Origin of the sequence: Dermacoccus sp. PAMC28757 (assembly GCF_014302635.1) — a bacterium.
In the GTDB taxonomy this organism is placed as follows: Bacteria; Actinomycetota; Actinomycetes; order Actinomycetales; family Dermatophilaceae; genus Dermacoccus; species Dermacoccus abyssi.
On record NZ_CP060292.1, the window covers coordinates 2,793,584 to 2,850,606 of the forward strand.

General features: G+C 68.1%; 52 protein-coding genes, 1 tRNA gene and 1 pseudogene (2 of these 54 running past the window's edge). 13 read left to right on the forward strand and 41 right to left on the reverse strand.

Annotated elements, in window-relative coordinates; translation table 11 throughout:
• Positions 1-337 carry the end of a glycogen debranching protein GlgX gene (glgX, locus tag H7F30_RS13240; RefSeq protein WP_187035647.1) on the forward strand. Its footprint begins 1,790 nt before the window's first position, so only the last 337 of its 2,127 coding nucleotides appear in the window; the start codon falls outside the window, past its left edge; its stop codon occupies positions 335-337.
• A 61-nt stretch (positions 338-398) separates the two neighbouring features.
• Here glgX and H7F30_RS13245 read toward each other — a convergent pair whose 3' ends face one another.
• Together H7F30_RS13245 and H7F30_RS13250 are read right to left on the reverse strand one after the other, a co-directional pair.
• Complete coding sequence (locus H7F30_RS13245) at positions 399-875, reverse strand: hypothetical protein (protein WP_370448503.1); 477 nt, start codon at positions 873-875, stop codon at positions 399-401.
• Positions 857-1,222 (reverse strand): hypothetical protein, encoded by a 366-nt coding sequence (locus H7F30_RS13250; protein ID WP_129662772.1) that lies wholly within the window; start codon positions 1,220-1,222, stop codon positions 857-859. The genes H7F30_RS13245 and H7F30_RS13250 overlap by 19 nt, the downstream gene beginning before the upstream one ends.
• A 178-nt stretch (positions 1,223-1,400) precedes the next feature.
• Here H7F30_RS13250 and H7F30_RS13255 point away from each other — a divergent pair, with 178 nt between their 5' ends.
• From H7F30_RS13255 to pgm, 4 genes are all read left to right on the forward strand, one after another.
• A complete protein-coding gene (locus H7F30_RS13255; RefSeq protein ID WP_187038065.1) occupies positions 1,401-3,578 on the forward strand; it encodes an alpha-1,4-glucan--maltose-1-phosphate maltosyltransferase in 2,178 nt (725 codons plus the stop codon).
• Between the two features lie 4 nt (positions 3,579-3,582).
• Positions 3,583-5,373 carry a maltose alpha-D-glucosyltransferase gene (treS, locus tag H7F30_RS13260; RefSeq protein ID WP_187035649.1) on the forward strand — a complete coding sequence of 597 codons (1,791 nt, stop codon included), beginning with the start codon at positions 3,583-3,585 and terminating at the stop codon, positions 5,371-5,373.
• Entirely contained in the window at positions 5,373-9,800 is a 4,428-nt protein-coding gene (gene glgB / locus H7F30_RS13265) for a 1,4-alpha-glucan branching protein GlgB (RefSeq protein WP_187035651.1), read from the forward strand. The genes treS and glgB overlap by 1 nt, the downstream gene beginning before the upstream one ends.
• A 135-nt stretch (positions 9,801-9,935) precedes the next feature.
• Positions 9,936-11,579: a phosphoglucomutase (alpha-D-glucose-1,6-bisphosphate-dependent) gene (gene pgm / locus H7F30_RS13270; RefSeq protein ID WP_187035653.1), complete on the forward strand. Its 1,644-nt coding sequence runs from the start codon at positions 9,936-9,938 to the stop codon at positions 11,577-11,579.
• Positions 11,580-11,748: 169 nt separating this feature from the next.
• Here pgm and H7F30_RS13275 read toward each other — a convergent pair whose 3' ends face one another.
• From H7F30_RS13275 to H7F30_RS13285, 3 genes are all read right to left on the reverse strand, one after another.
• The gene (locus tag H7F30_RS13275; RefSeq protein WP_187035655.1) at positions 11,749-12,789 is read right to left on the reverse strand and encodes a tetratricopeptide repeat protein; all 1,041 of its coding nucleotides are present in this window, start codon (positions 12,787-12,789) and stop codon (positions 11,749-11,751) included.
• 166 nt (positions 12,790-12,955) lie between these two features.
• Positions 12,956-14,722, reverse strand: a complete 1,767-nt coding sequence (locus H7F30_RS13280) for a methylmalonyl-CoA mutase (protein ID WP_187035657.1) — start codon at positions 14,720-14,722, stop codon at positions 12,956-12,958.
• Positions 14,723-14,750: 28 nt separating this feature from the next.
• Positions 14,751-15,275, reverse strand: coding sequence for an N-acetyltransferase (locus tag H7F30_RS13285; protein WP_187035659.1), 525 nt, complete (start codon positions 15,273-15,275; stop codon positions 14,751-14,753).
• Between the two features lie 73 nt (positions 15,276-15,348).
• On the opposite strand from H7F30_RS13285, the gene H7F30_RS13290 reads away from it, so the two are divergent.
• Positions 15,349-15,705, forward strand: a complete 357-nt coding sequence (locus H7F30_RS13290; protein ID WP_222617809.1) for a hypothetical protein — start codon at positions 15,349-15,351, stop codon at positions 15,703-15,705.
• Between the two features lie 38 nt (positions 15,706-15,743).
• Here H7F30_RS13290 and H7F30_RS13295 read toward each other — a convergent pair whose 3' ends face one another.
• From H7F30_RS13295 to H7F30_RS13310, 4 genes are all read right to left on the reverse strand, one after another.
• Complete coding sequence (locus H7F30_RS13295) at positions 15,744-16,049, reverse strand: thiamine-binding protein (protein ID WP_187038069.1); 306 nt, start codon at positions 16,047-16,049, stop codon at positions 15,744-15,746.
• A 99-nt stretch (positions 16,050-16,148) separates the two neighbouring features.
• Positions 16,149-17,858, reverse strand: a complete 1,710-nt coding sequence (locus H7F30_RS13300) for an FAD-dependent oxidoreductase (protein WP_187035661.1) — start codon at positions 17,856-17,858, stop codon at positions 16,149-16,151.
• 151 nt (positions 17,859-18,009) lie between these two features.
• Positions 18,010-18,960, reverse strand: a complete 951-nt coding sequence (gene meaB / locus H7F30_RS13305) for a methylmalonyl Co-A mutase-associated GTPase MeaB (protein WP_231579544.1) — start codon at positions 18,958-18,960, stop codon at positions 18,010-18,012.
• 6 nt (positions 18,961-18,966) lie between these two features.
• Complete coding sequence (locus H7F30_RS13310) at positions 18,967-20,166, reverse strand: acetyl-CoA C-acetyltransferase (protein ID WP_187035662.1); 1,200 nt, start codon at positions 20,164-20,166, stop codon at positions 18,967-18,969.
• 70 nt (positions 20,167-20,236) lie between these two features.
• Between H7F30_RS13310 and mce the strand changes: the two genes are divergently transcribed.
• Positions 20,237-20,686 (forward strand): methylmalonyl-CoA epimerase, encoded by a 450-nt coding sequence (gene mce, locus H7F30_RS13315; RefSeq protein ID WP_187035664.1) that lies wholly within the window; start codon positions 20,237-20,239, stop codon positions 20,684-20,686.
• A gap of 56 nt (positions 20,687-20,742) precedes the next feature.
• Here the strand turns inward: mce and H7F30_RS13320 are convergent, their stop codons facing one another.
• Entirely contained in the window at positions 20,743-21,885 is a 1,143-nt protein-coding gene (locus H7F30_RS13320; RefSeq protein ID WP_187035666.1) for an IS30 family transposase, read from the reverse strand.
• A gap of 105 nt (positions 21,886-21,990) precedes the next feature.
• On the opposite strand from H7F30_RS13320, the gene H7F30_RS13325 reads away from it, so the two are divergent.
• From H7F30_RS13325 to H7F30_RS13335, 3 genes are all read left to right on the forward strand, one after another.
• Complete coding sequence (locus H7F30_RS13325; RefSeq protein ID WP_222617810.1) at positions 21,991-22,335, forward strand: hypothetical protein; 345 nt, start codon at positions 21,991-21,993, stop codon at positions 22,333-22,335.
• Positions 22,332-22,679: a VOC family protein gene (locus tag H7F30_RS13330; protein ID WP_187035668.1), complete on the forward strand. Its 348-nt coding sequence runs from the start codon at positions 22,332-22,334 to the stop codon at positions 22,677-22,679. The genes H7F30_RS13325 and H7F30_RS13330 overlap by 4 nt, the downstream gene beginning before the upstream one ends.
• A gap of 184 nt (positions 22,680-22,863) precedes the next feature.
• Positions 22,864-23,439: an HAD-IA family hydrolase gene (locus H7F30_RS13335; protein ID WP_187035670.1), complete on the forward strand. Its 576-nt coding sequence runs from the start codon at positions 22,864-22,866 to the stop codon at positions 23,437-23,439.
• A 226-nt stretch (positions 23,440-23,665) separates the two neighbouring features.
• Here H7F30_RS13335 and H7F30_RS13340 read toward each other — a convergent pair whose 3' ends face one another.
• From H7F30_RS13340 to H7F30_RS13350, 3 genes are read right to left on the reverse strand one after another with little or no spacing between them, the layout of a single operon-like run.
• The gene (locus H7F30_RS13340; RefSeq protein WP_187035672.1) at positions 23,666-24,421 is read right to left on the reverse strand and encodes an alpha/beta hydrolase; all 756 of its coding nucleotides are present in this window, start codon (positions 24,419-24,421) and stop codon (positions 23,666-23,668) included.
• A gap of 23 nt (positions 24,422-24,444) precedes the next feature.
• Positions 24,445-24,744 (reverse strand): hypothetical protein, encoded by a 300-nt coding sequence (locus H7F30_RS13345; RefSeq protein ID WP_047310241.1) that lies wholly within the window; start codon positions 24,742-24,744, stop codon positions 24,445-24,447.
• A complete protein-coding gene (locus H7F30_RS13350; RefSeq protein ID WP_187035674.1) occupies positions 24,744-26,426 on the reverse strand; it encodes a 3-hydroxybutyryl-CoA dehydrogenase in 1,683 nt (560 codons plus the stop codon). The genes H7F30_RS13345 and H7F30_RS13350 overlap by 1 nt, the downstream gene beginning before the upstream one ends.
• Before the next feature lie 77 nt (positions 26,427-26,503).
• On the opposite strand from H7F30_RS13350, the gene H7F30_RS13355 reads away from it, so the two are divergent.
• Both H7F30_RS13355 and nucS read left to right on the forward strand, forming a co-directional pair.
• Positions 26,504-27,319, forward strand: coding sequence for a hypothetical protein (locus tag H7F30_RS13355; protein ID WP_187035676.1), 816 nt, complete (start codon positions 26,504-26,506; stop codon positions 27,317-27,319).
• Between the two features lie 11 nt (positions 27,320-27,330).
• Positions 27,331-28,026, forward strand: coding sequence for an endonuclease NucS (nucS, locus tag H7F30_RS13360; protein WP_047310243.1), 696 nt, complete (start codon positions 27,331-27,333; stop codon positions 28,024-28,026).
• Positions 28,027-28,036: 10 nt separating this feature from the next.
• Here the strand turns inward: nucS and H7F30_RS13365 are convergent, their stop codons facing one another.
• The gene (locus H7F30_RS13365; protein WP_129662728.1) at positions 28,037-28,423 is read right to left on the reverse strand and encodes an STAS domain-containing protein; all 387 of its coding nucleotides are present in this window, start codon (positions 28,421-28,423) and stop codon (positions 28,037-28,039) included.
• Positions 28,424-28,653: 230 nt separating this feature from the next.
• Between H7F30_RS13365 and H7F30_RS13370 the strand changes: the two genes are divergently transcribed.
• Positions 28,654-29,295 carry a cob(I)yrinic acid a,c-diamide adenosyltransferase gene (locus tag H7F30_RS13370; protein ID WP_047310244.1) on the forward strand — a complete coding sequence of 214 codons (642 nt, stop codon included), beginning with the start codon at positions 28,654-28,656 and terminating at the stop codon, positions 29,293-29,295.
• Positions 29,296-29,372: 77 nt separating this feature from the next.
• On the opposite strand, the gene H7F30_RS13375 is transcribed toward H7F30_RS13370, so the two are convergent.
• The 27 genes and pseudogenes from H7F30_RS13375 to H7F30_RS13505 all read right to left on the reverse strand — a co-directional run.
• Positions 29,373-29,810 (reverse strand): DUF2550 family protein, encoded by a 438-nt coding sequence (locus H7F30_RS13375; RefSeq protein ID WP_187035678.1) that lies wholly within the window; start codon positions 29,808-29,810, stop codon positions 29,373-29,375.
• Between the two features lie 14 nt (positions 29,811-29,824).
• Positions 29,825-30,094: a F0F1 ATP synthase subunit epsilon gene (locus H7F30_RS13380; protein ID WP_047310246.1), complete on the reverse strand. Its 270-nt coding sequence runs from the start codon at positions 30,092-30,094 to the stop codon at positions 29,825-29,827.
• 64 nt (positions 30,095-30,158) lie between these two features.
• Positions 30,159-31,472 (reverse strand): uracil-xanthine permease family protein, encoded by a 1,314-nt coding sequence (locus tag H7F30_RS13385; protein WP_187035680.1) that lies wholly within the window; start codon positions 31,470-31,472, stop codon positions 30,159-30,161.
• Between the two features lie 116 nt (positions 31,473-31,588).
• Complete coding sequence (gene atpD, locus H7F30_RS13390; RefSeq protein WP_047310248.1) at positions 31,589-33,049, reverse strand: F0F1 ATP synthase subunit beta; 1,461 nt, start codon at positions 33,047-33,049, stop codon at positions 31,589-31,591.
• A gap of 24 nt (positions 33,050-33,073) precedes the next feature.
• The gene (locus H7F30_RS13395; RefSeq protein ID WP_129662719.1) at positions 33,074-33,979 is read right to left on the reverse strand and encodes a F0F1 ATP synthase subunit gamma; all 906 of its coding nucleotides are present in this window, start codon (positions 33,977-33,979) and stop codon (positions 33,074-33,076) included.
• 96 nt (positions 33,980-34,075) lie between these two features.
• Complete coding sequence (gene atpA, locus H7F30_RS13400; RefSeq protein WP_047311024.1) at positions 34,076-35,710, reverse strand: F0F1 ATP synthase subunit alpha; 1,635 nt, start codon at positions 35,708-35,710, stop codon at positions 34,076-34,078.
• An 80-nt stretch (positions 35,711-35,790) separates the two neighbouring features.
• Positions 35,791-36,603 carry a F0F1 ATP synthase subunit delta gene (locus tag H7F30_RS13405; protein ID WP_187035682.1) on the reverse strand — a complete coding sequence of 271 codons (813 nt, stop codon included), beginning with the start codon at positions 36,601-36,603 and terminating at the stop codon, positions 35,791-35,793.
• Positions 36,603-37,136 carry a F0F1 ATP synthase subunit B gene (locus H7F30_RS13410; protein WP_187038071.1) on the reverse strand — a complete coding sequence of 178 codons (534 nt, stop codon included), beginning with the start codon at positions 37,134-37,136 and terminating at the stop codon, positions 36,603-36,605. Before H7F30_RS13410 ends, H7F30_RS13405 begins: the two co-directional genes overlap by 1 nt.
• A gap of 87 nt (positions 37,137-37,223) precedes the next feature.
• Positions 37,224-37,433, reverse strand: a complete 210-nt coding sequence (gene atpE / locus H7F30_RS13415) for an ATP synthase F0 subunit C (RefSeq protein ID WP_187035683.1) — start codon at positions 37,431-37,433, stop codon at positions 37,224-37,226.
• Positions 37,434-37,510: 77 nt separating this feature from the next.
• Positions 37,511-38,326, reverse strand: coding sequence for a F0F1 ATP synthase subunit A (gene atpB, locus H7F30_RS13420; protein ID WP_187035685.1), 816 nt, complete (start codon positions 38,324-38,326; stop codon positions 37,511-37,513).
• Positions 38,327-38,471: 145 nt separating this feature from the next.
• Positions 38,472-38,870 carry a hypothetical protein gene (locus H7F30_RS13425; RefSeq protein ID WP_187035686.1) on the reverse strand — a complete coding sequence of 133 codons (399 nt, stop codon included), beginning with the start codon at positions 38,868-38,870 and terminating at the stop codon, positions 38,472-38,474.
• A 144-nt stretch (positions 38,871-39,014) separates the two neighbouring features.
• Positions 39,015-40,115 (reverse strand): MraY family glycosyltransferase, encoded by a 1,101-nt coding sequence (locus H7F30_RS13430; protein WP_187035688.1) that lies wholly within the window; start codon positions 40,113-40,115, stop codon positions 39,015-39,017.
• A gap of 15 nt (positions 40,116-40,130) precedes the next feature.
• A complete protein-coding gene (gene glyA / locus H7F30_RS13435) occupies positions 40,131-41,402 on the reverse strand; it encodes a serine hydroxymethyltransferase (RefSeq protein WP_187035690.1) in 1,272 nt (423 codons plus the stop codon).
• A 10-nt stretch (positions 41,403-41,412) separates the two neighbouring features.
• Complete coding sequence (locus H7F30_RS15160; protein WP_187035693.1) at positions 41,413-42,402, reverse strand: L-threonylcarbamoyladenylate synthase; 990 nt, start codon at positions 42,400-42,402, stop codon at positions 41,413-41,415.
• Between the two features lie 103 nt (positions 42,403-42,505).
• Positions 42,506-42,889 carry a DUF1304 domain-containing protein gene (locus tag H7F30_RS13445; protein WP_187035695.1) on the reverse strand — a complete coding sequence of 128 codons (384 nt, stop codon included), beginning with the start codon at positions 42,887-42,889 and terminating at the stop codon, positions 42,506-42,508.
• Entirely contained in the window at positions 42,886-44,301 is a 1,416-nt protein-coding gene (prmC, locus tag H7F30_RS13450; RefSeq protein ID WP_187035697.1) for a peptide chain release factor N(5)-glutamine methyltransferase, read from the reverse strand. Before prmC ends, H7F30_RS13445 begins: the two co-directional genes overlap by 4 nt.
• Positions 44,302-44,305: 4 nt before the next feature.
• Positions 44,306-45,388, reverse strand: a complete 1,083-nt coding sequence (gene prfA / locus H7F30_RS13455) for a peptide chain release factor 1 (protein WP_187035699.1) — start codon at positions 45,386-45,388, stop codon at positions 44,306-44,308.
• An 81-nt stretch (positions 45,389-45,469) separates the two neighbouring features.
• Positions 45,470-45,685, reverse strand: a complete 216-nt coding sequence (gene rpmE / locus H7F30_RS13460; RefSeq protein ID WP_047310260.1) for a 50S ribosomal protein L31 — start codon at positions 45,683-45,685, stop codon at positions 45,470-45,472.
• A gap of 527 nt (positions 45,686-46,212) precedes the next feature.
• Positions 46,213-48,252, reverse strand: a complete 2,040-nt coding sequence (rho, locus tag H7F30_RS13465; RefSeq protein ID WP_222617892.1) for a transcription termination factor Rho — start codon at positions 48,250-48,252, stop codon at positions 46,213-46,215.
• Positions 48,253-48,593: 341 nt separating this feature from the next.
• Entirely contained in the window at positions 48,594-49,556 is a 963-nt protein-coding gene (gene thrB / locus H7F30_RS13470; RefSeq protein WP_187035702.1) for a homoserine kinase, read from the reverse strand.
• A 2-nt stretch (positions 49,557-49,558) separates the two neighbouring features.
• Positions 49,559-50,662, reverse strand: a complete 1,104-nt coding sequence (gene thrC, locus H7F30_RS13475) for a threonine synthase (RefSeq protein WP_187035704.1) — start codon at positions 50,660-50,662, stop codon at positions 49,559-49,561.
• Between the two features lies 1 nt (position 50,663).
• The gene (locus H7F30_RS13480; protein ID WP_193644290.1) at positions 50,664-51,983 is read right to left on the reverse strand and encodes a homoserine dehydrogenase; all 1,320 of its coding nucleotides are present in this window, start codon (positions 51,981-51,983) and stop codon (positions 50,664-50,666) included.
• Positions 51,980-53,345, reverse strand: a pseudogene (gene lysA, locus H7F30_RS13485) (diaminopimelate decarboxylase). The gene H7F30_RS13480 and the pseudogene lysA overlap by 4 nt, the downstream one beginning before the upstream one ends.
• Positions 53,346-53,410: 65 nt before the next feature.
• Complete coding sequence (locus H7F30_RS13490) at positions 53,411-54,238, reverse strand: hypothetical protein (RefSeq protein WP_187035706.1); 828 nt, start codon at positions 54,236-54,238, stop codon at positions 53,411-53,413.
• 215 nt (positions 54,239-54,453) lie between these two features.
• Positions 54,454-54,525 (reverse strand) — tRNA-Arg (locus H7F30_RS13495).
• A gap of 50 nt (positions 54,526-54,575) precedes the next feature.
• Positions 54,576-55,685: a hemolysin family protein gene (locus tag H7F30_RS13500; protein WP_187035708.1), complete on the reverse strand. Its 1,110-nt coding sequence runs from the start codon at positions 55,683-55,685 to the stop codon at positions 54,576-54,578.
• Positions 55,682-57,023, reverse strand: partial view of a hemolysin family protein gene (locus H7F30_RS13505; protein WP_187035710.1) — the 3' portion only. The gene runs 23 nt beyond the window's last position; 1,342 of the gene's 1,365 nt are visible here — the last part of the coding sequence; its start codon lies off the right edge, out of view; it ends in the stop codon at positions 55,682-55,684. Before H7F30_RS13505 ends, H7F30_RS13500 begins: the two co-directional genes overlap by 4 nt.

Genomic DNA, 57,023 nt, shown 5'->3' on the forward strand with positions numbered 1-57,023 from the left:
CCCCGGCGCGAGCGATGCCAGTGACGTGGCGGACCTGCGGTGGTTCGGAGCGCACGGCCGCACGCTCACGGCGGACGAGTGGAACGACCCGAGTGTCCACACGGTGCAGGCCCACTTCGACGGCTCACGCGAGCACGAGGAGTCGCTCCTACTGGTGCTGCACAACGGGCCGGGGGACGAGGTCACCCTGCCCGAATCGGCGGGAGCGAACGCGTGGGAGGTGCTGTGGGATTCGAGTGTGCCCGACCCCGCCCAGCTCGCACCCGAGACGATCCCAGCTGGTTCTGCCAGGCCGGTGAACGGGCCGACGATGCTGGTCCTCACTCCGACGAGCTGACCGCTCGGCCGCGGACTGGCGAGCCCTCGCGACTCGATTGAGACGAGCGCCGGACGTCAGGTCAGCGGGTCGGCGCGCTCCGGCGCAGCCAGAGCAGACCGATGATCGGCAACAGAAGGGGCACGAACCCGTAACCCTGGCCGAAGTGCGACCACACGGTCTTGTCGTGGAACGCGTCGGGCTGGAGCACACTCCACAGCCCGACGATCAGGACACCGGCGAGTTCGAAACCGATCGTCGCCCGGGCGAGACGCACCGACGTCCGGTCACCGCGTGCCAGGGCCACTGTCGCGACGATGTAGACGATCGCCGCGAGCGCCGAGAGGAGGTAGGCGGCCGGCGCTTTCGAGAAGCTCTGGGACAACTGCATGATCGAGCGCCCCGTCGCGGCGAGCGCGAACAGGCCGTACACGGCCACGAGCATTCGTCCCGGTCCCGAGTTCACCGTTCGGGTGTTCCGGCTGGTCACGTCGCGCGCGTCCTTCGTCTCGTTCGGTGCGGGGTCGTTGTCGCTCGGTGTCACGGGTGACCGTTCCACAGCTGCAGAATGCGGCCGACCATGATGCCCAGGCCGACAGCGGCGAGCAGCAGCACCGCCGTCCCCCAGCGCGATTCCCGCTCGGCGATGGCCCAGAATCCTGCGACGGGCAGGACGATGAGCAGCCCGACGAGGTAGGCGATGAAGATTCCGGTGTTCATCCGCGGATCGGCCGAACCCGACGTCGCGATGCCGACGACGAGCTGCAACACGAGCAGCACCTCGACCGCGATCATGAGATAGAAGATCGGGTTGTCGATGGGACGCCCGCGAACCGTCGCGACTGCGGCGAGCAGCGCGAGCAGTGTGGTGGCGCCGAGGACGACGACAGTCAGGGGGACGAACACCCCGTCATCGTAGGCGGGCCTCATCTCGGCCCGCGAACCGGGCGCAAGCTCCGCGAATGCCCGTGTGAGGCCGGTCTCACGCGGCTGGCCGTCTCGCCGCCACTCGCGCGAGAAGCGGTTGTCAGTGGTATTGGGTAGCGTGACGCACGTGACTGTTTCTCAGCCGGGCCGATCGCCCATGCCGAAACCGACCCCCGACACCACTGGCGCGTCGAACGCCGCCACGCGCGACGACGTCGACCTCGCCGCCAACCCGGCGAGCGCCGAGCCGGAAACCGGCCGGTACACGCCCGACACCGCCGAGCACCGCCCCGAACCGGCCGCGAACGCCCCCACCACCGCGCACGTCGAGGTCGGTGGAGTGCGAGGCATTGGCCGCATCCCGGTCACCGACGTCATGCCGATCGTCGACGGCGGCAACCTGCCGACCAAGTCGGTCGTCGACGAGCCGTTCACCGTGCGCGCAACCGTCTTCCGTGAAGGTCACGACGCCGTCAACGCCTCCCTCGTCATGGTCTCGCCGCACGGCGCCGAGCGCATCGTCACCATGACCTGCGTCAACCCGGGCCTCGACCTGTGGACCGCCGAGGCCGAAGCCGACCACGAGGGGGTGTGGCACTTCCGTGTGGAGGGCTGGAGCGACCCGTACGGCACGTGGGAGCACGACGCCACGATCAAGGTGCCCGCCGGCATCGACGTCGAGGTGATGTTCGAGGAGGGCGCCCGCGTTCTCGACCGCTCGCTCGCCACGAACGACCACCCGGACGACGATGCCCGCGTGCTCGAGCACGCGGCCGCCACGATGCGCGACACGAGCCTGCCGCAGGACGAGCGCCTCGCCGCGGGCACGTCGCTCAGCGTCAAGGAGGTCATGGAGCGCCTGCCGCTGCGTGACTTCGTCTCTCCCAGCCCCGACTACCCGTGGCTGGTGGAGCGCAAGCTCGCCCTGTCCGGCGCGTGGTACGAGTTCTTCCCGCGCTCCGAGGGCGCCTACTTCGACGAGGCCACGGGCAAGTGGGTCTCCGGAACGCTGCGTACGGCCGCCGAGCGCCTTCCGGCCGTCGCCGACATGGGCTTCGACGTCGTCTACCTCACGCCGATCCACCCGATCGGCGCGATCAACCGCAAGGGTCCGAACAACTCGCTGACGGCCGGCCCCGAGGATCCGGGTTCGCCGTACGCCATCGGCAGCAAGGACGGTGGCCACGACGCCATCGAGCCGTCGCTGGGCACCTTCGACGATCTCGACGCCTTCGTCGCCCGCGCCGAGGAGCTCGGCCTGGAGGTCGCGCTCGACATCGCGCTGCAGTGCGCGCCTGACCACCCGTGGGTCACCGAGCACCCCGAGTGGTTCACGACGCGTAGCGACGGCACGATCGCCTACGCCGAGAACCCGCCGAAGAAGTACCAGGACATCTACCCCCTGAACTTCGACAACGACCCGGCCGGCATCTACGCCGAGATGCGCCGCGTCATGCAGGTGTGGATCGACCACGGCATCAAGATCTTCCGGGTCGACAACCCGCACACGAAGCCTGTCGAGTTCTGGCAGTGGCTCATCGCCGACGTCGCGAAGAACCACCCGGACGTCATCTGGCTCGCCGAGGCGTTCACGAAGCCCGCCATGATGCACAACCTCGGGCGCATCGGCTTCCAGCAGAGCTACACGTACTACGCGTGGCGCCACCAGCCGTGGGAGATCCGCGAGTACCTCGACGAGCTCATCGGCGATACCGCGAGTTACATGCGTCCGAGCTTCTGGCCGACGACGCACGACATCCTCACGCCGTACATGCAATTCGGCGGCCCGGCAGCGTGGAAGCTGCGCGCCGCTCTCGCCGCGACGCTCGTGCCCACCTACGGCATCTACGCCGGCTACGAGCTCATGGAAAGCGTCGCCCGGCCGGGTGCCCAAGAGCAGATCGACAACGAGAAGTACCAGTTCAAGAACCGCGGGTGGGACGACTACCTGCCAGGCGGGCCCAAGGAAGGTCAGTCGATCGACTGGTACCTGCGCCGGATCAACGAGATCCGCCGCGCGCACCCGGCCCTCGAACACCTGCGTAACCTGCGCTGGCACGGCGTCGACGACGAGAACTTCCTTGTCTTCTCCAAGCGCCGTGTGCTGACCGACGGCAGCGAGGACACGATCCTCGTCGTGGCCAACACCGACCCGCACGCCACGCGTGAGACCTGGGTGCACCTCGACATGGGAGCGCTCGGCCTGCGCGGCGACGAGGGCTTCGTGGCCCACGACCTCCTCAGCGATGCCACCTGGCACTGGGGCGAGCACAACTTCGTCCGGCTCGGACCGGACGCCGAAAACGTTCACATCATCCACGTAAGGCGGTTCTGAAGACATGCAGGGACTTGGACTCCACCAGCCCGGGCTCAAGCACGACCCCCAGTGGTTCCGTAAGGCCGTCTTCTACGAAGCGCTCGTGCGCGGTTTCAGCGACTCCACCGGCAACGGTTCTGGCGACTTCTCCGGCCTCATGGGCAAGCTCGACTACCTGCAGTGGCTGGGCGTCGACTGCCTGTGGCTGCCCCCGTTCTACGCCTCGCCGCTGCGCGACGGCGGCTACGACATCAGTGACTACAAGCAGGTGCTGCCCGAGTTCGGCACGCTGCCCGAGTTCCAGGAGCTCGTGGCGCAGGCCCACGCTCGCGGCATCCGCATCATCACCGACTTCGTCATGAACCACACGAGCGACCAGCACGCGTGGTTCCAGGCGAGCCGCGAGGATCCGGAAGGTCCGTACGGCGACTACTACGTGTGGTCGGACACGGACGAGAAGTACTCCGAGGCGCGCATCATCTTCGTCGACACCGAAGAGTCCAACTGGACCTTCGACTCCGTGCGCCGCCAGTTCTTCTGGCACCGCTTCTTCTCCCACCAGCCGGACCTCAACTTCGAGAACCCGGCCGTTCAGGAGGAGATGTTCGACATCGTCCGCTACTGGATGGACATGGGCATCGACGGTTTCCGTCTCGACGCCGTGCCGTACCTCTTCGAGGAAGAGGGCCATAACGGCGAGAACCACCCGAAGACGCACGAGTTCCTCGCGCGCCTTCGTCGGATGGTCGACGAGGAGTACCCCGGACGCGTTCTGCTCGCCGAGGCCAACCAGATGCCGCACGAGGTCGTCGACTACTTCGGCACCGAGGAAGATCCGGAGTGCCACATGTGCTTCCACTTCCCCGTCATGCCGCGCCTGTACTACTCGCTGCGCGAGGAGAAGGCCGCGCCGATCATCGACGTGCTCGCCGACACCCCGCCGATCCCCAAGGGCACGCAGTGGGGCACCTTCCTGCGCAACCACGACGAGTTGACCCTCGAGATGGTGACGAACGAGGAGCGCGCCGCCATGTACGGCTGGTACGCACCGGACCCGCGCATGCGCGCGAACGTCGGTATCCGCCGCCGTCTCGCTCCCCTGCTCGACAACAGCCGCGCCGAGATCGAACTCATCAACGCGCTCCTGCTGTCGCTGCCGGGCTCGCCGTGCCTGTACTACGGCGACGAGATCGGCATGGGCGACAACATCTGGCTCGACGACCGTGATGCCGTCCGCACGCCGATGCAGTGGACGCCGGACCGCAACGCGGGTTTCTCGACGGCCGACCCGGGAAAGCTGTATCTGCCCGTCATCCAGAACCTCGTGCACAACTACTCCACGGTGAACGTCGAGGCGCAGATGGCCAGCAACTCCTCGCTGCTGCACTGGACGCGCGGCATGCTCGCCGTACGCTCGCGCCACGCGGCGTTCGGCATGGGCGACTTCGTCGTCACGCCGGCCGACAACGAGGCCGTGCTCGCCTACACCCGCTCGATGTCGGACGACGACGCGAAGTCCGAGGACTCGGCCAAGCACCTGCTGTGCGTCAACAACCTGTCGTCGCGCCCGCAGGGTGCTCGCATCACGGTCGGTGAGAAGTTCGCCGGCGCCGAGCTCACCGACATCTTCGGCGGTCAGGGCTTCGGCGCGGTCCGCGAGGACGGCACGCTCGAGGTCATGCTCGGTTCGCGCGGCTTCTACTGGCTCGCCATCGAGTCCGACGTGAGCGCGGACGCCGAGTTCCCCGCCACCAAGGGCAGCGCCGAGGCCGACGCCTCCGAACTGCTCGACGTGCTGAAGGAGGACGGCTGATGGTGGCCGAGATCCACTCGAACGCTTCGATGGAGCCCGGCAAGATCGACCTCGTCGGCCCATGGGCGGCGAAGCAGCGCTGGTTCCAGGGCAAGGGGGGCACGCCGCAGTTCCACCGGACGAGCGCCTTCCGGCTGGCCGACCCGAGCGGTCAGGTCGGCGTCGAGATCATGTTCCTGCGGGACGTCACGTCCGGCGAGAACACGACCTACCAGATCCCCGTCACCTACCGCGGCGAGCGGGTACCGGAGTTGGAGCACGCCCTCATCGGCACGTCCGAGCACTCCGTCCTCGGCACGCGGTACTTCTACGACGGCCCGCACGACCCGGTGTTCGCGGCGGCTCTGCTCGACGTCATGGTCAACGCCGGCACGGAGGAGGAGCGCAGCGACGGCGTCGTCGAGATGACCGTCAAGGGCCGCCCCAGCCCCCGCGGGGCGGGGCTGCCCCGCATGCGCAGCGCGAAGGTGCTCAGCGGCGAGCAGTCGAACACGTCGATCATCTACACGCTCGACGACGGCTCGCAGCTCATCGCCAAGCTCTTCCGCGTGCTCCACGTCGGCTCCAACCCCGACATCGAGATCACGAACGCCCTCACCGCGGCGGGCAACCAGCACGTGCCGGCCCTCTACGCGTCGCTGGCCGGCTCGTACAGCGAGGGTCGCCACAGCCGCGAGCGCGTGACGGCCGACCTCGCGTTCGCGCAGGAGTTCCTGCCGAACGTGCGTGACGCATGGCGCGAGGCCCTCGAAGCCGCTCGTGACAACCGTGACTTCACCGAGGGAGCCCGCGCCCTGGGCCGCACGACGGCTGAGGTCCACCGCACCCTCGCCGAGGTTCTGCCGACGGCCGAGCCCGACGCGAACCGCATCAGCGACCTCGTCGACGAGATGCACAAGCGCGCGGCCGCTGCCTTCCACGAGGCCGAGCACCTGGCGCAGCACACGACGGCCGTCTCCGCCCGCATCGAGGCGAGCCGCGGCGCGACGTGGCCGGCGTTCCAGCGCATCCACGGCGACTACCACCTCGGTCAGGTGCTCGACGTACCCGAGCGCGGGTGGGTGCTGCTCGACTTCGAGGGCGAGCCGCTGCGTCCGCTCGGCGAACGAACGAACCCCGACGTCACCGTGCGCGACGTCGCGGGCATGCTGCGTTCCTTCGACTACGCCGGAGGCACGATCGAGAACGAGCAGCCGGGCGCCGACGGCGACCGCCGCGCCTGGGTCGACGCGACGCAGGCGGCGTTCCTCGAAGGCTACGAGCGTGAGGCCGGCGCCTCCGTCCCCCGCGACCTGCTCGATCTGTTCGTGCTCGACAAGGCGCTCTACGAGATCTCCTACGAAGCCCGCAACCGTCCGGATTGGCTCAGCATCCCCGCGAACGCCGTCGTCCGGATCCTCGAGGCCGCACCGCAGGCCTCCGAAGTGCACGCCATGAGCGCGCACCCCGTCACGCCGCTCGCCCACATCGGCAACGCGGCTGCGGGCACCGACGAAAGGAGCACCATGAACTCCGAGAACACTCCCCCGCCCGTCACGACGCGCGGCGTCCCCGCAACCGATGACACCACCGTCGCCGAGCCGGGCAGCAAGCCCGACGCCGCAGGAACCGGGGTCGTGAGCAGCGTCGTCGGTGCAACCAAGGAGCTGGCGACTCAGGCCGGTTCGGCCCTCGGAATGGACACCGCACGCTCCGGCGGCGAGGTGCGTCCCGCATCGGTCGACACGAACGAGTTGAACGCCGTCCTCGCCGGTGAACACCGCGACCCGCACCGCGTCCTCGGTGCTCACGTCGCCGACGGCGTCATCACGTTCCGTGTCGTGCGTCCGATGGCACGCACGGTCGCCGTCGAGATGGGCGATCAGCGCGTCGAGCTCACACACGAGCACGAGGGCATCTGGGTGGGCGCCACCGCGGGCGAGCACATGCCGGACTACCGCATCCTCACAACCTACGAGGACGGCGCGGAGCAGCGCGGGGACGACCCGTACCGCTTCATGCCGACGCTCGGCGAGATCGACCTCCACCTCATCGGTGAGGGTCGTCACGAGGAGTTGTGGAACGTGCTCGGTGCGCACGTGCGCACCTACCCGAGCGTCATGGGTGACGTCACCGGCACGTCGTTCGCGGTCTGGGCGCCCAACGCCAAGGCCGTGCGCGTCGTCGGCGACTTCAACCACTGGGACGGTGTCGGCCACGGAATGCGCACGCTCTCCGATTCCGGTGTGTGGGAGCTCTTCGTGCCCGACGTGCACGAGGGCACCGCCTACAAGTTCGAGATCCTGTGCAGCGACGGCGTCCGTCGCGCCAAGGCCGACCCGATGGCCCGCCTCGCCGAGACGGCGCCCGCCACCGCCTCGAAGGTGACGCGTTCGCACTACGAGTGGAACGACTCGGCCTGGATGACGAAGCGCGCGGAGACCGACCCCCACCACGGCCCGATGTCGACCTACGAGGTCCACCTCGGCTCCTGGCGTCAGGGGCAGAGCTACCGTGACCTCGCCGAACACCTGGTCAACTACGTCAAGGACCTTGGCTTCACGCACGTGGAGTTCATGCCCGTCATGGAGCACCCCTACCCGCCGAGCTGGGGCTACCACGTCACGAGCTACTACGCGCCCAACAGTCGCTTCGGCGACCCGGACGACTTCAAGTTCCTCGTCGACCGCCTCCACCAGGAGGGCATCGGGGTCATCCTCGACTGGGTGCCAGGTCACTTCGCCACCGACGAGTGGGCGCTCGCCCGTTTCGACGGCCAGGCGCTCTACGAGCACCCGGACCCGCGCAAGGGCTGGCACCCCGAGTGGGGTTCGAACATCTTCGACTACGGCCGCCCGCAGGTGCGCAACTTCCTCGTCGCCAACGCGCTGTACTGGCTCGAGGAGTTCCACGCCGACGGTCTGCGCGTCGACGGTGTCGCCTCGATGCTGTACCTCAACTACGCCCGCAAGGACGGCGAATGGGTGCCGAACAAGTTCGGCGGCCAGGAGAACCTCGAAGCCGTGCAGCTGCTGCAGGAGACGAACGCGACGGCGTACAAGCGCACGCCGGGAGCCGTCATCATCGCCGAGGAGTCGACGTCGTGGCCGGGCATCACCCGCTCGACCGATTCGGGCGGCCTGGGCTTCGGCCTGAAGTGGAACATGGGCTGGATGCACGACTCGCTCGACTACGTCGCGCGTGAGCCGATCTACCGTCAGCATCATCACCACGACCTGACGTTCGCGCTCGTCTACGCGTTCAGCGAGCAGTTCGTGCTGCCCGTCAGCCACGACGAGGTCGTGCACGGCAAGGGCAGCCTGCTGCGCAAGATGCCCGGTGATCGCTGGCAGCAGCTCGCCGGTGTGCGCGCCTACCTCGCGTACATGTGGGCCCACCCCGGCAAGCAGCTGCTCTTCATGGGTTCGGAGTTCGCGCAGGAGGCCGAGTGGGCCGACGGGCGCAGCCTCGACTGGTGGCTCCTCGACCAGCCGGCACACTACGGCGTCCACGCGATGATGAAGGATCTCAACCGGGCCTACCGTGAGCGCCCGGCGATGTGGGCTCTCGACCACTCGGGTGAGGGCTTCCGCTGGATCAACGCCGACGACGCCGACCGCAACGCCTACACGTGGCTCCGCTTCGCCGAGGCGGAGTCCGACGGCTACCGCCCCGTCGTCGCCGTGGCGGCCAACTTTGCCGGATCGCCGCACGAGAACGTGCGCGTCGGTCTGCCACACGCGGGCACCTGGAACGAGATCCTCAACACCGATGCCCAGGCGTACGGTGGTTCCGGAGTCGGAAACCTCGGTTCCGTCGTCGCGGAGGAAATTCCGTGGGACGGGCAGCCGTACTCGGCCGAGATCACCATGCCGCCGCTCGGCGTGGTGTGGTTCGAGCCGGCAACGCGCCCCGACATGACGCAGGTGGCTGCGCACACCGCTACCGAGCAGGCCAGTGGCGCCGATTCATCGTCCACCGCAACGGCACGACAGGAGAACACGATGAGTGACCAGAACGCAGCGACGAGTTCGTCCGACAAGCAGCCGTCCGAGGCCCTCATCGCGGGCGCGCCGCTCGAGGACGCCGCAGGCAACCCGGGCGCACTCGATCAGCCGCTCGACGGTTCGCGTGGCGGCGCGCAGGCCGAGGACGCTCAGGGAGCGGCCGGCGACCAGCAGGCGCGTTCGCGTACCGGCGTCCCGGCGACGCACCCCGTCGACCACGCGGACGAGGGTGGTTTCGACGTCGAGCAGACCGAGTCGAAGGCGCGCGAGCGTGCCTTCACGCCGGCCGGCGAGGACGAGACGGGTGACGAGCCCGTCGAGCACCTCAAGGACATCACCGGCACGCCCGGTGGCGGCCTCGACGAGGACGTCGAGGGTGGCCGCTGGGGCCCCGACGACGAGGCTCGCGACGCCGCCGACCAGACGCGTCAGCGCGACTGACGACCCGCTCGATCGAGCGCATGAGGCCGGCCGTACCCGCCAGGGGTGCGGCCGGCCTCATCGCGTCCGCCCCGCCTCGCTCGGGGCATCGGTTCGGGCGTTTACGTCGCCGCTCAAAGAGGGCAGGATGAAGGCATGAGCAACCGCGCGGGCCAGTTGGCCGAACCTCGTGACCTGATCGACGTCCCCCACCTCGTCACGGCGTACTACACGCTGACGCCCGACCCTGAGAACGTCGACCAGCAGGTGGCGTTCGGCACGTCGGGGCACCGCGGTTCGAGCCTCAAGACCGCGTTCAACGAGGCGCACATCCTCGCGACGACGCAGGCGATCGTCGACTACCGCCGCTCGCAGGGCTTCGACGGCCCGTTGTTCCTCGGCCGCGACACCCACGCGCTGTCCGAGCCTGCGTGGGCGAGTGCACTCGAGGTGCTCGTCGCGAACGACGTCACGGTGCTCGTCGACCACCGTGACGGCTACACGCCGACGCCCGCCGTCAGCCACGCCATCCTGCGCGCGAACAAGGGCAAGGATCTGACGAACGGATCCGGCCTGGCCGACGGCATCGTCGTCACGCCGTCACACAACCCGCCGGCCGACGGTGGCTTCAAGTACAACCCGCCGCACGGTGGGCCGGCCGACTCGGATGCCACGAAGGTCATCGCGGCACGCGCCAACGAGTACATCCGTGGTGGGCTCTCCGGTGTCAAGCGGGTGGCCTTCTCGAAGGCGTCAGAGAAGGCGCAGAAGTACGACTTCCTCGGTACGTACGTCGACGACCTGCCCAACGTCGTCGATCTGGCGGCGATCAAGAACGCCGGCGTGAGGATCGGCGCCGACCCGCTCGGCGGCGCTGCCGTCGCCTACTGGGGCGAGATCGCCGAACGCCACGGCCTCGATCTCACGGTAGTCAATCCTCTCGTGGACCCGACGTGGCGCTTCATGACGCTCGACTGGGACGAGAAGATCCGCATGGACTGCTCCTCCCCCAACGCCATGGCCTCCCTCATCGCCCAGCGCGAGAAGTACGACATCGCAACCGGCAACGATGCCGACTCCGACCGCCACGGCATCGTCACGCCCGACGCCGGCCTGATGAACCCGAACCACTACCTCGCGGTTGCGATCCAGTACCTCTACGGCGGCGCTCGCCCGCAGTGGGGCGACGGTTTCATCGGCAAGACGCTCGTGAGCAGTTCGATGATCGACCGGGTGGCCGAAGACCTGGGCCGCAAGCTCGTCGAGGTGCCCGTCGGATTCAAGTGGTTCGTCCCGGGCCTGCTCGACGGCTCGGGCCCGTTCGGCGGTGAGGAGTCGGCCGGTGCGTCGTTCGTCCGGTTCGACGGCTCGGTGTGGACCACGGACAAGGACGGCATCCTGCTCGCCCTGCTCGCCTCGGAGATCAAGGCGACGACGGGCAAGTCCCCGTCCGAGCTGTACGCCGAGTTGACGGCCGAGCACGGCGCGCCGGCCTACGCCCGCGTGGATGCGCCCGCCTCACGTGAGGAGAAGGCGAAGCTCGGCGCCCTGACACCGGATGCCGTCACCGCCGACACCCTCGCCGGTGAGCCCATCACGGCCAAGCTGACGGAGGCGCCCGGCAACGGCGCGAAGATCGGGGGCCTCAAGGTCGTCACCGACAGCGCGTGGTTCGCCGCGCGCCCGTCGGGCACCGAGGACGTCTACAAGATCTACGCCGAGTCGTTCAAGGGCGAGGAGCACCTCGCCCAGGTCCAGTCCGAGGCGCGCGAGGTCGTGGCGCAGGCCCTCGGCGACTGACGACGCACGGAAGCGCTCGAGGCCTCGCCGACGGACGTCGGCGAGGCCTCGAGCGATCCAGCTGAGGGGTGGGGCTGGGTAGCCGAACGGGACCATCGGACGATCGCCTTACGGCGACCGGGCCCCGCGTCCGTCCTGCGCCGCGCCGCACCCTCGGATCGAGACCCGATCAGTACAGCGCCGACATGAGGGACGTGCGTGCCTTCTTGACGCGAGGGTCGCTCGCGCCGACGACGTCGAACAACTCGACGAGGTGCTCGCGAACGCGGGTGCGCTCGTCGTCACGCGTCGCTTTGACGACGTCGATGAGCCGGGCGAAGGCATCCTCGACGTGGCCACCGAGCAGGTCGAGGTCGGCCACGGTCATCTGCGCCTCGACGTCCTCGGGATTGGTCGCCGCAGCCTCACGGGCCGCGTTGAGGTCGGCACCCTGCGTGCGCTGCATCAACTTGACCTGGCCGCGCGCGAGGCGCGCCTCCTCGTCCTTGGGGTTCTGCTCCAGTGCCTTGTCGAATGCGGCCAGGGCACCCTCGTAGTCGCCCTGGTCGATCGCGTCGTAGGCGATCTTGTGAAGGGGCGGCAGTTCCGGCTCCGGCGAGACATCAGCATCGGAACCGCCGTCCGCGGCGCCCGCGGCGTTCGGGTCGTAGTCGGCCACACGGCCGGTGACGCCGTTCTGCACGGCGATCTGGACGATCTGACCGACCATCTCCTCGCCCATCGCATCGTCGACGACGGGCGGGATCGGGATCGGCTGGCCCTGGACGAAAGCGGCCGCGAGAACCTGACCGGGCTGGCCCTGCTGCGCTGCCTGCTGCGATAACTGCGCGAACACCTGACCGATCTCGGGTGCCTCGTCGAGGTCGGCGACACCGAGAAGCACCCGCCCCTGCTGGGCACGCACCGCTCGCGCCAGAACGTCGATGGGCTGCTGGGAAGCGGGCTGCGAACGAGCCCACACCGCGACGATGACAGGGTGGGTCATCGACTGCTGCGCGAGTGCCTGGAAGTTGTCCGCCGTGACGTCCACGACCAGGCCGTCGCGGCGGAACGTGCCGCCTTCTTGCGCCTGCCCCGATGACGGCGCGGGGGCTCCCGGACCCTGGGCGCCGGGCGTCGCGTTGCCGGGAGCCGCAGCCTGCGGCTTCTTGAGCGAGGAGAGGTCAACAGCGCCGCGCAGGGACGCGGCGTTCAACGGCTGGTTCGTCATGACGGCATTCTTGCAGGGCCCTCGCGCAGAGTCACCGTGTGATCGCCGACAGCGAAAAACAGCCCCGGACCTCGCTGTTCGAACCCCCGGTCAGCGCTGCCCCCGAGTGGCGCCCCTCCCGGCAATCACCGAGGGGCGTCAGCGCGGAGAACGGGCCCGGCGCCGATCAGAAAGCCGCTGGCTCCCGGTACTCGCCCCACAGTTCCTTGAGCGCCCCGCAGATCTCACCGAGCGTGGCCTCGGCGCGCGCCGCCTCCAGCATCGGCTCGATGAGGTTCGCGTCGGTCTTCGCGGCCGCGACGAGCGCCTCCAACTTCTCCCGGACACGAGCGCCGTCACGTGCGACCTTGCGCTCCTCGAGCTGCGCCACCTGGTCACGCTCGACCTCGTGACTGATGCGCAGGATCTCGAGCGGCTTCGCGTTCGTCTCCATGTGCGCGTTGACGCCCACGATGCGCTTGTCGCCCTTCTCCAGGGCCTGCTGGTAGCGGAACGAGGAGTCGGCGATGTGACCGGTGAACCACGCCTCCTCGATACCGCGCAGGAGACCACTCGTCATCGGGCCGACCTCGTGACGGACGGTGCCGTCCTCGTCACGCGGTGCACCTGCCTCCCCGAGGTCACGGATCTGAGCGAAGATCTTCTCGGCCTCGGCCTCGATCTTGTCGGTGAGTGCCTCGACGTACCACGAGCCGCCGAGCGGGTCGGCGACGTTCGTGATGCCGGTCTCCTCCATGAGCACCTGTTGCGTACGGAGCGCGATCTCGGCCGACTCGTCCGTCGGCAGCGCCAGCGTCTCGTCGAGGGCATTCGTGTGGAGCGAGTTCGTTCCGCCGAGCACGGCGGAAAGCGCCTCCACCGCGGTGCGGACGACGTTGTTGATCGGCTGCTGCGCCGTGAGGGAGACACCCGCCGTCTGCGTGTGGAACCGCATCCACATCGCCTTCTCGGACGTGGCGCCGTACTCCTCCTTCATCCAACGCGCCCAGATACGGCGGGCCGCACGGAACTTCGCGATCTCCTCGAAGAAGTCGACATGGGCATCGAAGAAGAACGACAGGCCCGGAGCGAACGTGTTGACGTCGAGACCACGCGAGAGACCGAGCTCGACGTAGCCGAACCCGTCGGCCAGCGTGTAGGCCAGTTCCTGCGCGGCCGTCGCTCCCGCCTCGCGGATGTGGTAACCCGAGACCGAGAGCGGCTTGTAGGCCGGCATGTTCGCGGTGGTGTACTCCATGAGGTCGGCGATGAGGCGCAGATGCGGCTCCGGAGCGAAGAGCCACTCCTTCTGCGCGATGTACTCCTTGAAGATGTCCGTCTGCAACGTTCCGTTCAACGTGCCGATGTCGACACCCTGACGCTCCGCCGCGACGACGTACATGCAGAACACCGGAACCGCAGGGCCGGAGATGGTCATCGACGTCGTGACGTCGCCGAGCGGAATGGAGTCGAAGAGGATCTCCATGTCGGCGACGGAGTCGATGGCGACACCGCAGTGGCCGACCTCGCCGAGGGAGAGTTCCTCGTCGGAGTCGCGTCCCATGAGCGTCGGCATGTCGAATGCGACGGAGAGACCGCCACCGCCGCGGCCGAGGATCATCCGGTAGCGCTCGTTGGTCTGCTTGGCATTGCCGAAGCCGGCGAACTGACGGATCGTCCAGGGGCGCCCGCGGTACCCGGTCGAGTGCAGACCACGCGTGTACGGGTACTCACCCGGCCACCCGATGCGCGGGTCGACCTCACCGTCGGTGGGGCCGTAGACGGGGTCGACCTCCTCGCCCGAGAGGGTCGTGAAGTCGGCGTCGCGCACGAGACCCTTCGCGACGGCGTCGTCATAACGCTTCTGCCAGGCGCTGCGTCCGGTGCTCGGGGTGGTGGCACCGCCGTCCGCGCCGCTGCCGTGGGATGTGTCGGCATCGATGTAGGCGTTCATGGCGACCACGGTACGCCACGAGTGTGACCTACTTCACGGTAGTTGGGCGCGTCATCCGCAGATCGCGGTTGCCCTCGTCGTCCTGTTCCCTCCTGACGCCGTCGATGTCGAAACCGTGGCGGCGGTAGAACGCAATGGCGCGCTCATTGCCCTCGACCACCCACAGGTAAGCGGGCCGATCCGCCAGCTCGAGCCTCATGAGTTCCTGGGCGACGCCCGTCCCCTGGTGCTCGCGGGCGAGGTTGAGCACCCAGAGCTCCGTGGGCGCGGGAGCGTCCTCGTCGCGCGCCTGCCCGACGGTGATCCATCCAGCCAGGGCACCCGTGGCGCGTTCGATCGCCCCGACGACTCGGGGTGAGTCGTCACCGCCGAGGATCTGGCGCCACTTCACGGTGATGCGCTCGACGTCGAGGGCATCGAGAGCCGCCTGTGCCATGAGTCCCGGGTAGGTCTCGCGCCAGACGCGGATGTGCACGGCCGCGATGTCCGCGGCGTCGTCAGCCGTAAGACGGCGGATGGCGTAGCGATCAGCGACGACGGAGTAGTCGTCCATGGCAGAACGCTAACGTCTCAACCCCTGACGAAAGAGCTTGCATCCACTCACGCGAGGGGCGTTGCCTGGCGACATGACGAGTGATCTGCGCACGACGTTGCGCGAAAGTCTGACGTCAGCCATGCGAATGCGCGACTGCGATACCACGAACGTTCCGGGTTCTACGCTGGCAGCGATCGACAATGCCGAGGCCGTACCGCTCACGAAGCGCGGAGTCCGATCGGGCGAGTTGCCCGACATCGGCGTCGGCTCGACAGAGGCCGAACGGTGTGACCTCACCTCACGCGATGTGCTCGACATCGTCCAGCACGAGATCGACGAACTCTCCCGGGCCGCAAGTCTTCTCGGCGACGGTCAGCCGGAGTCGGTCGCGCGGTTGCGGCATCAGGCCGCCATCCTCACGGTGGTTCTCGCGAAGGCGGGCCACTGACGCCCGGGAGCTTGGCGCACACCACGCGCGACGAGGTGTCACTCGCCCGTGAGTCGCTCCTCGATGCGCGCGACCTTGGCGTCGAGTTGGCCGGTGAAACCGGGCCGGATGTCAGCCTTGAGCACGAGTGAGACCCGGGGCGAAACGGCTCCGACGGCTTCGCAGGCCCGTTTCACGACGTCCATGCACTCGTCCCACTCCCCCTCGAGGGTCGTGAACATCGCGTCGGTGCGGTTCGGGATGCCCGACTCACGCACCACGCGGATGGCTGCGGCCACCGCCTCGCTGACGGAACCGTCCGGGTCGTCCGTCGTCGACGGTGCGACGGAGAAAGCGACGAGCATCATGATCTCCTCGAAGGTGATGGGAACGATGCAGTCAGGTTCGCACGTCGGCCACCCCGCGCGGCGTGCGCCGAGCGTCGCGTCTTGGGCCCGGCAGGATCAGCTCGCGCAGGCGTCCGGGTCGCAGGTCCCCGTCACGACGGCCTCGAGCCAGTGGTGAACGAGCGTCACGGCCCCCGCGCCCTCACCCGACGCCGCGGCGACGCGCTTCATCGACCCGGCGCGGATGTCGCCTGCGGCGAACACGCCAGGCACGCTCGTCGCGAGCGCTTCCGGGGGCAGCCCGTCACGCCAGAACTCCTGCGGCACGTCACGACCGGTGAGCACGAAACCCTTGGCGTCACGCGCCACGGTGCCGTCGAGCCAGTCGACGCACGGGTGCGCGCCGAGCAGGAGGAACAGCCCGCAGGCGGGAACCGTCAGCTCCTGGTCCTTCTCGTTGAAGCGGATCGTCACGTGCTGCAGCCGATCGGTGCCGCTCGCCCCGACGATCTCCGCATTCGTCTTGACGACGATTCGCGGGTTCGCCTCGATCTCGCGGATGAGGTAGTCAGACATCGTCTCCGCGAGCCCGTCGCGACGCACGACGATGCTTACGGAGCGCGCGAAGCGTGAGAGGTGGATGGCGGCCTGGCCCGCCGAGTTGCCGCCGCCGACGACGAGGACGTGCCCGCCCTCGCACTCGCGGGCAGCCGACGACGCCGCGCCGTAGTACACGCCGCGTCCGACGAAGCCTTCGACCTCCTCGACGCCGAGGCGACGGTAGGCCACGCCCGTCGAGATGAGAACGGCGCGGGCGCAGACCGGCCCGTCGTCGGTCTCGAGCACGTGCGGTTCGCCGCGATAGCCGGGCGTGAAACCGGTGACCTCGGTGGCCGAGTAGATGCCCGCGCCGAACCGGGTGGCCTGGAACCGCGCGCGCTGCGCGAGGCGCATGCCCGAGATGCCGCGGGGAAAGCCCAGGTAGTTGCGGATCATCGAGCTCGTGCCGGCCTGGCCGCCCACGGCGTCGGCCTCGATGACGGCTGTGCTCAGCCCCTCGCTCGCGCCGTACACCGCGGCAGCGAGGCCGGCCGGGCCCGCACCGACGATCGCAAGGTCGACGACGTGGCCCTCGCCCAACTCGTCGACGGTGGCGCCGAAGGCGCGCCCGAGCACACGGACGTCAGGGTTGGCGTGAACCTCGCGCTCGGCGATGCGCACGAGCGGATAGGCGATCTCGATGCCCTGCGAACGCGCCATCTCGAGCGTCTTGGCTGCGTGCGGAGCGTCCGGCGGCCAGACCCCCATTGGGATGCCCTGGCGGTCGAGGAATTCGCGCAGCACCCCGACGTTGGGGTCGCCTGCGGGCGCCACGATGTTGACGAGCTCGATCTCGGGGCCACCCGCCGACCACCCCCAGTCCGAGAGCAACTCGGTGACGGCGGTGTGGAACTCCTCGTCGCGCGGGCCGCTCGGCAGCAGGAGCGCGGCCTCGATCTGGCCGCTGATCTGCGCGACGCGCTGCTCCTCCACCGCCCACGGTTCGCTGCGCAGGCGCACCATGACCCGCTTGGCCGCCGGCATGACGGCATGCAGGCACTGCAGCGTGACGAGGCCCGTCGCGTCGCCCACCTGCGTCGTCGCGGCGAACATCGCGACCGGGATGCCGCGCGCGTTGAGGCCCTGCGCCATCGTCATCGATTCGCTGAGCGTCGTGGCGAGTTGCAGGTCGTACTCGGCAGCGTAGCGGTGGGCGAATTCGTCCCGCATCTCTTCGGCGTGCTCAGCGGCCGCGATGAGCATGATGACGGGCGTACGAGGCTTCATCCTCCAAGTCTAGGCACCGGCGCCGACAACCCCGGTATTCCGCGGAATCAGAGCTGATACCGGCAGGCGACGCACGTCAGAACTCGCTTTGGCGACGCCTCGCCGCCATGGGCTCTCGCGCGGTTTCGGACGCGCATCGAGCCCCTCACCCTCAACCCGCGACGGCCTGCGCCGCGGCGTAGGGGTCCAGAACCCCTCGAGCGACAGCCTCAGCGAGATCGTCGAGCTTCACCTCGGCGTTGGGGCGTTCCCAGCGCTCGCGCAGTCGCCGCACCGCCAGCTCTTCGATCTCGCCCGCGGCCCGACGTCGGCGGCGCACGCTCAGCTCGTCGTGCTCGAGCATCCACGCCCGGTGTGCCTCGACGGCCGCGACGACGTCCTCGACTCCCTGCGCCTTCTCGGCCACCGTGGAGACGACCTCCGGGCGCCACTCACCGGGTTCACCCGACATGCCGAGCGAGATCATGTGCCGCAGATCGCGCACCGTCGCTGGCGCACCGTCCCGGTCGGCCTTGTTGACGACGAAGAGATCACCGATCTCCAGGACGCCGGCCTTCGCGGCCTGGATGGAATCTCCGGCACCGGGCGCGAGCAGGACGATCGTCGTGTCCGCGAGGCCCGCGATATGCACTTCCGACTGTCCGACGCCCACGGTCTCCACGAGCACGATGTCGAAGCCTGCTGCGTCGAGCACCCGCAGGGCCGCCGGAGCGGCGGCCGCGAGACCACCGAGGTGGCCGCGCGTCGCCATCGAGCGGACGAACACGCCCTCATCACCTGAGTGGCCGACCATCCGGATTCGGTCGCCCAGCAGAGCTCCTCCGGAGAACGGCGAACTCGGGTCGACCGCAAGGACGGCCACCGTCTTGCCGTCCTTGCGGTAGGCCTCGACGAGCGCGTTCGTCGACGTCGACTTACCGACCCCGGGCGGCCCCGTGAGACCGATGATCTGCGCCTCGCCCGTGTGCGGCGCGATGGCTGCTCCGATCTCCTCGAGCTTGGGGTGTCCGTTCTCGACGCAGGTCAGCAGCCGCGCGAGCGCACGCCTGCTGCCGTCGCGCATCTGCGCGACGAGCTGGGGCACGTCGATCTCGCGCGGCACGGCTGATCAGCCTTCCGCGGCCACGCGCAGGACGAGCGCGTCACCCTGTCCCCCGCCACCGCAGAGCGCAGCGGCTCCGACCCCGCCACCACGACGCTTCAGTTCGTGGGCCAGCGTGAGAACGAGACGGGCTCCGGACATGCCGATCGGGTGGCCCATGGCAATGGCGCCGCCGTTCGGGTTGACCTTCTCCGGATCCAGGCCGAGTTCCTTGGTGGACGCGAGGCCGACGGCCGCGAACGCCTCGTTGATCTCGACGACGTCGAGGTCGGTGGGCGCAAGGCCGTCCTTCTCACAGGCGGCGGCGATGGCGCGCGCCGGCTGGCTCTGCAGCGTCGAGTCGGGCCCGGCGACGACTCCGTGAGCCCCGATCTCGGCGAGGATCTCAAGCCCCAGCTCCTCGGCCTTCGCCTTGCTCATGACGACGAGCGCTGCGGCGCCGTCGCTGATCTGCGAGGCCGAACCGGCCGTGATCGTGCCGTCCTTACTGAACGCAGGACGCAGCTTGCCGAGGGACTCGGCCGTCGTGTCGGCCCGCACACCCTCGTCGTTCTTGAACTGCACGGGCTCGCCCTTGCGCTGCGGGATCTCGACGGAGACGACCTCGTCGTCGAAGTAGCCCTTCTCCCAGGCAGCTGCAGCCTTCTGGTGCGACGCCGCGGAGAAGGCGTCCTGCTCCTCGCGGCTGAACTGCGCATCACCGCAGTTGGCCTGCTCCGTGAGGTTGCCCATGGCCTGGTCGGTGAAGGCGTCCCACAGACCGTCGTAGGCCATGTGGTCGCGCATCGACACGTCGCCGTACTTGAAGCCTTCACGGGACTTCTCGAGAAGGTGCGGCGCCTGGGTCATGGACTCCTGACCACCGGCCACGACGACGTCGAGCTCACCGGCGCGGATGAGCTGCGCGGCGAGTGCCACCGCGTCGAGACCCGAGAGGCAGACCTTGTTGATCGTCAGGGCGGGCACGCTCATCGGGATGCCGCCCTTGACCGCGGCCTGACGGGCCGGGATCTGGCCGGCGCCGGCGGTGAGCACCTGACCCATGATGACGTAGTCGACCTGATCGCCCGTGACGCCGGCCTTCTCGAGGGCCCCCTTGATGGCGATCCCGCCAAGATCGGAGCCCGAGAAACCCTTGAGCGAGCCGAGCAGGCGACCCATGGGGGTACGGGCACCCCCGACGATGACGGCGGTGGTGTCGGTCATGTCTTCCTCCACATTGAGTTAATCGTCATTAACCAAAGACGCTGTTTCCAGCAAACCATATGGTGGGGTCATGACCGGCTCTTTCACGCACCTGTTCGAGGCGATCGACCACGTCGGCATCGCAGTGGCCGACCTCGACGACGCGATCGCCTTCTATCGCGACACGTACGGCATGACGCTTGCTCACGAGGAGACCAACGAGGAGCAGGGTGTGCGTGAGGCGATGATGAGCGTCGGCCCGGCCGATGCCCCGCACAGCCACATCCAGCTGCTCGCGCCGCTGTCGCCGGAGTCGAGCATCGCGAAGTTCCTCGACCGCTCCGGCCCCGGCATGCAGCAACTCGCCTACCGCGTCGCAGACCTTGACGCGGTGAGCGCGACGCTGCGCGAGCGTGGCATGCGGTTGCTCTACGACGCGCCGAAGATCGGCACCGGCGGCAGCCGCATCAACTTCATCCACCCCAAGGATGCCGGCGGCGTGCTCGTCGAACTCGTCGAGCCGGCGACTGAAGGACACTGAGGCAGCCCATCGTTTCTACCCCAAGGCTCGGCGTCGTATCAAAAACGTTGGCGGATTCAACCGGTCAACGCACCATTGATGGTGTTCAGGCTATCGGTGAAGGCGTCGTGGGATGAGGCCCAGCCGAGGACCTTGCGGGGCCGTTCGTTGATGCGCGTCGCGATGGTGTCGAGGTCGGTCTGGGTGAAGGAGCGTAGGTCGGCGTTCTTCGCGAGGTACTGACGCAGCAACCGGTTCGTGTTTTCGTTCGTGCCGCGCTGCCATGGCGAACGGGCGTCACAGAAGAACACTTGCATGCCCAGGGCGTGCGTCACCTGGTCGTGGAAGGCCATTTCCCTGCCGCGATCCCACGTCAACGACCGACGAAACTGCGGCGGCACGTCGGCGAGATTCTCGATGAGAGCGTCCCTGACGGCGTCAGCCTTATACCCGTCGGGCAGGGCGACGACGCGCACCAGGCGGGTGGAGCGTTCGACGAGGGTGGCCACGGCGGACGGGCGCTGGCCCATGATGAGGTCACCTTCCCAATGGCCGACTTCGGCCCGGTCTTCGACGCTGGTGGGTCGATCGTGGATGGATGCCATGTTCCGCAACACGCCGCGGCGTTGTCGGGGTTTCGCGACGCGCGCGTGGCGCAGGGATCGCCCTGATCGCAGGAGGCTTCCCTGTCGTGGCGCACGGATCTGGCCGGTGTACAGGGCGTGGTAGATCGACTCGTGCGACAACGAATCCTGCTGTTCGCGCCGTAGCCAGTGGGCGATCTGGGTGGGTGACCACCCTCGTTCCAGCTTCGCCGCGACTAGGCTCGACAGCGCCTGATCGCGGTGGAGGCGTGAGGGTTTCGGGCGGCGCGCGTTGCGCCACGCGCCCGCGTCAGCGATGGCCGCGCGATAGGTGCCGGGGCCGCCGTGGCGGGCGACTTCGCGGCTGATACTCGTGTGATGCCGTCCCAGCCGAGCGGCGATGACACGGCACGATAAGCCGGCAGCGAGGCCGCGGGAGATCTCTTCACGTTCACTCAGCGACAGGTGCCGCCGGTTCCGGGCGCGCGGCGGCGGCTTCACTCCGCCATGGCGGCGCAGCAGCGTCCGGACTGGGGTTTGGCTGACGCCGATCGTGCGGGCGATGAGCCTGACCGACTCACCCTTCGCCCACAACGCCCAGACGTTCTCCTGCTGCTCGTTCGACAACCCGGCCATGACACCCACGATCCCCTATCGGTGGTGGTGCGTTGACCGGTTGAATCCGCCGTCGTTTATGCCCCCATCCTGGAGCATCCAGGTTATCGCCCTAGAGTCGAAGTCATGAACCGATTGACGATGGCGGAGTTCCCGTCATCAGACGCCCACTCATCGGCGGTATTTTTTCGCGCCGCCTTCGGCTGGGAGCACCTGGCCTACGGGCCGCACTACACAGATGTTCAGCTCGACAACGAACAGACACTTGGCTTCCAGGAAGACACCGCCGAAGCACCCCCAGGACCCTTGACGATCATCGATTTCGACGACCTTGATGCATCACCGTCCCACCGTTCGATTTCCCCGGTGGTCGCCGATTCCACTTCCGCGAGCCGGGCGGTAACGAGCTTGCGGCCTGGACGCGCGCAGGTGAGAGACCCAGCTCCATCGTGTAGCAAGGTGGGTCTATGAGAGTTGAACGAGTCGTCCCGAACCTGACGGTCACAGATATTGCCCGAGCTGTGGAAGAGCATCGGAACATGTTGGGCCTTGACGTTCTGATGGATCACGGATGGATCGTCACCCTGGGCGACGATGCTGGACATCAGCTCAGTCTGATGACCGCCGATGCCACAGCGCCGGTCAATCCCGACGTTTCGGTGTTCGTCGATGACGTGCGTGAGGCTTTCAAGCGTGTCGAGGCTGCCGGGGTAGAGATCGTTCATCCACTGGCCGACGAGCCGTGGGGAGTCACGCGGTTCTTCTACCGGGACAGCCAAGGGCGCGTGATCAACGTTGGAACTCACACGGCGTGAGTGTGCGGAATCGGTCGATCGAGCCACGGGCGTGGCGAGGGTACGAAACTCTTTTTTAGAGCTACACCTCGGCAACTGCGGTGCGAGTAGGGGGCCGCTATCGTGTGGGAACGGACCGACAACGGGTCCTTCGCTTCTAAGTCATCCTGCCCGTCGGATGAAACCCGCAACCGAGAGAAGTTCGATGCATACTCCGCGCGCCATCCTCTGGGATGCCGACGGCGTTCTCCAGCGCATCCCCCTAGACACATGGGACCTCGCAGTTTCGGTTGTGTCCCAGATTCCCGGAGCGCTCACCGGAGCGAAAGTCGACGAGGCCGCCATCCGAACGCTCGCACATGACGCAGGGCTAGATGATCGCGTCCGAGACGTCCTGTCGGTCTGGTGGACCTTCGACCTCATCCACGCAGCACTCGACATCGTGGCCAGGCTCCGCGATCAGGGGATCGCGTCGTACCTGGCGTCGAATCAAGACAGCTATCGCGCTGCGTGCATGCGTGAACGAACGCTCTACGGCCAGGTCCTCGATGGCGCCTACTACTCCTGCGACCTAGGGGTAGCGAAGCCCTCGACCGCGTTCTTCAACCACATCGCCTCTGATCTGAGTGTCCCGCACAACGAACTGCTCTTCATCGACGACCATCCGGCAAACGTCACAGGGGCGCGATCTGCAGGCTTGAACGCCGAGTGTTGGACGCACACTGATGGCATCGGCCGGCTCTTAGCCTTGCTCGCCGCCCATGAGATTCGCCTGACCTGACCAGGCGGTTCGACGTTGGCCGCGCCACGCGCCGAAGTCCGTGTATAAACGGTCGTTTCTGCACAACCCAAGCTGGGGTGGCTCTGCACGTGGTTATGCCCCGGTCAGTGGGTAGCAGAACGACGTGCAGAACCTCGCGGCGCCGAACGTCAGTGTCGACAACCGGTCCGAGACAGCCACCAAGGGTGCCCGGACTCACAGAGGCGCCCACCGCTTGCGTGTCAACTCAGCCCTCGACCACGAGCGAAGCGTCGACCTCGGTTGGCAGGCCACCCTCGGGCAGCTTCGACGGCGCGACGATGCGCACGATCTCGTCGAGCACGCGCCGCACGTACTTCTCCCCCACCCACAGGTGCTTCGCGCCATCGACGCCGATGACGTCAGCCTGCGGAATGGCCGCGAACCGCTCGCGCGCCTCGTCGGGGCGCAGGTTGTCATCCAGTTCGGGCACGAGCGCCGTCACCGGCTTGCGCGATTCGGCCCACGCCGCGAGGTGTTCGGGCTGCGACCACCGCAGCGGCGGCGACAGCAGGATCGCGCCCTCGATCGACGGATCGAGCCCGTGCATGAGCGTCAGATCCGTGCCGAAGCTCCACCCCACCAGCCAACGATTGGTCAGCGCCGGCGACTCGTGGAACTCCGCGAACTCAATGGCGGCGGCGACGTCGAACCGCTCACCGTCAGCCGAGTCGAACGCACCCTCCGACGTCCCGCGCGGCGACGACGTGCCACGCGTGTTGAACCGCAGCACCGCGATGTCCGCGAGCGCCGGCAGCCGGTTGGCGGCCTTCTTGTAGACATGGCTGTCCATGAAGCCGCCATGCGTCGGCAGCGGGTGCAGCGTCACGAGTGTGGCCACCGGATCGTTCGACGGCGGCAGCGCCAGTTCACCCACGAGCTTCAGGCCGTCCGCGGTGTGCAACTCGATCTCCTCGCGCCGCGCGGCGAGCACGGTGTTCGAGCGGATCTCCTGCATCGTCATGTCGATTTCCCTCGTCCGGTGGTTCAGCGCCAAGAGCCCTGCGGCGGACGCCGGTCGCGAGCCTGCCAGCAGCTCGTGTGCCAATGGCGTCGGTCGGTCACGTCACCGAGCCGGTCCATCGGCCAGACGACGACGTGCGGCAGCGACGACGCAAGTTGCTGCTGGCAGCCGGGGCACGTGTAGACCTTGCCCTCGCTGTTGCCCCGCAGCACCCGCACCGTCCAGCGTCCGCCGGCGTAGCTCTGGACGACATCGACGGGACGGAACGCGGCGCTGACGTCGCCGCGCGTCTCGTCCCGGCGGGGTCGGTTCCGCCGAGGCATCAGTTCCGGAAGGGACGATCCGCGAGGAGGTGCTCCGTCAGAAGCGGGGAGGGCACGAGGTGCTGCTCGCCGGTCTCGAAGTACATCTCCGCGAGGACACCGTGCACGTCGTCCGGGCCCGCCTCGTCGAGCAGCTCGAAGAGCCCCTGCGGGTAACCGCAACCGGCCTTCATCGCCGTCTCGATGTCCTCGACCGTGGCGTAGCCGGAGTCGAGCATCTTCGCGGCGTCGTTGAGGTGCGGATAGAGCAGCGCGTCGACGACGAGGCCTGCACGGTCCTTACCGACGACGGGCGTCCAGCCGGCCGCAGCGGCGAGCGAACGCACGGTCTCGACGGCGTCAGGGCTGATGGCGACCGAACGGCCGATCTCGAGCACCTGACCGGCCTTCTGCTTCTCGTGCAGGACGACGGGCACGACGGTGGCGTCGATCGTCGGGTCGCCCGTGGACGCGGTCTCGACGGATCCCTCGCCGAGCGCAGCGATGACGCCTGCGTCACCGATGGCGTCCCGCACAGCGCGCAGCACCGGCTTCGCCCCGATCTCGAGGCCGCTCTCGACGTCGCCGTGCGAGGCGTCGTCTCCACCGCAGCATCCGCCGCCGCAGCAGTCGCCGTCGAGCTCGACCGCGTCAACGGCGAGCGTGACGGCCACGCCCTTGAGCGAGGCTGCGTCGTCCGCCGAGACAACACGGACGACCTCGACGCCGGCGTCGCTCAGCTCCGAGCCGAGGGCGTCTACGAGGTCCCCCTCGCCGACGAGACCGACCTTGCCTTCGAGGGGCTTGGCGGGTGCCGTCGTGGCAGCGTCGTCGACCACCGTGCCGGAACCGACACCGTCGTAGGTGTAGAAGCCGTGACCGCTCTTGCGGCCGAGCCGCCCGGCCGTCACGAGCTGACGCAGGATCGACGGCGAGGCGACGCTGGGGTCACCCGTGGCGTTGTAGAGCACGCCGCACACCTCGTGGATGACGTCGAGACCGACGAGGTCGCACAGCGTGAGCGGGCCCATCGGCAGACCGACGCCCGCAGCCATGGCTGCGTCGATGTCGGAGCGTGACGCGAGGCCGGACTCGTAGGCGCGGATGGAGCGCGCGAGGTAGGAGACGAGCAGGGCGTTGGCGACGAAGCCGGCTCGGTCGCCCACGACGACGGGCTTCTTGCCGAGGCGCTCGGCCAACTCACGGACCTGCTGGACGAGCGACTCGTCGCTCATGACGGAACGGATGACCTCGACGAGCGGCTGAACCGGCGCCGGGTTGAAGAAGTGCATACCGATGACCCGCGACGGCACCTTCGTGGCCCGCGCGATCTCGGTGATCGACAGCGACGAGGTGTTCGTCGCGAGCACGCAGTCCTCCCGGACGATGCCGTCGAGCGTCGTGAAGATCGATTCCTTGATCTCGAGACGCTCCGGAACCGCCTCGATGACGAGGTCGGCGTCCTTCATGGCGGCGAGGTCGTCGCCGAACGAGACGCGGCCGACGATCTCGTCGCGCGCCGCCTCGTCGAGCTTGCCCTTGGTCACCGCACGACCGAGCGACTTCTCGAGGAAGCCCTTGCCGCGCTCGGCCAACTCGGCCGAACCGTCGACGGCGATGACGCTCAAACCGGCCTTCGCAAAGACCTCGACGATGCCCGCACCCATCGTGCCGAGCCCGATGACACCCACTGTGTTGATCATGGTCGCCAGTCTTTCAGATGTGTCGGCGCCACGGGCCGAGGCTCCCGATGCTGCGAGGAAGGTGACACAGTCAGCGCATGCTCCTCGGACTCCTCGGCGCCCTGCTCGCCGCGCTGGCGTACGGAAGCGCCACGATCCTCCAGGCACTCGGCGTGCGTGGACTCCGGGCGGCCCCGGCCGGCAGCACCCTCCTGCAGCGGGCGCGAGCCGGGTGGTTGTACGCCGCGGGCCTGGGACTCGACGTCGTGGCGTTCGCCGCCTCCGTGGGCGCGCTGCGCGCGCTCCCCCTCTTTCTCGTCCAGTCGGTCATTGCATCGTCGGTCGCCGTGACGGCGGTCCTGGCCGTCATCGTGCTGGGCGCCAAACTGACGCGGCGTGAGGTCGCCGCTCTGGCGGTGGTCGCCCTCGGGCTCGTCTGCCTGGCCGCCACCGCCCGGGACACGCCGCCGCACGATCCGCCGTCGTGGCTGGCGCCGGCCCTCGTCGCCGTGGCCGTCCTGCTTGCCGCCGTCGGGGTCCTTGCGGCGCGTCGTCGCGCCAGCTCCGTGCTGGCTGTGGTCGCGGGGCTCGGGTACGGCGGTCTCGCCGTCGGCGCCCGTATCCTGCCGTGGAACGGCAGCCTGGGCGATGCCCTCGCGACCTGGGCACTGTGGGCGCTCGTTCTGCACGCCGTCATCGCGACCGTTGCCTACGGGTTTGCCCTCGACGCCGGCGAAACGACGTCCGTCGCGGCCATCACCTTCGCCCTGGAAACGGTGGCACCATCCCTCGTCGGACTCGCCCTCCTCGGCGACGGGGTGCGGCCGAACACGCAGGTCCTGGCCGTCGCGGGCTTCGTCCTCACCCTCGGTGCCTGTATCGCCCTGGTCGGACGCAGCGAGGCGGAAGCGTAGGCTTACTCCTCGTGCGAATCGTGATTGCCGACTGCAGCGTCGACTACGAGGGCCGCCTGCAGGCCCACCTCCCCCTGGCCAAGCGGCTTCTCATGGTCAAGGCCGACGGCTCCGTGCTCGTGCACTCCGACGGAGGCTCGTACAAGCCCCTCAACTGGATGGCCCCGCCGTGCGCCATGGCCGAGATCGAGCCCGACGAGGTCGAGACGGTAGAGGGCGTCAGCTCCGTGTGGCTCGTGCAGCACGCCAAGTCCGACGATCGACTGCGGATCAAGCTGTACGACATCCACCACGACAGCGCCCACGAACTCGGCGTCGACCCTGGCCTTGTCAAGGACGGTGTGGAGGCGCAGCTGCAGAAGCTGCTCGCTCAACACATCGAGACCCTCGGTTCGGGCTACACGCTCATGCGCCGCGAGTACATGACGGCCATCGGACCCGTCGACATCATGTGCAAGGACTCCACCGGGGCCACGGTGGCCGTGGAACTCAAGCGGCACGGCACGATCGAAGGCGTCGAACAGCTGACGCGCTATCTCGAACTGCTCAACCGCGACCCGCACCTCGCCCCCGTGTCGGGTGTCTTCGCTGCCCAGACGATCAAGCCCCAGGCCCGAACGCTCGCCGCAGACCGCGGCATCCGCTGCGTCGTGCTCGACTACGACGCCCTCAAGGGAATCGACGACTCCGAGACACGCCTGTTCTGAGCCGGTTCGCTCAGGCGGTGGCGGCGAGCGGGACGAACTGCGTCAGCTCCCGCTCGACCTCGAGGTGACGGTCGAGCTTCGTCGCACACATCAGGCGGCGCAGGCGCGGCGAGGCATCGGCCACGACCAGTCGCCGTCCTTCGGCAGCAGCGCGGCGGTGAGCTCCGACGATGACGCCGAGGCCCGTGGCGTCCCACACCTCGGCCTCCGAGAGGTGAACGACGAGGTCGCCCTCGCCCGCGCCGATCGCCTGGGTGAGCTCGCTGCGCACCTCACTGCTCGTGCTGGCACAGATCGACCCCACAACACCGAGTTCGGCCCCGTCGACGATGTGGCGCACCTCGGCGGTGCGCTCGCGCGTACGTGCATCGGTCTTGTCTGCAACCGGCTGGGACATGTCGTTCCCCTTCGTGCGTTCAGGACGTGCTCGGGGCGGCGGCGGGCGCCGCTTTGCGTCGCTTACCTCTACTCTGACGCGCGACCCCCACGTGAGGTTCGCCCATTTCGGTAACGAACACATAACGACTGCCAAAGGGCTGTAACGCGCCGCTCTCACGCCCAGCTGACGGCGGGGACGGCCACACGCCTGCGCCGACACGGCGGCCCTTCGTCTGGCAGGGTGAAGCCATGGTCGTACTCAGCACCATCTACACCCGCACCGGCGACGACGGTTCCACCGGCCTCGGCGATTTCTCGCGCACCTCGAAGAACGATCCGAGGCTCGCGGCCTACGCCGACACCGATGAGGCAGGCGCCACCATCGGCCTCGCGCTCACCTGCGCCCCGGACCTTCCCGACGCCCTGCGCCCCGTCCTCCTGCGTATCCAGAACGACCTCTTCGACGTCGGAGCCGATCTCTCGACGCCTCTGGTCGAGTCACCGGCGCACCCACCGCTTCGCGTGCGCGAGGAGTGGATCGACGAGTTGGAGCAACAGTGCGACGAGTTCGGCGCCGAGCTACCGACGCTGCGCTCCTTCGTCCTCGCAGGTGGGACGCAGGCAGCCGCCTACCTCCACCTCGCGCGCACCGTCGTCCGGCGTGCGGAGCGGGCAGCCTGGGCTGCCCTCGACGCACACGGGGACGAGCCGGCGCCCGGTGACGGCAAGAGCGCCGAACGCCCCGGTGGCGTCAACGTCCTCACGGCGAAGTACCTCAATCGGCTGTCGGATGCGCTCTTCGTCTTCGCGCGCTACGCCAACGCCCAGGGCCCTGGGGATGTGCTGTGGCAGCCCGGCGGTGGCCGCGAAGAGGGCGCTTCCACAACCTGACGCCCGCAACGCACACCCGCGCGCGCAGGAGGGCCCCCGACACCGATGTGTCGGGGGCCCTCCCGTGCGCGCCTGACTCAGTAGCCCTGCGAGCACAGGCCGGGCGGAGCCGACTCACTCCAGGATCGCAAGGCCGTGTAGTCGGCCGGCGCCATGGCGATGGAGAAGTGCTCCGCACCGCACTCAATCTCGACGGAGACCGCGTCGCCCGTCATGGCACGCGGCAACTCGCTCGACTCCAACGTGTTGCGCGAGCCGAGAACGAACTCGCCACGCTTCCAGATGCGCTCAGGCGTGAACCGCAGAGTGCGGAAGGTGAACCACTCGAGCCGATCCGGCCGGTAGCGCACCATGCCGGTGCGCCACGAGCCGTTCGGGTAACGGGTGGCCATGACAGCGAGGTTTCCCTCGCGCGAGAGGCTGCGGGTACGATACACCATCGCGCCGAGCCCCACGAGCAGCGCAATGACGGCCAGCGCGAGAACGATCTCGCCGGCCGTCAGCGCATCAGACATCGTGCGTCGTTGCCTCAGGAGGCGTCGGCCATCTCGACGTGCTGCGCGACGACCGTGACGACGTTCTTGTCGACGGAGAGGAAGCCACCGTCGATCTGGACCGTGCGACGCTCGCCCGAGGTCGGGACGACGACGACGTCGCCCTCGATGAGCACGGAAAGCAGGGGCTGGTGACCGGGCAGGATGCCGATCTCACCTTCGGTGGTGCGGGCGATCAGACGGCTCGCTTCGCCTTCCCAGACCTCACGGTCGGCGGCGACGAACTTGACGTTCAGGTTGCTCATCAGGGCGATTCCTCTTCGAGTCGGTGAGTTCCCCCATGATAACCGGGGAAACGTGGGCTTCGTCTCAGGCCTTCGGCTCGCGACGTTCGACGTCGTCGGCCTCGGCGAGTGGGTCGGGCACGGCGCCGCTCGTGCGCGCCGCGAGACGCATGGTGTGGAAGAGGGCGACGGCGGCGAACGTGCCGAGCGCGATGCCGGCGAACGTGAAGTCGCCGACCTTCCAGGTGTAATCGGCTATACCGATGATGAGGGCCACTGCGGCCGTCATGAGGTTGACCGGGTTGGCGAAGTCGACCTTGTTCTCCATCCAGATCCGCACGCCGAGCATGCCGATCATGCCGTAGAGAACGGTGGCCACTCCCCCGAGGACACCCGGCGGAATCGTTGCGATGGCCGCGCCGACCTTGGGACAGAACGACAGGAGCACGGCCGTGACGGCGGCGACCCAGTAGGCCGCGGTCGAGTAGACCTTCGTCGCGGCCATGACGCCGATGTTCTCGGCATAGGTCGTCGTACCGGAGCCACCACCGAAACCGGCCAGCGTCGTGGCGAGACCGTCACCCATGAGCGCGCGGCCCGACACGTCGTCGAGGTTGCGGTCCGTCATCTGCGCGACCGACTTCACGTGCCCGATGTTCTCCGCGACGAGCACGAGCACGACCGGCACGAACAATCCCATGACGCTCAGGTCGAAGGACGGCGAGTGGAAGTCCGGCAGGCCAAGCCAATCGGCAGCGCCGAGCGCCTTGAAGTCGACTTCCCCGCGGAAACACGCGACGACGTAACCCGCCACGACACCCAGCAGAATGCTGAGACGCCCGAGCAGGCCCTTAGCCAGCACCGTGACGGCGAGGACGACGAGAAGCGTCACGAGAGCCGTCACCGGCGACTTGATGAAGTTCTGCTTCGCGGCCGGGGCGAGGTTGAGGCCGATCAGCGCGACGATGGCTCCTGTGACCACAGGCGGCATGAGGGCTCGCAACCAGCCGTCACCCACGACCTGCACGAGCAGACCGACGAGGAACAACGCCAGACCGGCCATGACGACGCCGCCGAGCGCGGTGGCCATGTCATGCGACTTCGTGGCTGCGGTGAGCGGCGCGATGAAGGCGAACGACGACCCGAGGTAGCTCGGTACACGACCGGCCGTGAGCAGCAGGAAGAGCATCGTTCCGATGCCCGAGAAGAACAGCGTCGCCGAGGGCGGGAAGCCCGTCAGCAACGGCACGAGGAACGTGGCGCCGAACATGGCGACGACGTGCTGCATACCGATGCCGATCGTCTTCGGCCACGCGAGCCGCTCGTCCGGCGCCACCACGGCACCGGCCCGCGTCAGGTCGCCGTCGTGCGGCCGCCACTTGAGCCCGAGATCCATCACGTCGTCCTTCGTTCGTTCGTCACATGACGGACGAAGGGCCGGAGGCTTCTCGCCCCCGGCCCCTCGTCCGAATCACCACGGGTTGCCCGACACCTGCGGCGTCCGGCTCACCGAGATCAGTCCTGCTTGGCGATCTCCGCGGCCTGACGCTCGACGTCGTCGAGGCCACCGCACATGAAGAAGGCCTGCTCCGGCACGTGGTCGTAGTCGCCGTCGGCGATCTTCGTGAACGCCTCGATCGAGTCGCTCAGCGGAACCGTCGAGCCCTCGATGCCCGTGAACTGCTTGGCAACGTAGGTGTTCTGCGACAGGAAGCGCTGGATGCGGCGAGCGCGGTTGACGAGGATCTTGTCCTCTTCCGAGAGCTCGTCGATACCGAGGATCGCGATGATGTCCTGGAGCTCCTTGTTGCGCTGCAGGATTCCCTTGATGCGCACCGCGGTGTCGTAGTGCTCACGCGAGATGTAACGCGGGTCGAGGATTCGCGACGTCGACGTCAGCGGGTCCACGGCCGGGTAGATACCCATCGACGCGATGTCACGCGAGAGCTCGGTGGTGGCGTCGAGGTGGGCGAACGTCGTTGCCGGAGCCGGGTCGGTGTAGTCGTCGGCCGGCACGTAGATGGCCTGCATCGACGTGATCGAGTGACCACGCGTCGAGGTGATGCGCTCCTGGAGAACACCCATCTCGTCGGCCAGCGTCGGCTGGTAGCCCACGGCGGACGGCATACGGCCGAGCAGCGTGGAGACCTCGGAACCGGCCTGCGTGAAGCGGAAGATGTTGTCGATGAACAGAAGCACGTCCTGCTTCTGGACGTCACGGAAGTACTCCGCCATCGTCAGGGCCGACAGAGCGACGCGAAGACGCGTGCCCGGCGGCTCGTCCATCTGGCCGAAGACCAGCGAGGTCTGACCGAGAACGCCGGCCTCCTCCATCTCGACCATGAGGTCGTTACCCTCACGGGTACGCTCACCGACACCGGCGAACACGGACACACCGCCGTGGTCGCGAGCGACTCGAGCGATCATCTCCTGGATCAAAACGGTCTTACCGACACCGGCACCACCGAACAGACCGATCTTTCCACCCTGCACGTACGGGGTGAGAAGGTCGATGACCTTGATGCCGGTCTCGAACATCTGCGTCTTCGACTCGAGCTGGTCGAAGGCCGGAGCGGTGCGGTGGATGCCCCAGCGCTCGTTGACCTCGAGCGTCTCGCCCTCTTCGAGGTTGAGGCAGTCACCCGTGGCGTTGAAGACCTTGCCGAGCGTCACGTCGCCGACGGGCACCGAGATGGGGGCACCGGTGTCGCGCACCTCGGAGCCACGGACGATGCCGTCCGTCGGCTGCAGCGAGATGGCTCGCACCATCGAGTCACCGATGTGCTGGGCGACCTCGAGGTTGATGTTCTTCGTCTCGCCGTTCAGCGTGACGTCGAGCTTGAGGAGGTTGTAGACCTCCGGCATGGTGTCGGCGGAGAACTCGACGTCGACGACCGGGCCGATGACGCGCGAGACGCGGCCAACGCCGGCCGCGGCGGGAGCCGCCGACTGGCTTTCGTTAATGGTGGCAGTCATGGTGATTCCTTTGCGTTGAGGCGCTCAACTGGCGTCCGCGAGGGCGCTGGCGCCACCCACGATTTCGCTGATCTCTTGCGTGATCTCGGCCTGACGGGCCTGGTTGGCCAGTCGGGTGTAAGTCTTGACGAGTTCCGTGGCGTTGTCCGTCGCGGACTTCATGGCGCGCTGACGTGCGGCGAGCTCGGAAGCAGCCGACTGCAGCAGCGCGTTGAAGATACGAGCGTTGACGTACCGCGGGAGCAGCGCGTCGAGCACGCCCTCGGGGTTCGGCTCGAACTCGTACAGCGGCATGGGGCCCTCGGCGTCGTCCGCTTCGGCCTCGCGCTCCTCCACGCCCAGGGGCAGGAGGCGGATGACGCGGGACTGCTGCGTCACCATGCTCTTGAACTGGGTGTACACGACGTGAAGCTCGTCGACACCGCCCTCGTCCGAACCCTTGATGAAGTCCTCGGTGAGGCGATCACCGATCTCTTCGGCGTTCTCGAACTTGGGGCTGTCGGTGAAGCCCGTCCACTCGGCCTCGTACGGACGGCGACGGAACTTGTAGTAGCCCACGCCCTTACGTCCGACGATGTAGGGAACGACCTCCTTGCCGTCGTTCTCGAGGCGCGCGATGAGCTCCTGGGCTTCCTTCATCGCGTTGACCGAGTACGAGCCGGCGAGGCCGCGGTCGGCAGTGACGATGAGGACACCCGCGCGCTTGACGTGCTCGCGTTCGGTGGTCAGTGCGTGGTCGATGTCCGACGTGGACGACGCGACCGAGGAGACCGCTCGCGTCAGGGCGACCGCGTAGGGCGTCGACTTCGCGACGGCCTCACGAGCCTTGACCACGCGCGAGGCAGCGATGAGCTCCATCGCGCGCGTGATCTTCTTGGTCGCCTGGACGGACCGGATGCGCTGGCGGTAGACCCGCTGCTGCGCTCCCATAGCTTTCCGCCTCTCTGTACTGGTTCTGACGTGGTGGTGGGGATGACCTTCGTACCGGCCCCGTGGGAGACCCCGACGGGGCCGGTACGAGGAGGATCACTGCTTGCGCTTGGTGATCTTCTCCTGGTTGATGTGGTCCTCGTCGATCTCGTCGAACTGCTCGGAACCCTCACCACTGCGGTCGGACGAAGCCTGGAACTGCTTCTTGAACGCTTCCATGTTCTTGGCGAAGACGTCCTTGCCGTCGTCGGCCAGCTTGCCGCTCTCGCGGATCGCGCGCATGAAGTCACCGTTCTCACGGTTCATGTACTCGATCCACTCGGCCTCGAAGCGCTGCACGTCCTCGGTCTTGACGTCGTCGAACTGACCGGTGGTACCGGCCCACAGCGACGCGACCTGGTTCTCGACCGGGAACGGGTTGTTCTGCGGCTGCTTGAACATCTCCATGAGGCGCTCACCGCGAGCGAGCTGACGACGCGAAGCGGCGTCGAGGTCGGAGGCGAACATGGCGAACGCCTGCATCTCGCGGAACTGAGCGAGGTCGACCTTGATCGAACCGGTGACGGCCTTCATGGCCTTCGTCATGGCGGCACCACCGACTCGCGACACGGAGATACCCACGTCGACGGCCGGGCGCTGGTTCGAGTTGAACAGGTCGGACTGGAGGAAGATCTGACCGTCGGTGATCGAGATGACGTTGGTCGGGATGTACGCCGAGACGTCACCGGCCTTCGTCTCGATGATCGGAAGACCCGTCATGGAGCCGTGGCCCAGGTCGTCGGAGAGCTTCGCGCAACGCTCGAGCAGACGCGAGTGCAGGTAGAAGACGTCACCCGGGTAGGCCTCACGGCCCGGCGGGCGGCGCAGCAGCAGCGACATGGCGCGGTAGGCCTCGGCCTGCTTGCTGAGGTCGTCGAAGACGATGAGGACGTGCTTGCCCTGGTACATCCAGTGCTGGCCGATGGCCGAACCCGTGAACGGAGCCAGGTACTTGAAGCCCGCCGCGTCACCCGCCGGAGCGTTGACGATCGTCGTGTACTCCAGGGCGCCGGCCTCTTCGAGCGTGGCGCGAACCTCGGCGACGGTCGAGTTCTTCTGACCGATGGCGACGTAGATGCAGCGAACCTGCTTGTCCGGGTCGCCCGTCTCCCAGTTCTGCTTCTGGTTGATGATCGTGTCGGTGGCGATCGTCGTCTTGCCCGTCTTGCGGTCACCGATGATCAGCTGACGCTGACCGCGACCGATCGGCGTCATCGAGTCGATGGCCTTGATACCGGTCATGAGCGGCTCGTGGACCGACTTACGCTGAACGACGGTGGGCGCCTGGAGCTCGAGGGCGCGGCGGCCCTCGGCCTCGATGTCACCGAGACCGTCGATCGGCTGACCGAGCGGGTTGACGACGCGGCCCATGAAGCCGTCGCCGACCGGAACCGAGAGCACCTCGCCCGTGCGCTTGACGGGCTGGCCCTCTTCGATGCCGGCGAACTCGCCGAGGACGACGACACCGATCTCGTGAACGTCGAGGTTCAGCGCAATACCGAGCGTGCCGTCTTCGAACTGCAGCAGTTCGTTGGTCATGGCCGAGGGCAGACCCTCGACGTGCGCGATGCCGTCAGCGGCATCGGCAACGCGGCCGACCTCTTCGCGGGAGGCCGCGCCGGGCTCGTAGGACTGAACGTAACCGTTCAGCGCTTCCCGGATCTCCTCCGGACGGATCGAAAGCTCCGTCATCATCACTCCTTGTCATGGGCCCGCTTCGGGCGCCGAGCTGTTTTAGCTGGGCCGCGGTAGCGGCCCGGGATGGCGTCGTGTCAGCCGGACAGGTGGGCGCGTGCCTCGTCGAGACGGCGCGAGATCGTGCCGTCGATGACGTCGTCACCCACCTGAACCTTGATGCCGCCGACGACCTCGGGGTCGATGACGACGTTCGTCTGCACGGGCTTGCCGTACATCTTGGACAACGCGGCGCGCAGTCGCTCCGACTGCTCGCCCGTCAGTTCGACGGCGCTCGTGACGAGTGCCTGCGACTGACCACGACGGCTTGCGATACCGGCGAGGAATTCCTCCATCGTCCGGTCGAAGCGTCGTCCGCGGGGGTTGCCCGCTGCGCGACCGGCCAGGAAGAGAGTCTCCTCACTCACCTTGCCCTCGAGCAGACGGGAGACGAGGCCGCGCTTGTCCGCGCCGCTACGACCGCGGTCGGCCAGCGCGTCGCGCAGACCGGCATCGGAGGCAACCGTGCGCTCGAAGCGGAACATCTCGTTCTCGAACGAGTCGGCGCGTTCGGCCTTCTCCGCCGAGGCGGTGAGGGCTTCGACAGCCAGCTGCTCGAGTGCGTCGGACAGATCACGCTCCGAGGACCAACGCTCGCCCACCGCAGCGGTGAGCACTTCGCTGGCCTCGTTGCCGACCTTGCCGCCGAACAGGCGCTGGGCGAGGCCGCGCTTGGCGTCGGCGTCACGCGACGAGTCGGCGAACGCACGACGGAGCGTGGCATTCGTGTCCATGACGTCGATGACCGCGAACAGGTCACGCGCCGTGGCCTTCGGGTCACTCAGGCCCGACAGCGTGCCGTTGAGCACCCGACGGGTCGAGGTGAGAGCCGTACGCGAAGAGCCCTGCATCAGGCATCCACTCGCGAACTGCCGGAGGCTTCCGGACGGATGTCGCCGGACTCGAGCTCGGCGAGGAAGCGGTCGATGATGCCCTTCTGACGCGCTTCGTCGTGCAGGGACTCACCGACGATGCGGCTCGCGAGCTCGGTGGACAGACCGCTCACCTCGCTGCGGAGCTGAACCGTGGCCTGCTGACGCTCGGCCGCGATCTGCTTCGTCGCATTCTCGTTGATGCGCGTTGCCTCGGCCGTGGCCTGCTCGCGGCTCTCCGCGATGATGGCCGCGCCCTGGGCACGGGCGTCCTCGCGGATCTTCGCGGCCTCAGCACGCGCGTCGGCGAGCTGCGACTCGTACTGCTGCTTCGCGGCGTCGGCCTCCTTCTGGGCCTCCTCCGCCTTGGCGATGCCGCCCTCGATGGCCGCCGTACGCTCCGCGTACATGCGCTCCATGTTGGGAACGACCTTCGTCTTGAACAGCCAGTAGAGGATCGCGAAGGCGATGAGCCCGATGATGATCTCCACCGGGTGCGGCAGGAGCGGCATGCCGCTCGGGTAGCCGACCTCTTCAGATGCGAGGAACACCTTGGCTTCCTATCTGTTGTCGGGTCTGGTCAGGTTCGAAGAGCTGGATCAGCCCTGGAAGACGAACGCGAAGACCAGACCGAGGATGGCGAGGGCCTCGGTGAGGGCCATGCCGGTGAAGGCGATGGTCTGCAGCATGTTGCGAGCCTCGGGCTGACGGGCCACACCCTGGATGTAGGCAGCGAAGATGAGGCCGATACCGATGCCGGGGCCGATAGCGGCGAGACCGTAGCCGAGGAATGCGATGTTGCCGGTCATGATGCTTTTCCTTTCAAGAGGCACCGGGACTTGTTTCCCGATGTCGCTGAGGTTCAGGGGGTAGGGGATTGTCCGAATCAGTGGTGCTCGGACGCCGCGTCCGCGATGTACAGCGCGGCAAGCATGGTGAAGATGAACGCCTGGAGGAACTCGATGAGGAGCTCGAAGAACGTCATCACGATGGAGAAGGCGAAGGAGAGCACACCCGCGCCCTGGAGGCCGATGTTGCCGCCGTGGAGCAGGAGGTACTCACCACCGAGGATGAACACCAGGAGCATGAGGTGGCCGGCCATCATGTTGCCGAAGAGTCGCAGGGCGAGCGTCAGCGGGCGGATGAGGAAGTACGTGAGGAACTCGAGCACGAACATGATCGGCTTGAGCCAACCGGGCAGGCCCGGCGGGATGAGCGAGCCCATGTACTTGCCGAAGCCACCCTTCGACTTCACCGCCACCACGTGGTAGGTGATGTACACGATGACCGTGAGCACGATCGGGAACGCGATGCGGCCCGTGCTCGGGAACTGGATGAACGGAATGATGCCCGCGACGTTGTTGAACAGGATGAGCGTGAAACACGTCAGCAGAAGCGGAACGAAGCGGATGAAGTCCTTCGAGCCGATAATGTCGCGACCGATCGTGTTGCGCACGAAGTTGTAGGCACCCTCGGCCATGAACTGGCGCTTGCTCGGCACCACGGCGAGCTTCTTGCCCGTGACCGAGACGAAGAACCACCCGATGAGCAGGGCCGAGATGAGGAACACGATGGCCGGACGCGTGATGGCCCACGTTCCGTCACCGCCACCGTTGATGAGCGGCCACCAGAAGTTCTTGACGCCGGGGGTCTGGAAGGAGTCGCCCTCCGCAACCAGGGCAGCGCCCGCGATGAAGCTCACAAATTCTCCTCAGTCAGCATCCAGCAAGAAAAGTCACAGTGTCTGTTGCAATCGGATCGGCCCTGCCGCCCTCGGCGGGGGCCTGATCGTTCGTGCACGCCGGAGACAGTACGCATTCTACCCGACGTCGTGGCACGGTTCACGTTCACGTTCCCACCCCGTCGCCACCCGCTTCCGGGTCGTAGACGAGCTGGCGGGTTCGCATGAAACTGCGCACCTGGAAGATCTGCCAGGCCACGACCACCACAGCCACCGTGATGCCGGTGGCCGGCCCGTCGAGCGAGTCGACGCGGCGCGCAGCCACGAGGATCAGGCCGAGCACGATGATCTGGCCGAAGAAGACGGCCATCGCAGCGGCCATGATGGCCATCGGGTTGAGATTGCGCAGCGTGCGCAGGACGAGCAGACCGCTCGCGAAGAAGCCCAACGCCAGCGCCGCACCGAAGAGTGCGGAGAGGCCGCCTGCGACGCCACGCACCGCAAGGAAAACGGCGGCACACACGAGCCCGACGATTGCGCTGGGCAGGAACGACGAACGCAGCATGGCGGCAAAGGGTGACTCGGAGGTCACCCCGCGTGGTGCGGTGTCGTGGGAGTCCAACTCGAGGGCTCTCAATCTGCTCTGGCGTGCGGTTTCACGTCGGGCGGAGCGGCCGGTTTCAGAAGTCCGGGGCGCTTGTGAAAACTATCACAAGGCCCTTCGACGTCGCCAACGAGGCAAGCCCCAGGTGAGGGCGAAGGCGAGCACGGTGAGCCCCACGAGGACGGTCAGCGAACGCTCCACCGGCCAGTACGCCATCGAGACGAGCCCCAGGGCAATGCCGATCGACCACAGGTAGAGGATGAGCACTGCGGCCCGGTGGGTGTGACCGATCTGGAGCATCCGGTGATGCAGGTGCCGTCCGTCGGCCTCCCAGGGCTTCTGCCCCGAACGCAACCGTCGCACGATCGAGGCAGCGAAGTCCCACAGAGGCACGGCCAGGATGGCGAGGGGCACGAGCAGCGGGAGCATGAAGGCGACGGACGCGTCCCCGGTGCTCGAGACGACGGCCGGGTCGAGGTTGCCCGCGAACGAGATCGTGGCTGACGCCATGAGCGTGCCGAGCAACAACGACCCCGCGTCCCCCATGAACAGGCGCGCCGGGTGGAAGTTGTGCGGCAGGAAGCCCACGCAGGCGCCCACCGTTGCGGCGGAGATGAAGGCCGACGTCGAGAAGACCCTGTCCCCCGAGGCCGACGCCTGCTGGTAGGCGTAGAAGAAGAAGGACGCCGAGGCGATGGCCACCATTCCGGCCGCGAGACCGTCGAGGCCGTCCACCCAGTTCACCGCGTTGACGATGACGAGGATGACGAAGACCGACAGGACGACGAGGAACGGCGTCGGTAGGACGGTCTGCTCCCCCAACGGCAGCATGAGGAACTGGACACCGGAGACGACGAGGACGCAGGCCGCGAGCGCCTGCCCGCCGAACTTGATGGCCCAGTTGAGCTCGGCGAAGTCGTCCCACGCGCCTAGGGCACACATCATGCCGGCCGCGATGAGTGTGCCGACGGCTTCACGCGTGCCGAAGATCTGGGACAGGTACGGCAGTTGCGACGACACGAGCGTCGCGGCGGTGAATCCGATGAACAGCGCCGTGCCACCCAGGCGCGGGATCGGGACGGCATGCACGTCCCGCGCCCGCACCTGGGTCACCGCGCCGAAACGAATGGCCGCCCATCGTGCGAGCGGCGTCGCGACGAACGTGAAGACCGCCGCGACGACGCTGATGAGGAAGTACTCACGCACGGGCCGGTGCCGACCTCAGCGGGGGTAGGCGGGGAAACGCGTGACGAGGTCGGTGACCTGCTCGCGGATCTCCTTGGCGACGGCGTTGTCGGCCGAGCCGTCGGTTTCGGTGACGGCACGGTGAATGACGTCGGCGATGACGTCCATCTCCTCGAGACCCATACCCTGCGTCGTCACCGACGGCGTGCCGACACGGATACCCGAGGCCACGTTCGGCTTCTGCGGGTCGAATGGGATGGCGTTCTTGTTGAGCGTGATGCCTGCGGCGTCGCAGCGCAGTTCGGCGTCAGCGCCGGTGACACCGACGCCCTGCAGGTCGAGCAGCGACAGGTGCGTGTCCGTGCCACCCGTGGTCGGACGGATGCCCTTGGCTGCAAGGCCTTCGGCGAGACGCTGGGAGTTGGCGATGACATCCTTCGCGTACTTCTGGTACTCCGGCGTCGCACACTCCTTGAAGTTGACCGCCTTCGCAGCGATCGTGTGCATCTGCGGGCCGCCCTGCATCATCGGGAAGACGGCCTTGTCGATGGCCTTGGCGTGCTCTTCCTTGCAGACGATGGCGCCCGAGCGCGGGCCGCGCAGCACCTTGTGCGTGGTGAAGGAGACGACGTCGGCGTAGGGCACCGGCGACGGGATCGCCTTGCCTGCCACGAGACCGATGAAATGCGCTGCATCGACCCAGAAGATGGCACCGACCTCGTCGGCGATGGCGCGGAAGCGCTCGAAGTCGATGAGACGCGGGATGGCGGAGCCGCCGGCGAGGATGACCTTCGGCTTGTGCTCCTTGGCGAGGCGCTCGACCTCGTCGTAGTCGATGTCCTCGGTCTTCTTGTCGACGCCGTAGCCGACCGCGTTGAACCACTTACCCGAGAACGAAACCTTGGTGCCGTGCGTGAGGTGCCCGCCCATGGGCAGGCTCATGGCGAGGATGGTCTCGCCCGGCTGCATGAAGGCGCCGTAGACAGCCTGGTTCGCGGAGGCACCCGAGTGCGGCTGGACGTTCGCGTGATCTGCGCCGAACAGCGCCTTGGCGCGCTCGATGGCGATCTCCTCGGCCTTGTCGACCTCCGAGCAACCGCCGTAGTAGCGGCGGCCCGGGTAGCCCTCGGCGTACTTGTTCGACAGCGTCGAACCGAGCGCCGTGAGGACGGCCGGGCTCGACATGTTCTCGCTCGCGATGAGCTGCAGACCGCCGCGCAAACGATCGAGTTCGGAAATCAGCACACCGGCGATGTCGGGATCGAAGGACTCGAGGGCGGCGTAGTCGGAGCCGTAGAACGTCGTCATGGGTTCAACCTTAGTCGGTGGGACGCCCGGGACGACCGGGCAGTTCGGCACTTCGCACGGGCTCACGCTCGAAGGGCGGCTCGGCGCCCACGCCGCCCGCAGGCAAGGCCTGGGTGGCGTCGCTCGAGCGGTCGACGTCAGCGCCCGCGCCGGGCGTCACCGGGACGGCACGCGTGCGCCGCTCGGCCCGCGTGGCGAGGGCCGCCGCGCTCTCGTCGGCGGCACTCTCGTCGCGGGAGTCGGTGGGACTTTGTGCGGCGTGGGTAGCGTCGCTCTCGTCGCTCGTCGAGGCGTCGGCCTCGGCGGCGGCTTCCTCGTCGGCCCGGGGCGTCTCGGAGACCGGAGCGCCGGTGGAGTCGAGCAGATCGATCGGGCCGAGCACCTCACGCAGCTGCTCGGGCGTGATGCCACCGCGGCGCAGAAGCACCGGATCGGCCTTCGTGCAGTCGATGATCGTGCTCGCGAGGGCACCTGAACGCTCACCGCCGTCGAGGTAGACCTCCACGCTGGGACCGAAGGCGAAACCCGCCTCCGTGACGGTGCGGGCGGTCTCCTCACCGGTGCGGTTCGCGGAGCTGACAGCCATCGGCCCACTCGAGCGCAGCAGCTCGAGAGCGATCTCGTCGTCCGGCACGCGCAGGCCGACAGTGCCGTTCGTGTCACCGAGATCCCACATGAGCGAAGGCTGGGCGCGGAAGATGAGCGTCAGGCCACCGGGCCAGAAGCGCTCCATGAGGCGTCGCGCGTAGGAGGGCACGTTCATCGCGAGACCGTCGACGGTCTCGGCACTGGGCACGAGAACGGCGGGCGGCTTCTCACGGCCACGTCCCTTGGCGGCCAGCAGGCCTGCGACTCCGTCGGGGTTGAACGGGTCGGCGCCAACTCCGTAGACGGTGTCGGTGGGCAGGACGACGAGCTTGCCCTCGCCGATCGCCACCGTGGCGGCCTCGATCGCCGCAGCGCGATCCCCGCTGGTCGAGACGTCAAATACCGGGCTCACGCCACACTCCTCCAGGTCGAATCCGCCCTTGTTGCTTCCGCAAGTCTCCCCCACCGGCGCTCGCACGTCGAACCCGTGCCACGCCGCGACGGAGCCCGCCGCGTCATCGCGTGAGAGCCCACGCGAGCAGAGCGAGCAGCGGCAGGGCTCCCTGGACCGTCGCGGCACGCAGCTTGGCGCGATCGCTCGTCACGAGAACGAGCGCCGCCGCCACCATGAAGGCGCACCCGGCGACGACGAGGGTCGAACCGACGCTCGGTGCTGCCCACAGGCAGACGACTCCGACGCCGACCTGGAGCGCGAGGAGGAGGTTGTACCAACCCTGGTTGTATGCCCAGGGGCGCATGATCTCGGCCTCTTCGCGGCTCGCGATGCCGAAGACCTTCATCGTCGCGGGGTCGGTGATGCGCAGCGACTCGAGCACGAAGATGTAGACGTGGACGCAAGCGGCCAGCGCGGCGGGCACCGCGACGAGGATCTGGCTCATGAACGCTCCTGGGTGTGATGGGCGTCGAGCGGAACGGAGGATTCCTCGACGTCGGGGAGATGGGTGGACCGGCCCGCGATGACATCGCGGGCCAGCCGGACGAGGTCCGCCGGCCAGACGGGGTGAGACGCGGCGTCGAGATCGTCGAGCGACCACCACCGCCACTCCTGCATCGTCATCTGCTCTTCCGGAGTGAGGGCTGCGGGTTCGACGTTGAAGCGAGGGCATCGGACGACGAAGAAGGTCTCGTGTTGGTAGGTGATCTGGTCGGAGAATCCGTGAGAGACGGTCCGCGAGGCGACAGGGCCCACGACGTCGGCCTCGTCGATGCGTAAACCCGTTTCTTCCCACAGCTCCCGCACGGCTGCGGTTCGGGCACCCTCCCCCGGATCGACGCCGCCGCCCGGGGTGGCCCACCAGGTGAAGACCGGGTCGAGGCCCTGGTCGGAGTCGACGTAGAGCAGAACGGCGTCGCTCTCGTCGAGAACGACGAGGCGCACCGCCTCACGAGTTCGCGAGGGACGCTCGTGGGGCGCGACCGCTTCGAACGCGCCCCCACCCTCGCGGCGGGCGATCGTCATGCGCGGCTTGTCGGCGGCGTCGCGCACGTCGTGGGCCTGATCGAACCCACGGCTCGCGAGGAGAGCTGCGGGCAGCGTCTCGCCCTGGACGTCGGCGTGCTCCATGACGAGGTGCCCACCCGGCTTGAGCAGTGCGGCCGCCCGCTCGGCGATCTGCACCGGGAACCTCAAGCCGTCGTCGCTGCCGCCGTACAGCGCGATCGAGGGATCGTGATCGGCCACTTCCGGGTCGACCGGCACCATGCCGACAGGGATGTAGGGCGGGTTGCTCACGACGACGTCGAAACGGCCCTCAAGCCCCGCTAGAGCCTCACGCGCATCCTCAACGCTCAAGTGGACGTCGAGGCTCGCCGCGGCGATGTTGTGGGCCGTCCAGGCCGCTGCGGCCTCGTCGAGCTCAACTGCGCAGACATCGAGATCCGGGCGCTCGTGCTTGACGGCCAGCGCGATGGCACCTGAACCCGTGCACAGGTCGACAACGCGACCGCCGTGCGGGGCCAGGCGGATCGTCTCGTCGACGAGCATCTCCGTCTCCGGGCGGGGCACGAAAACGCCCGGCCCGACACTCAGCTCGAGGTGGCGGAACGGCGCCTTGCCGGTGAGATGCTGCAGGGGTACTCGGGCCGCACGCTCGTCCACGAGGCCGGCGAAGCGCTCAGCCTCGGCGTCGTCGAGGTCACGCCCGAGGATCTCGAGGCGTCGCACCTCCCCCAGGGTCACACCGAGAGCGTGCGCCATGAGGGCGGCGGCGTCGTGAGCAGCGGATTCGACGCCGGCGTCGGACAGACGCTGACGCGCGTTCCGGATCACGTCGCGCAGCGATGCTGCCACCGGTTCAGTCCTCCTGGCCGACGGCGGCCAGCCGCGCGGCCTCGTCGGCGTCAACGGCGGACTGGACCACGGCGTCCAGGTCGCCGTCGAGCACGGTGTCGAGGTTGTAGGACTTGTAGCCGGTGCGGTGATCGGCGATGCGGTTCTCGGGGAAGTTGTAGGTGCGGATGCGCTCGCTGCGGTCCACGGTGCGCACCTGCGACTTGCGGGCCGCACTGGCCTCGGCCTCGCGCCGCTCGAGTTCGATCTGACGCAGGCGGGCCTTGAGCACGCGAAGCGCCGACTCCTTGTTCTGCAGCTGCGACTTCTCGTTCTGGCAGGAGACGACGACGCCGCTCGGCAGGTGGGTGATACGCACGGCCGAGTCGGTCGTGTTGACGCTCTGGCCGCCCGGTCCGGAGCTGCGGTAGACGTCGATCTTGAGGTCGTTCGGGCCGAACTCGACCTCGTCCTCCTCCTCGATGTCGGGCATGACGAGCACGCCGGCGGCGCTCGTGTGGATGCGGCCCTGGCTCTCGGTGACGGGGACACGCTGGACGCGGTGCACTCCGCCTTCGTACTTGAGACGCGCCCACGGCGCCTGCCCCGGCTCGGGGGTGCCCTTGGCGCGCACCGTGAGGCGGACATCCTTGTAGCCGCCGAGGTCGGCGTCGGTGGCGTCGGAGATCTCCGCCTTCCAACCGCTGCGCTCGGCGAAGCGCAGGTACATGCGCACGAGGTCACCGGCGAACAGGGCCGATTCGGCGCCGCCCTCGCCGGCCTTGACCTCGAGGACGACGTCACGATCGTCGTCCTCGTCGCGCGGGAGCAGGAGCTTGCGCAGAACGTCGGTGGTCTCGTCGCGGTGCGTGCGCAGTGCGGGCAGTTCCTCGCCGAAGGCAGGGTCTTCTGCAGCGAGCTCTTCGGCGGCGCTCACGTCCTCGGTGGCGCTCTTCCACGCGTGGTACGCGGCGACCGTCGGGGCGAGCTGCGCGTACCGCTTGTTGAGCCGGCGCATGAGCGTCGGGTCGGCGTGCGTCGCGGGGTCGGCGAGCTGCTTCTCGAGGTCGTCGTACTCGGCGACGATCGTGGCTGCGGATTCAAGCACGGGGGCTCCTGGGCGTGGGAAGGACGTGGGAATGCAAAACGCCGACCCCAGCAGAGTTGCTGGGGTCGGCGTGTGCGAAGACTACTTGGCGTCCTTCTTGCCGTAGCGCGCCTGGAAGCGAGCGACTCGGCCACCGGTGTCCATGAGCTTCTGCTTACCCGTGTAGAAGGGGTGGCAGTTGGAGCACACTTCGACGTTGATCTTGCCGGACGTCGCGGTGCTGCGGGTCTCGAATGTGTTGCCGCAGGTGCAGGACACCGTCGTGGCGACGTATTCGGGGTGAAGGTTCTTCTTCACGGGGTTCTCCTAGCTGTTGAGGATGCCGCCGGGTCGTCTGCTCGGGCGAGCGACGTGAACCGGAAGCCAACAATGAAGTTTGCCAGACGAGCTGGACACCTTCCAAAACAGACGAAGCCCGGAACCTATTCCCGGGCCGTCGGCTGCCGACGCGGGACCGAACCAGACGCAGGACGTGGACGCAGCTGGCACCTCGGTGCGCGTAGGCGCGACTGGGGAAGAAACCTTCCCTACTGGCGTCCAGAAACGCCCCGAAGACACAAGAAGGGAAGAGACCATCCCTATTTGCGTGTACGCGGGTAACACGAAAAGAGTGCGACACGTCATCGGATCAGAGTCCCTGTTGCGAGCCCCAAGCAGGCGACGGCGCAGACCGCCGGACCACGCTGGAAGCCGACCCGCCGCGTGTCGCAGCGAGACAGGCCCGCCAGGGCCTGGCCGCAAGACGCGCCTGGACGACGGCGAGGACCCTGGAAGCAGTGAGGCCGGTGCGAGCTCGCTCGCACCGGCCTCACTGCTGAACAGGATCAGTCCTCGTCGTCGTCCAGCTTGATGTTGGAGGTTTGCTGAACCTGCATGAGGAACTCGACGTTGTGCTTCGTCTTCTTGAGGCGGTCGATGAGCAGCTCGATGCCCTGCTGCTGGTCGAGTGCGGCAAGCACGCGACGCAGCTTCCACATGATCTTCAGCTCTTCGGCCGACAGGAGGATCTCCTCGCGTCGAGTACCGGAGGCGTTGATGTCGACGGCCGGGAAGATGCGGCGGTTGGCGAGGCCTCGGTCGAGCTTGAGCTCCATGTTGCCGGTGCCCTTGAACTCTTCGAAGATGACCTCGTCCATGCGCGAGCCGGTTTCGACGAGCGCCGTGGCGAGGATCGTCAGCGATCCGCCGTTCTCGATGTTGCGCGCGGCACCGAAGAACTTCTTCGGCGGGTAGAGCGCGGCCGAGTCGACACCACCGGAGAGGATGCGACCGCTCGCCGGGGCGGCGAGGTTGTAGGCGCGTCCGAGCTTGGTGATCGAGTCGAGGAGGACGACGACGTCGTGACCCATCTCGACGAGGCGCTTGGCGCGCTCGATGGCGAGCTCGGCGACCGTCGTGTGGTCCGTGGCGGGACGGTCGAAGGTGGAGGCGATGACCTCACCCTTGACCGCGCGCTGCATGTCGGTGACTTCCTCGGGACGCTCGTCGACGAGGACGACCATGAGGTGGCACTCGGGGTTGTTCGTCGTGATGGCGTTCGCGATCGACTGCATGACCATCGTCTTACCGGCCTTGGCGGGCGCGACGATGAGGCCGCGCTGGCCCTTACCGATGGGGGCGACGAGGTCGATGATGCGGGTCGTGAGGACGTTCGGCGTCGTCTCGAGGCGCAGGCGCTCCTGCGGGTAGAGCGGCGTCAGCTTGCCGAACTCGACGCGCTTCTTGGCGGCGTCGACCGTCATGCCGTTGACGGTGTCGAGGCGCACGAGCGCGTTGAACTTCTGGCGTGCCGGCAGCTGCTCACCCTCGCGCAGGGCCCGCACGGCGCCGGTGACGGCGTCACCCTTGCGCAGTGCGTTCTTCTTGACGAGGTTCATCGGGACATAGACGTCCGTCGGGCCCGAGAGGTAGCCGGTGGTGCGCACGAAGGCGTAGTTGTCGAGGACGTCGACGATGCCGGCGACCGGCACGAGGACGTCGTCCTCGCGGATCTCGGGTGCCTCGTCCTCGAAGTCACGCCCACGGCCACCTCGGCGGCCGGAACGGTCACGGTCACGGCCGCGCTGACGACGGCGGCGTCCGCCGCGCTCGTCGTCATCGTTGTTGTTGCCGTTGTTGTTGCGCTCGTTGCGCCCGCCACGCTCGTTCTTGTCGGAACGGTCGTCGCGCTTGTCCGAACGGTCGTTGTTGTCGCGGTTCTCGCGGTTATCCCGCTTGTCGCCGCGCTCACCGTCACGACGCTCGTTCTGGTTGCCCTGGTTGCCCTGGCCACGCTCGCGCTTGTCGGAGCCGTCGTGCTTGTCCGGGCGCTCGTGGCTGCTTTTGTCGTGGCCCTTGTCGGAACCCGACTGGTCGGAGGATCCGCGGTTCGAACCGGAGTCGTTGCCGTCACGCTTGCCACCGTCACGGCGCTCGTCGCGCTGGCCACGGCCGTCGTTCGACGCGTCGTTCTGGCCGGACTCGTTCTGAGCGTTCGCGCCGTCGTTCTGGCCGTCGCGCTTCGGACGCTCCTCGCCGCCGCGGCGACCGCGACGGGTACGCGGGCGTCCCTGCCCCTGCTCGTCACCGTTGTCCGACGCGTCACCTGCCGGTGCGCCGGCGGCGTTCGCGTTCGTGGAGTCACCGTCACGCTGGGCGCGCTGCGGCTTCTCGCTGGGCGCTTCGGCGGCCTGCTCCTCACGCACGGCACGACGCGCGCTCGGCGCGGTCGAGGTGAGCTCGCCGGCCTGCGAGCGGCTGCCGCTCACACCGTTGGCCTCCGCGCGCGCTGCGCGAATGGCAGCGACGAGGTCGACCTTGCGCATCTTGGAGATGCCACCGATACCCATGCTCTGCGCGAGCTGCTTGAGCTCGTCGAGGCGCATCGCGGACAGCGCGCCGCGCGGGCTGGACTGCGCCGGTGCGGCAGGCGTTTGTTCAGACACGAAGGATCCTTCCCCCTCGTTCGGCCCGCGTGTCAGATACGCGGACGGGATGTGAGTGGAGCCGGGTTCGAACAGAAACGAACCCGCTGCCGACCTCGTCCGGGGACGGACGGGGGATTCGGCAATGCACGAAAGCGCGGGTGGATCACCTGCGAGGCAGGTAGGCGTTCTTGGGACGTCGAAAGAAATTCGAGGCCTCCGCTGCCGCGACCGTGAAACGGTGACGGCTCGAGCGCCCTGGGAATTTCACCCGGGTGCACCTTGACGTTACACCCCCGACCTCACGAGGACGAAACCACGTGCACCCCACGGCTTGTTGTGCCGGGCGAAATGATCTCCACGTCGCTGGCCACCGCACGCACGGCTTCCTCTCCCTGCCCGCTCGTCAGGGCGAGCACGGTGGGCCCGGCGCCCGAGATGACGGCAGGGATGCCGGCGTCGCGCAGAGCGTCGACGAGGGCCATCGACTCGGGGTAGGCGGGGCGACGGGCTTCCTGGTGAAGGTAGTCCTGGGTGGCCGGCATGAGGAGACTCGGGTCCGCGGTGAGGGCGTGCGCAAGCAGCGCCGTGCGCCCCGAGTTGCGAGCGGCGACGGCGAGCGGAACGGCGGTGGGCAGCGCGGCACGCGCGGTGGCCGTCGACAGACGTCGCTGCGGCACGACGAGTACCGGCACGAGGTGGGGGTGCGGCGCGAGGACAGCGCTTCGCCAGTCGCCTGCGTCACCATCGCCGGCCCAGCTCACCGTGACGTTGCCGTACACGGACGCGGATGCGTTGTCCGGGTGGCCCTCGATGCTCGAGGCGATGTCGCTGACGAAGCGCAGCACGGTGTCGTCCGCGAGGTCGAGGCCCGCCAGGGCCGTCCCGAGCGCGACACCGGTGACCGCGGCACTGGCCGACGAGCCCATCCCGCGCGAGTGCGGAATGGCCCCCCGGTAGCTCAGCCTCAGGCCCTGCGGAGCGTCCAGACCGAGCGCCTGCCAGGCGGCCACCATGGCCCGGTAGGCCAGGTGCGACTCGTCCAGCGGCACCTCCCCCTCACCGAAACCGGTGGCCTCGACGACGAGCGAGTCGCCCTCGACGCTCGCCTCGGCCTCGTCCCAGACGCCGAGCGCCATGCCGATGGAGTCGAAGCCCGGCCCGAGGTTGGCCGTGCTCGCAGGCACTCGCACTCGAGCGCGGGCACCGGCGGCGACGACGGCCTCGTCACGCAGCGGTTCGGCGCTCGTCACACGGTGCGCCATCGTCAGGAGTCGAGGCCGAGCGCCCGCGCCACCGAGTACGCGTCGACGTCGACGCGCTCGGGCTGGATGTCGTCACCGTCCGCGTTGCGCAGCGCCCACTGCGGGTCCTTGAGGCCGTGGCCCGTGACCGTGCAGACGATTGTGGCGCCCGCGGGCACCTGACCGGCGGCGTGCTTCTTGAGCAGGCCGGCGATCGACGCGGCCGAGGCGGGCTCGACGAAGATGCCCTCCTCGCTCGAGAGGTAGCGGTGGGCGTCGAGGATCTCGTCGTCGCTCACCCAGTCGATGAGGCCGCCGGAGTCGTCGCGGGCCTCCTCGGCCTGCTTCCACGACGCCGGGTTGCCGATACGGATTGCGGTGGCGATGGTCTCGGGCTCGTCGAACGGGTGCCCGGCGACGATGGGCGAGGCACCCTCGGCCTGGAAGCCCCACATCTTCGGCGTCTTCGTGGAGGCGGCCGGCAGTTCGCGCCCGTCGGCGGTGGTGAACGGCGCCGCGTACTCGCGGTAGCCGCGCCAGTAGCCGGTGATGTTGCCCGCGTTGCCGACCGGCAGCACGTGGATGTCCGGGGCGTCACCGAGGGCGTCGACGATCTCGAAGCTTGCCGTCTTCTGCCCCTCGATGCGGGCCGGGTTGACGGAGTTGACGAGCTCGACCGGGTAGTTCTCGGCGAGCTTGCGCGCCACCGTGAGGCAGTCGTCGAAGTTGCCGTCGACCTGGAGCAGCTGCGCGCCGTGCGCGATGGCCTGACTCAACTTGCCCATGGCGATCTTGCCGTCCGGCACGAGCACCGCACACGTCATGCCGGCCTTCGTCGCGTAGGCGGCCGCAGAGGCGGACGTGTTGCCCGTCGACGCACAGATGACGGCCTTGGCGCCGTTCTTCGCGGCCATCGACATCGCCGTCGTCATGCCGCGGTCCTTGAACGAGCCCGTGGGGTTGAGGCCCTCGTACTTGACGAAGACGCGTGCACCGACGCGCTTGCTCAGCTTCTCCGCCTCGATGAGGGGCGTGCCGCCCTCGCCGAGGGTGACGACGGGGGCTCCGTCGAGCATCGGCAGACGCTCGGCGTACTCGGTGATGACGCCGCGCCACAGGTGGGCCATGTCAGATTCCTTCCGCGCGCAGCACCGACGTCACGCTCGTGACGTCGGGCAGCTTCTTGATGGTGTCGACCGTGGTCGCGAGGGCCGATTCGGGGGCCTCGTGGGTCATGAACGTAAGCGAGGCGAGCCCGTCCTCGGAGCGGCGCACGCCTTGGCGCATGCTCTCGATCGAGACGCCCTGATCGCCGAAGGCGCTCGTCACGCGACCGAGCACGCCGGGCTCGTCGGCCACCTCGACGCGCACGACGTAGCGGGTGAGCGATTCACCGATCGGCAGGATCGGCAGGTTGGCGTACGCCGACTCCCCCGCGCCGTGCGAGCCGCTGACGCGGTGCCGGGCGGCGTGGACGATGTCGCCTAGCACGGCGGATGCCGTGGGGTCGCCGCCGGCGCCACGCCCGTAGAACATGAGCTCGCCGGCGAGCTTCGTCTCGACGAAGACGGCGTTGAACGCCTCGCGCACCGTGGCGAGCGGGTGCGAGCGGGCCAGAAGCACAGGGTGCACCCGGACGTTGACGCCAGGGCCACCGTCGGCCCCGTCGCGCTCGACCTTCTCGGCGATGGCGAGCAACTTGATGACGCAACCGGCGCGGCGAGCGGCCTTGATGTCCTCCGCCGTCAGGCCCATGATGCCCTCGCAGTGCACGTCACTCGTGCGCACCCGGGTGTGGAACGCCAAGGAGGCGAGGATCGCAGCCTTGGCCTGGGCGTCGTGGCCCTCGACGTCGGCGGTCGGGTCGGCCTCGGCGTACCCGAGGCTCTGCGCCTCGGCGAGCACGTCCTCGAGGTTCGCGCCGGTGCGGTCCATCTTGTCGAGGATGAAGTTCGTCGTGCCGTTGACGATGCCGAGCACCTTCGTCACCTCGTCGCCGGCGAGCGACTCGCGCAGCGGGCGGATGAGCGGAATGGCGCCCGCAACGGCTGCCTCGTAGGAGAGGTCGACGCCGTGCTCCATCGCGAGCTGGTAGAGCTCGGGGCCGGCTTCGCCGAGCAGGGCCTTGTTGGCCGTGACGACGCTCGCGCCGTTCTCGAGGGCCTTCGTGATGAGCGACTTCGCAGGCTCCGTGCCGCCCATGAGCTCGACGACGATGTCGGCGCGCTCGACGAGGCCTTCGGCGTCGGTAGTGAACACGTCGGCGGGCAGGCCCGTCTCGGAACGGTCCTTCGACGCATCCCGAACGAGCGCGCCGACGATCTGGACCGGGGCCCCGACCCGGGCTTCGAAATCGGCTGCGTTGCGGGTGAGTTCACGCGCGACGGCGGTGCCGACGACGCCGCTGCCGAGCAGCGCCACCGTGATGGGCTTGGTCGTCATGGTCATTCCTCTTCCAGGGCGAGCAGGTCGTCGATGGTCTCCCGGCGCAGCAGGACGCGCGCGTCGCCGTCTTTGACGGCGACGACGGGCGGGCGCGGGACGTGGTTGTACTGCGACGCGAGCGCGGCAGTAGGCGCCGGTCGCGGCGACGGCGACGAGGTCACCGTCCGCGACGTCGGCGGGGAAGTTGATGTCGCGCACGACGATGTCGCCGCTCTCGCAGTGCTTGCCGACGATGCGGGTGGCCACGAGGTCGTCCGCGCCACCGCGGTTCGCGAGCGCCGCGTGGTAGTCAGCGGCGTAGAGAGCGGGGCGGGCGTTGTCGCCCATGCCGCCGTCGACGCTGACGTAGGAACGCACGAGGTCGTCCGTGGCCTGCACGGGCTTGACCGTGCCGACCCGGTAGAGCGTCACGCCGCCGGGGCCGATGATGCTGCGGCCCGGCTCGATCGAGACGCGCGGAACGGCGACACCGGCGTCGTCGCAGGCCGTCTTGACGATGCGCGCGAGCTGCTGCGCCATGTCCGCCGGCTCGAGCGGGGTGTCGCTGGGCAGGTAGGCGATGCCGAACCCTCCGCCGAGGTCAAGTTCGGGCAACTCGACGCCGTGCGTTCGCGCGACGTCGAGCTGGAGGGCGACGAGGCGCGTCGCGGCCTCCTCGAACCCGTCCGATTCGAAGATCTGCGAGCCGATGTGGCTGTGGAAGCCGAGCAGTTCGAGCTCGGGGTGGGCGAGCACCCGGCCCACGGCGTCGGCGACCTGACCGTCCGCGAGGGAGAAACCGAACTTCTGGTCCTCGTGGGCCGTCGCGATGAACTCGTGGGTGTGGGCCTCGACGCCGAGCTTGACGCGCAGCATGACGGGCGCGCGCAGGTCGTGCTTGGCGGCTGCCACGGCGACGCGTTGGATCTCCTCGAACGAGTCGACGACGATGCGCCCCACGCCGTACGCGAGCGCCGCGTCGATCTCCTCGAGGCTCTTGTTGTTGCCGTGCATGCCGATGGCCTCACCGGGCACCTCGGCCTTACGGGCGATGGCGAGTTCGCCGCCGGAGCAGACGTCGAGACGCAGGCCCTCCTCGACGACCCAGCGCGCGATGTGCGACGTGAGGAACGCCTTGCCCGCGTAGTAGACGTCGGCCACCGTGCCGATGTCGCCGAACGCCTGCGAGAACGCCTCGCGGTAGGCGCGGGCGCGCCGGCGCACGTCGTCCTCGTCGATGACGTAGGCGGGGGTGCCGAAGCGGTCGGCCAGTTCGGTGGCGGCAATACCGGCGATGCTGATGACGCCGTCATCCCCGCGGCGAGCCGTGCGTGGCCAGACGATCTCCTCGAGGGGGCCGGTCGGCGCGTTCGGTACGGAACTCACGTCGCTGTCTCCTGCGGTGTCGAAATCGCTGCCGGTCGTGCTCGTCGGGCAAGCCGATGAGCCGATCAATAGGGTACGGGGGCGGCCAGGCGGGCCGCCGTCAGCGCCCCTTCGAGGACTCTACGGGCGGCGTCGAACACCGGCAGATCCGTCCGCGTGGCGGGCGAGTGTTCGGCGAACTGCGTGGTGCGCTCCGCGAGGATGACGATCTGGGTGAGCAACGGACGGGTGCGGCCGGTGCGTACGGCGTCCTCTGCCGCTTGCGGGACGAGGGCGAGCGCCGCGAGGAGTCGCCGCCCGGCGCCATCCGCACTCGTGCCCGCGGCGGTTCCCGCCTCCTCGCCGGCCCCGACGCCCGCGACGGCGAGGGACGCGACCGAGTGTGCGCGTCGCACAAGAGCCAGAGTGTTCGCGTCACGGCGCGAGGCGAGGACGGACTCAGGTGCTGCGACAGGTACCGGAGTCCGTTTCGGATGGGCGGCGTCGAGAAGCGCCCAGGTCAGCGCGTCGAGGCCGATGCGTTCCGCGGCCGCCGCGAACGTCATGGTTGCCCCGTCGATGTGAACGTCAGGCTGCACTGATTGCCACCTCGTCGTCGCCGCGTTGAGAGGGGCGAAGTCAGCCCGCAGGTGCGTGCACCACTCAGGACGCACAGCCACGTCGACGCTCAGTAGCCCCTCGTCGAAGGCCGCAAGCTCAAGCGCTCCGGGGGTCGTCTCGTCCAACGCCTGCCGAATCGCCGCGTGCGCCGCCTCGACGGAACTGGCGCGTCCCCGTTCGACCATGACGTGCGCCGCGTTGTTCGTGACGACGCCGGGTTCCTTCGACGGAGCCCACCGCCAGGCCACGCCGAGGCGCTCCCCCAGCGCCGAGGTCGTGGCCGCGTCGAACATGAGCATGAGCGTAGCGAGTGAGACAAAGTCGCTTACCGCTGGTGCGCCGCAGCTTGATCGTTCCCGCGTAGAGAATCAGGGAACACGTGCCCCCTGCAGGAACCGTCGCCCCTCGCAAGCTCGGGGCTCCTCCCGAATCCTTCGCGTTATTCAGGTATTGAGGAAGGCCGCCACACCTGCGCTAGCGCTTCGGCGTGACGGCCTTCCTCAACAAGTGCCCCCTGCAGGATTCGAACCTGCGCTCCCGCCTCCGGAGGGCGGTGCTCTATCCCCTGAGCTAAGGGGGCGGCGTGCGCCCTGAGGCGCGACTGCACACTTTAGCAGCGTGCAGGGAGCCTCACGAACGGTCGTTCCCGAGTGACCCCGCGACCGAGCGAGCAGCATCCTCGCGCGTCGCCCCACGCAGTCCCGCACGCACGGCCGGACGCTGGGTCGCATCAGCCACCTCGCCGACGAGCTCCTCGAGCACGTCCTCGAGGAAGACGACGCCGCTCGTCTCGCCGTCGTCACCGACGACCCGCGCGAGGTGGGCACCGGAGTGCTGCATCGTGACGAGCACGTCCTCCACCTCGTCCTTGGGCCGCACCGTCGCGAGCGGTCGCACCCGCCGCGGCGGGATCGGCTCGGTGTACGCCTCGTCCTGCGCGTACAGCACGTCCTTGAGGTGGATGTAGCCGCCGAGGTCACCGCGCACGCTCGTCACCGGGAATCGCGAGAAACCGTGCTTGGCGACGAGGGCGTCGACGTCCGCAGGCGTCGAGCCGAGACGCAACGTCACGAGGTCGCCGAGAGGAACGGCCACGTCCTGGGCCAGCTTGTCCGTGAACTCGAGCGCATCGCGAACGCGTCGCTCCTGCTCCGTTTCGAGCAGGCCCTCACGGTGTGACTCCTCGACGATCATCTCGACCTCCTCGGTCGAGAACGTCGAGGCGACCTCGTCCTGCGGCTCGATGCCCATCTTGCGCACGATGCCCTTCGAGACCGACTCGAGTACGCGAATGAGCGGACGCAGTGCCTTCGTGATGCGCAGCAGCGACGGCGCGAGCAACAGAGCCGCGCGGTCCGGGCCGGCGATGGCGAGGTTCTTCGGCACCATCTCGCCGAGCACGACGTGGAAGTACACGACGACGAACAGCGCGAGCAGCAGGCTGACGACGTGCGTCAGCCCGGACGGTAGCCCGGTCGCCTCGAGCGGTCCCGCGATGAGATGGTGAATGGCGTCCTCGGCCACCGCACCCAGGAGCACCGAGCACACCGTGATGCCCAACTGCGAGCACGCGAGCAGGGACGCGACGTTCTCCAGCGCCTCGAGTGAGCGAGCGGCCCGTTTCGAGCCCTGCTCCGCGAGCGGTTCGAGCTGCGAGCGCCGCGCCGCCATGACGGCGAACTCGGCCCCCACGAAATAGGCGTTGCCGGCGAGCAGCAACAGCGAGATCCAGAGCATCATCGGGCGTCTCCGTCCACGCGCGTCGAACCGCCGACGACATCACCGACACCAGCGTCGGTGGTCGCGTCCGACATCGGCGTGAAGCGCACCCGGTTGACGCGGCGACCGTCCATCGACATGACGCGCAGACGCCAGCCGGGCATCGACAGCTCGTCCCCGGCGCGCGGAATCCGTCCGACCTGCTGCATGACGTAGCCGCCCAGTGTCTCGTAGGCACGATCGTCGGGCACGGGCGCACCGATGCGGTCGGCGACCTCGTCCGGACGCCACAGCCCCGGCACGGTCCACGATCCGTCGGGCAGGTGACGGCTCGCGTCCTGCAGCTTGTCGTGCTCGTCACTCACCTCGCCGACGATCTCCTCGATGACGTCCTCGAGCGTCACGACACCCGAGGTGCCCGAGTACTCGTCGACGACGACGGCGAGTTGCAGGCCGGCCCCGCGCAGCAGCACGAGGAGCGGCTCGAGCGTCACCGTCTCGGGCACGAACGTCGCCTTGACCATGAGGGCGGTGACGGGCACGTCACCGCGGCGCTCGACCGGAACGGCGATGGCCTTCTTGACGTGGACGACGCCGTCGACGTCGTCCCACCCGTCGCCGAGCACCGGGAAGCGGGAGTGCCCCGTGGAGCGCGCGAGATTCACGACGTCCTCAGCGGTAGCCGAGCGATCGACGGACTGGCAACGCACCCGCGGGCTCATGATGTCCGACGCCGTACGCTCACCGAAGTTGAGCGAACGCGTGAGCAGATCGGCCGTGCCCTCCTCGATCGTTCCCGCCTCGGCGGAGCGACGAACCATCGACGACAGCTCCTGCGGGGTACGTGCCGCGGAGAGTTCCTCCTGCGGTTCGATGCCCATCTTGCGCAGCAGGAGATTGGCCGAGCCGTTGAGCAGCGCGATGAGCGGTTTGAAGACGACGGCGAAGATCTGCACGGGTCTGGCGACGACCTTGGCCACCCGAAGCGGCGCCGAGATACCGAGGAACTGCGGCACGAGCTCGCCGAAGATCATCGAGAACAGAGCGGCCAGAATCATGGCCAGCGCGGTCGACAACGCGACGGCCGCTCCCCCACTCACCCCGAGCGCCTCGAGGGGCGTCTCCAACAGGTGACCCAGCGACGGCTCCACGAGGTAACCGAGCAACAGCGTCGTGAGGGTGATACCGACCTGAGCGGCGGACAGCTGAGTGGAGAGCTTGCGCAACGCGGCGAGAACGGGGCGAGCGCCTTCGTCACCTTCGTCGATGGCCCGCTGGACGGCGTGACGGTCGAGAGCGACGAGCGAGAACTCGGTGGCGACGAACAGTGCCGTTCCGAGGGTGAGCAGAACTCCGAGG

Bases quoted from the DNA above. Each gene is read 5' to 3' on its own strand.
- mce (WP_187035664.1), top strand. From the start codon at position 20,237: ATGACCGGCTCTTTCACGCACCTGTTCGAGGCGATCGACCACGTCGGC.
- atpE (WP_187035683.1), bottom strand. From the start codon at position 37,433: ATGACCGGCAACATCGCATTCCTCGGCTACGGTCTCGCCGCTATCGGC.
- glyA (WP_187035690.1), bottom strand. From the start codon at position 41,402: ATGACGACGTTCTACGGCTCCGACTACGCCGCCCTCGAGTCCTTCGAT.
- H7F30_RS13300 (WP_187035661.1), bottom strand. From the start codon at position 17,858: ATGAAGCCTCGTACGCCCGTCATCATGCTCATCGCGGCCGCTGAGCAC.
- H7F30_RS13445 (WP_187035695.1), bottom strand. From the start codon at position 42,889: ATGAGCCAGATCCTCGTCGCGGTGCCCGCCGCGCTGGCCGCTTGCGTC.
- glgB (WP_187035651.1), top strand. From the start codon at position 5,373: ATGGTGGCCGAGATCCACTCGAACGCTTCGATGGAGCCCGGCAAGATC.
- atpA (WP_047311024.1), bottom strand. From the start codon at position 35,710: ATGACGGAGCTTTCGATCCGTCCGGAGGAGATCCGGGAAGCGCTGAAC.
- H7F30_RS13500 (WP_187035708.1), bottom strand. From the start codon at position 55,685: ATGATGCTCTGGATCTCGCTGTTGCTGCTCGCCGGCAACGCCTATTTC.
- H7F30_RS13405 (WP_187035682.1), bottom strand. From the start codon at position 36,603: ATGCAGGGCTCTTCGCGTACGGCTCTCACCTCGACCCGTCGGGTGCTC.
- H7F30_RS13320 (WP_187035666.1), bottom strand. From the start codon at position 21,885: ATGGCCGGGTTGTCGAACGAGCAGCAGGAGAACGTCTGGGCGTTGTGG.
- H7F30_RS13345 (WP_047310241.1), bottom strand. From the start codon at position 24,744: ATGCCTCGGCGGAACCGACCCCGCCGGGACGAGACGCGCGGCGACGTC.
- H7F30_RS13340 (WP_187035672.1), bottom strand. From the start codon at position 24,421: ATGACGATGCAGGAGATCCGCTCGAACACCGTGCTCGCCGCGCGGCGC.
- H7F30_RS13330 (WP_187035668.1), top strand. From the start codon at position 22,332: ATGAGAGTTGAACGAGTCGTCCCGAACCTGACGGTCACAGATATTGCC.
- H7F30_RS13290 (WP_222617809.1), top strand. From the start codon at position 15,349: ATGACGAGTGATCTGCGCACGACGTTGCGCGAAAGTCTGACGTCAGCC.
- H7F30_RS13395 (WP_129662719.1), bottom strand. From the start codon at position 33,979: ATGGGAGCGCAGCAGCGGGTCTACCGCCAGCGCATCCGGTCCGTCCAG.
- H7F30_RS13375 (WP_187035678.1), bottom strand. From the start codon at position 29,810: ATGTCTGATGCGCTGACGGCCGGCGAGATCGTTCTCGCGCTGGCCGTC.
- H7F30_RS13275 (WP_187035655.1), bottom strand. From the start codon at position 12,789: ATGACGAACCAGCCGTTGAACGCCGCGTCCCTGCGCGGCGCTGTTGAC.
- H7F30_RS13285 (WP_187035659.1), bottom strand. From the start codon at position 15,275: ATGGACGACTACTCCGTCGTCGCTGATCGCTACGCCATCCGCCGTCTT.
- H7F30_RS13425 (WP_187035686.1), bottom strand. From the start codon at position 38,870: ATGCTGCGTTCGTCGTTCCTGCCCAGCGCAATCGTCGGGCTCGTGTGT.
- thrB (WP_187035702.1), bottom strand. From the start codon at position 49,556: ATGGCGCACCGTGTGACGAGCGCCGAACCGCTGCGTGACGAGGCCGTC.
- H7F30_RS13355 (WP_187035676.1), top strand. From the start codon at position 26,504: ATGCTCCTCGGACTCCTCGGCGCCCTGCTCGCCGCGCTGGCGTACGGA.
- H7F30_RS13350 (WP_187035674.1), bottom strand. From the start codon at position 26,426: ATGATCAACACAGTGGGTGTCATCGGGCTCGGCACGATGGGTGCGGGC.
- rho (WP_222617892.1), bottom strand. From the start codon at position 48,252: ATGCGCCTCGACGAGCTCAAGCAGCTCGCGCAGAGCATGGGTATCGGT.
- H7F30_RS13335 (WP_187035670.1), top strand. From the start codon at position 22,864: ATGCATACTCCGCGCGCCATCCTCTGGGATGCCGACGGCGTTCTCCAG.
- H7F30_RS13325 (WP_222617810.1), top strand. From the start codon at position 21,991: ATGAACCGATTGACGATGGCGGAGTTCCCGTCATCAGACGCCCACTCA.
- H7F30_RS13380 (WP_047310246.1), bottom strand. From the start codon at position 30,094: ATGAGCAACCTGAACGTCAAGTTCGTCGCCGCCGACCGTGAGGTCTGG.
- H7F30_RS13255 (WP_187038065.1), top strand. From the start codon at position 1,401: ATGCCGAAACCGACCCCCGACACCACTGGCGCGTCGAACGCCGCCACG.
- H7F30_RS13490 (WP_187035706.1), bottom strand. From the start codon at position 54,238: ATGTTCGACGCGGCCACGACCTCGGCGCTGGGGGAGCGCCTCGGCGTG.
- H7F30_RS13480 (WP_193644290.1), bottom strand. From the start codon at position 51,983: ATGACCATGACGACCAAGCCCATCACGGTGGCGCTGCTCGGCAGCGGC.
- pgm (WP_187035653.1), top strand. From the start codon at position 9,936: ATGAGCAACCGCGCGGGCCAGTTGGCCGAACCTCGTGACCTGATCGAC.
- atpD (WP_047310248.1), bottom strand. From the start codon at position 33,049: ATGACTGCCACCATTAACGAAAGCCAGTCGGCGGCTCCCGCCGCGGCC.
- H7F30_RS13365 (WP_129662728.1), bottom strand. From the start codon at position 28,423: ATGTCCCAGCCGGTTGCAGACAAGACCGATGCACGTACGCGCGAGCGC.
- H7F30_RS13410 (WP_187038071.1), bottom strand. From the start codon at position 37,136: ATGCCGCTCCTGCCGCACCCGGTGGAGATCATCATCGGGCTCATCGCC.
- thrC (WP_187035704.1), bottom strand. From the start codon at position 50,662: ATGGCCCACCTGTGGCGCGGCGTCATCACCGAGTACGCCGAGCGTCTG.
- H7F30_RS13295 (WP_187038069.1), bottom strand. From the start codon at position 16,049: ATGCTCGTCGCTTTCTCCGTCGCACCGTCGACGACGGACGACCCGGAC.
- H7F30_RS13370 (WP_047310244.1), top strand. From the start codon at position 28,654: ATGGTCGTACTCAGCACCATCTACACCCGCACCGGCGACGACGGTTCC.
- treS (WP_187035649.1), top strand. From the start codon at position 3,583: ATGCAGGGACTTGGACTCCACCAGCCCGGGCTCAAGCACGACCCCCAG.
- H7F30_RS13280 (WP_187035657.1), bottom strand. From the start codon at position 14,722: ATGAACGCCTACATCGATGCCGACACATCCCACGGCAGCGGCGCGGAC.
- H7F30_RS13310 (WP_187035662.1), bottom strand. From the start codon at position 20,166: ATGACCGACACCACCGCCGTCATCGTCGGGGGTGCCCGTACCCCCATG.